This is a genomic window from Xanthomarina sp. (assembly GCF_035306605.1).
Taxonomy (GTDB): domain Bacteria; phylum Bacteroidota; class Bacteroidia; order Flavobacteriales; family Flavobacteriaceae; genus Xanthomarina.
In genome coordinates, this window is record NZ_DATGNR010000004.1 from 1 (window position 1) to 57,264 (window position 57,264).

At 34.4% G+C, this 57,264-nt stretch carries 57 protein-coding genes and 1 tRNA gene; 43 read left to right on the forward strand and 15 right to left on the reverse strand.

From position 1 onward, the window contains the following. The first annotated feature begins 52 nt into the window (after positions 1-52). The 3 genes from VKY41_RS00255 (at position 53) to VKY41_RS00265 (ending at position 5,075) form a co-directional block, all read left to right on the forward strand. On the forward strand, positions 53-1,411 hold the full coding sequence (locus VKY41_RS00255) for an OmpA family protein (protein WP_500812424.1): 1,359 nt from the start codon (positions 53-55) through the stop codon (positions 1,409-1,411). Positions 1,412-1,479: 68 nt separating this feature from the next. After that, positions 1,480-4,239 (forward strand): PD-(D/E)XK nuclease family protein, encoded by a 2,760-nt coding sequence (locus VKY41_RS00260; protein ID WP_500812425.1) that lies wholly within the window; start codon positions 1,480-1,482, stop codon positions 4,237-4,239. Beyond that, a complete protein-coding gene (locus tag VKY41_RS00265) occupies positions 4,236-5,075 on the forward strand; it encodes an alpha/beta hydrolase family protein (RefSeq protein WP_500812426.1) in 840 nt (279 codons plus the stop codon). Before VKY41_RS00260 ends, VKY41_RS00265 begins: the two co-directional genes overlap by 4 nt. A gap of 40 nt (positions 5,076-5,115) precedes the next feature. Here VKY41_RS00265 and VKY41_RS00270 read toward each other — a convergent pair. Beyond that, a tRNA-Ala gene (locus VKY41_RS00270) sits at positions 5,116-5,189 on the reverse strand. A gap of 72 nt (positions 5,190-5,261) precedes the next feature. Continuing rightward, positions 5,262-6,059, reverse strand: coding sequence for a universal stress protein (locus tag VKY41_RS00275; RefSeq protein WP_500812427.1), 798 nt, complete (start codon positions 6,057-6,059; stop codon positions 5,262-5,264). A 58-nt stretch (positions 6,060-6,117) separates the two neighbouring features. Between VKY41_RS00275 and VKY41_RS00280 the strand changes: the two genes are divergently transcribed. The 3 genes from VKY41_RS00280 to VKY41_RS00290 are packed head-to-tail and all read left to right on the forward strand — an operon-like array spanning position 6,118 to position 8,147. Beyond that, a complete protein-coding gene (locus VKY41_RS00280) occupies positions 6,118-6,618 on the forward strand; it encodes a GNAT family N-acetyltransferase (RefSeq protein ID WP_500812428.1) in 501 nt (166 codons plus the stop codon). Beyond that, positions 6,615-7,949 (forward strand): MATE family efflux transporter, encoded by a 1,335-nt coding sequence (locus VKY41_RS00285; RefSeq protein ID WP_500812429.1) that lies wholly within the window; start codon positions 6,615-6,617, stop codon positions 7,947-7,949. Before VKY41_RS00280 ends, VKY41_RS00285 begins: the two co-directional genes overlap by 4 nt. A 21-nt stretch (positions 7,950-7,970) precedes the next feature. Then, a complete protein-coding gene (locus tag VKY41_RS00290) occupies positions 7,971-8,147 on the forward strand; it encodes a hypothetical protein (RefSeq protein ID WP_500812430.1) in 177 nt (58 codons plus the stop codon). Between the two features lie 101 nt (positions 8,148-8,248). On the opposite strand, the gene VKY41_RS00295 is transcribed toward VKY41_RS00290, so the two are convergent. Beyond that, on the reverse strand, positions 8,249-8,890 hold the full coding sequence (locus tag VKY41_RS00295) for a 2OG-Fe(II) oxygenase (protein WP_500812431.1): 642 nt from the start codon (positions 8,888-8,890) through the stop codon (positions 8,249-8,251). A 94-nt stretch (positions 8,891-8,984) separates the two neighbouring features. On the opposite strand from VKY41_RS00295, the gene VKY41_RS00300 reads away from it, so the two are divergent. Beyond that, on the forward strand, positions 8,985-9,434 hold the full coding sequence (locus VKY41_RS00300) for a 6-pyruvoyl trahydropterin synthase family protein (RefSeq protein WP_500812432.1): 450 nt from the start codon (positions 8,985-8,987) through the stop codon (positions 9,432-9,434). Positions 9,435-9,515: 81 nt separating this feature from the next. Continuing rightward, positions 9,516-10,268, forward strand: a complete 753-nt coding sequence (locus VKY41_RS00305) for a UDP-2,3-diacylglucosamine diphosphatase (protein ID WP_500812433.1) — start codon at positions 9,516-9,518, stop codon at positions 10,266-10,268. Between the two features lie 64 nt (positions 10,269-10,332). On the opposite strand, the gene VKY41_RS00310 is transcribed toward VKY41_RS00305, so the two are convergent. From VKY41_RS00310 to VKY41_RS00335, 6 genes are all read right to left on the reverse strand, one after another. Beyond that, on the reverse strand, positions 10,333-11,610 hold the full coding sequence (locus VKY41_RS00310; protein WP_500812434.1) for an MFS transporter: 1,278 nt from the start codon (positions 11,608-11,610) through the stop codon (positions 10,333-10,335). A 57-nt stretch (positions 11,611-11,667) separates the two neighbouring features. Then, a complete protein-coding gene (recJ, locus tag VKY41_RS00315) occupies positions 11,668-13,359 on the reverse strand; it encodes a single-stranded-DNA-specific exonuclease RecJ (protein WP_500812435.1) in 1,692 nt (563 codons plus the stop codon). A 93-nt stretch (positions 13,360-13,452) separates the two neighbouring features. Continuing rightward, entirely contained in the window at positions 13,453-13,875 is a 423-nt protein-coding gene (locus VKY41_RS00320) for an OsmC family protein (RefSeq protein ID WP_500812436.1), read from the reverse strand. Between the two features lie 229 nt (positions 13,876-14,104). Continuing rightward, positions 14,105-14,677, reverse strand: coding sequence for a uracil-DNA glycosylase family protein (locus tag VKY41_RS00325; RefSeq protein WP_500812437.1), 573 nt, complete (start codon positions 14,675-14,677; stop codon positions 14,105-14,107). 40 nt (positions 14,678-14,717) lie between these two features. Next, entirely contained in the window at positions 14,718-15,389 is a 672-nt protein-coding gene (gene rsmI, locus VKY41_RS00330; protein WP_500812438.1) for a 16S rRNA (cytidine(1402)-2'-O)-methyltransferase, read from the reverse strand. A 25-nt stretch (positions 15,390-15,414) separates the two neighbouring features. Continuing rightward, entirely contained in the window at positions 15,415-16,155 is a 741-nt protein-coding gene (locus VKY41_RS00335; protein ID WP_500812439.1) for a DUF8457 domain-containing protein, read from the reverse strand. A gap of 103 nt (positions 16,156-16,258) precedes the next feature. Between VKY41_RS00335 and VKY41_RS00340 the strand changes: the two genes are divergently transcribed. The 4 genes from VKY41_RS00340 (at position 16,259) to VKY41_RS00355 (ending at position 19,578) form a co-directional block, all read left to right on the forward strand. Further along, a complete protein-coding gene (locus VKY41_RS00340) occupies positions 16,259-16,897 on the forward strand; it encodes a thymidine kinase (protein ID WP_500812440.1) in 639 nt (212 codons plus the stop codon). 1 nt (position 16,898) lies between these two features. Then, entirely contained in the window at positions 16,899-18,005 is a 1,107-nt protein-coding gene (gene alr, locus VKY41_RS00345; protein ID WP_500812441.1) for an alanine racemase, read from the forward strand. A 62-nt stretch (positions 18,006-18,067) separates the two neighbouring features. Then, positions 18,068-18,472: a large-conductance mechanosensitive channel protein MscL gene (gene mscL, locus VKY41_RS00350; RefSeq protein WP_500812442.1), complete on the forward strand. Its 405-nt coding sequence runs from the start codon at positions 18,068-18,070 to the stop codon at positions 18,470-18,472. 116 nt (positions 18,473-18,588) lie between these two features. Continuing rightward, a complete protein-coding gene (locus VKY41_RS00355) occupies positions 18,589-19,578 on the forward strand; it encodes an aspartate-semialdehyde dehydrogenase (protein WP_500812443.1) in 990 nt (329 codons plus the stop codon). A gap of 90 nt (positions 19,579-19,668) precedes the next feature. On the opposite strand, the gene VKY41_RS00360 is transcribed toward VKY41_RS00355, so the two are convergent. The 3 genes from VKY41_RS00360 to VKY41_RS00370 form a co-directional block, all read right to left on the reverse strand. After that, the gene (locus VKY41_RS00360) at positions 19,669-20,619 is read right to left on the reverse strand and encodes a cadherin repeat domain-containing protein (RefSeq protein ID WP_500812444.1); all 951 of its coding nucleotides are present in this window, start codon (positions 20,617-20,619) and stop codon (positions 19,669-19,671) included. 253 nt (positions 20,620-20,872) lie between these two features. Beyond that, entirely contained in the window at positions 20,873-22,006 is a 1,134-nt protein-coding gene (locus VKY41_RS00365) for an ATP-binding protein (protein ID WP_500812445.1), read from the reverse strand. 28 nt (positions 22,007-22,034) lie between these two features. Beyond that, positions 22,035-22,790 carry an SDR family NAD(P)-dependent oxidoreductase gene (locus VKY41_RS00370; RefSeq protein WP_500812446.1) on the reverse strand — a complete coding sequence of 252 codons (756 nt, stop codon included), beginning with the start codon at positions 22,788-22,790 and terminating at the stop codon, positions 22,035-22,037. Between the two features lie 343 nt (positions 22,791-23,133). On the opposite strand from VKY41_RS00370, the gene VKY41_RS00375 reads away from it, so the two are divergent. From VKY41_RS00375 to VKY41_RS00430, 12 genes are all read left to right on the forward strand, one after another. Then, the gene (locus tag VKY41_RS00375; RefSeq protein WP_500812447.1) at positions 23,134-23,946 is read left to right on the forward strand and encodes a DUF4382 domain-containing protein; all 813 of its coding nucleotides are present in this window, start codon (positions 23,134-23,136) and stop codon (positions 23,944-23,946) included. Between the two features lie 156 nt (positions 23,947-24,102). Beyond that, positions 24,103-25,104: an AAA family ATPase gene (locus VKY41_RS00380; protein WP_500812448.1), complete on the forward strand. Its 1,002-nt coding sequence runs from the start codon at positions 24,103-24,105 to the stop codon at positions 25,102-25,104. An 88-nt stretch (positions 25,105-25,192) separates the two neighbouring features. Then, a complete protein-coding gene (locus VKY41_RS00385) occupies positions 25,193-26,059 on the forward strand; it encodes a DUF58 domain-containing protein (RefSeq protein WP_500812449.1) in 867 nt (288 codons plus the stop codon). Positions 26,060-26,073: 14 nt separating this feature from the next. Continuing rightward, a complete protein-coding gene (locus VKY41_RS00390; RefSeq protein WP_500812450.1) occupies positions 26,074-27,756 on the forward strand; it encodes a hypothetical protein in 1,683 nt (560 codons plus the stop codon). Further along, positions 27,756-28,760, forward strand: a complete 1,005-nt coding sequence (locus VKY41_RS00395) for a vWA domain-containing protein (protein ID WP_500812451.1) — start codon at positions 27,756-27,758, stop codon at positions 28,758-28,760. The genes VKY41_RS00390 and VKY41_RS00395 overlap by 1 nt, the downstream gene beginning before the upstream one ends. A gap of 126 nt (positions 28,761-28,886) precedes the next feature. Then, the gene (locus tag VKY41_RS00400; RefSeq protein WP_500812452.1) at positions 28,887-29,924 is read left to right on the forward strand and encodes a vWA domain-containing protein; all 1,038 of its coding nucleotides are present in this window, start codon (positions 28,887-28,889) and stop codon (positions 29,922-29,924) included. Positions 29,925-30,037: 113 nt separating this feature from the next. After that, on the forward strand, positions 30,038-30,895 hold the full coding sequence (locus VKY41_RS00405; protein ID WP_500812453.1) for a tetratricopeptide repeat protein: 858 nt from the start codon (positions 30,038-30,040) through the stop codon (positions 30,893-30,895). 75 nt (positions 30,896-30,970) lie between these two features. After that, positions 30,971-32,746 carry a BatD family protein gene (locus VKY41_RS00410; protein ID WP_500812454.1) on the forward strand — a complete coding sequence of 592 codons (1,776 nt, stop codon included), beginning with the start codon at positions 30,971-30,973 and terminating at the stop codon, positions 32,744-32,746. Positions 32,747-32,805: 59 nt separating this feature from the next. Then, complete coding sequence (locus VKY41_RS00415) at positions 32,806-33,555, forward strand: tetratricopeptide repeat protein (protein WP_500812455.1); 750 nt, start codon at positions 32,806-32,808, stop codon at positions 33,553-33,555. Positions 33,556-33,670: 115 nt separating this feature from the next. Further along, on the forward strand, positions 33,671-33,919 hold the full coding sequence (locus tag VKY41_RS00420) for a hypothetical protein (protein ID WP_500812456.1): 249 nt from the start codon (positions 33,671-33,673) through the stop codon (positions 33,917-33,919). Positions 33,920-33,960: 41 nt separating this feature from the next. Further along, positions 33,961-35,277: a Na+/H+ antiporter NhaA gene (gene nhaA, locus VKY41_RS00425; RefSeq protein ID WP_500812457.1), complete on the forward strand. Its 1,317-nt coding sequence runs from the start codon at positions 33,961-33,963 to the stop codon at positions 35,275-35,277. A 202-nt stretch (positions 35,278-35,479) separates the two neighbouring features. After that, complete coding sequence (locus VKY41_RS00430; RefSeq protein ID WP_500812458.1) at positions 35,480-36,106, forward strand: carbonic anhydrase; 627 nt, start codon at positions 35,480-35,482, stop codon at positions 36,104-36,106. 44 nt (positions 36,107-36,150) lie between these two features. Here VKY41_RS00430 and VKY41_RS00435 read toward each other — a convergent pair whose 3' ends face one another. After that, the gene (locus VKY41_RS00435; RefSeq protein WP_500812459.1) at positions 36,151-36,681 is read right to left on the reverse strand and encodes a CvpA family protein; all 531 of its coding nucleotides are present in this window, start codon (positions 36,679-36,681) and stop codon (positions 36,151-36,153) included. 198 nt (positions 36,682-36,879) lie between these two features. Here VKY41_RS00435 and VKY41_RS00440 point away from each other — a divergent pair, with 198 nt between their 5' ends. The 9 genes from VKY41_RS00440 (at position 36,880) to VKY41_RS00480 (ending at position 46,715) form a co-directional block, all read left to right on the forward strand. Further along, positions 36,880-37,236 (forward strand): hypothetical protein, encoded by a 357-nt coding sequence (locus VKY41_RS00440; protein ID WP_500812460.1) that lies wholly within the window; start codon positions 36,880-36,882, stop codon positions 37,234-37,236. An 88-nt stretch (positions 37,237-37,324) separates the two neighbouring features. After that, positions 37,325-37,732 carry a lipocalin-like domain-containing protein gene (locus VKY41_RS00445; protein ID WP_500812461.1) on the forward strand — a complete coding sequence of 136 codons (408 nt, stop codon included), beginning with the start codon at positions 37,325-37,327 and terminating at the stop codon, positions 37,730-37,732. Between the two features lie 94 nt (positions 37,733-37,826). Then, complete coding sequence (gene pheS / locus VKY41_RS00450; RefSeq protein ID WP_500812462.1) at positions 37,827-38,846, forward strand: phenylalanine--tRNA ligase subunit alpha; 1,020 nt, start codon at positions 37,827-37,829, stop codon at positions 38,844-38,846. Between the two features lie 102 nt (positions 38,847-38,948). Beyond that, positions 38,949-39,458, forward strand: coding sequence for a GbsR/MarR family transcriptional regulator (locus VKY41_RS00455; protein ID WP_500812463.1), 510 nt, complete (start codon positions 38,949-38,951; stop codon positions 39,456-39,458). Position 39,459: 1 nt separating this feature from the next. Beyond that, positions 39,460-40,578, forward strand: coding sequence for an efflux RND transporter periplasmic adaptor subunit (locus VKY41_RS00460; RefSeq protein WP_500812464.1), 1,119 nt, complete (start codon positions 39,460-39,462; stop codon positions 40,576-40,578). Positions 40,579-40,586: 8 nt separating this feature from the next. Continuing rightward, positions 40,587-43,730 carry an efflux RND transporter permease subunit gene (locus tag VKY41_RS00465; protein WP_500812465.1) on the forward strand — a complete coding sequence of 1,048 codons (3,144 nt, stop codon included), beginning with the start codon at positions 40,587-40,589 and terminating at the stop codon, positions 43,728-43,730. A 5-nt stretch (positions 43,731-43,735) separates the two neighbouring features. Continuing rightward, positions 43,736-45,145: an efflux transporter outer membrane subunit gene (locus VKY41_RS00470; RefSeq protein ID WP_500812466.1), complete on the forward strand. Its 1,410-nt coding sequence runs from the start codon at positions 43,736-43,738 to the stop codon at positions 45,143-45,145. 61 nt (positions 45,146-45,206) lie between these two features. Further along, positions 45,207-45,602, forward strand: a complete 396-nt coding sequence (locus VKY41_RS00475) for a hypothetical protein (protein WP_500812467.1) — start codon at positions 45,207-45,209, stop codon at positions 45,600-45,602. Positions 45,603-45,749: 147 nt separating this feature from the next. After that, positions 45,750-46,715: a tRNA dihydrouridine synthase gene (locus VKY41_RS00480; RefSeq protein ID WP_500812468.1), complete on the forward strand. Its 966-nt coding sequence runs from the start codon at positions 45,750-45,752 to the stop codon at positions 46,713-46,715. Positions 46,716-46,767: 52 nt separating this feature from the next. Here the strand turns inward: VKY41_RS00480 and VKY41_RS00485 are convergent, their stop codons facing one another. Continuing rightward, positions 46,768-47,769, reverse strand: coding sequence for an NAD(P)H-dependent glycerol-3-phosphate dehydrogenase (locus VKY41_RS00485; RefSeq protein WP_500812469.1), 1,002 nt, complete (start codon positions 47,767-47,769; stop codon positions 46,768-46,770). 131 nt (positions 47,770-47,900) lie between these two features. Between VKY41_RS00485 and VKY41_RS00490 the strand changes: the two genes are divergently transcribed. The 3 genes from VKY41_RS00490 to VKY41_RS00500 all read left to right on the forward strand — a co-directional run bounded on the left by VKY41_RS00490 (position 47,901) and on the right by VKY41_RS00500 (position 50,131). Further along, on the forward strand, positions 47,901-48,842 hold the full coding sequence (locus VKY41_RS00490) for a nicotinic acid mononucleotide adenyltransferase (RefSeq protein ID WP_500812470.1): 942 nt from the start codon (positions 47,901-47,903) through the stop codon (positions 48,840-48,842). 152 nt (positions 48,843-48,994) lie between these two features. Continuing rightward, a complete protein-coding gene (lysM, locus tag VKY41_RS00495; protein WP_500812471.1) occupies positions 48,995-49,492 on the forward strand; it encodes a peptidoglycan-binding protein LysM in 498 nt (165 codons plus the stop codon). Between the two features lie 141 nt (positions 49,493-49,633). Further along, a complete protein-coding gene (locus VKY41_RS00500) occupies positions 49,634-50,131 on the forward strand; it encodes a DUF6646 family protein (protein WP_500812472.1) in 498 nt (165 codons plus the stop codon). Between the two features lie 133 nt (positions 50,132-50,264). On the opposite strand, the gene VKY41_RS00505 is transcribed toward VKY41_RS00500, so the two are convergent. Continuing rightward, positions 50,265-52,052 (reverse strand): M61 family metallopeptidase, encoded by a 1,788-nt coding sequence (locus VKY41_RS00505; RefSeq protein ID WP_500812473.1) that lies wholly within the window; start codon positions 52,050-52,052, stop codon positions 50,265-50,267. Positions 52,053-52,302: 250 nt separating this feature from the next. Here VKY41_RS00505 and VKY41_RS00510 point away from each other — a divergent pair, with 250 nt between their 5' ends. The 7 genes from VKY41_RS00510 to VKY41_RS00540 are packed head-to-tail and all read left to right on the forward strand — an operon-like array spanning position 52,303 to position 57,254. Continuing rightward, positions 52,303-52,455: a hypothetical protein gene (locus VKY41_RS00510; RefSeq protein ID WP_500812474.1), complete on the forward strand. Its 153-nt coding sequence runs from the start codon at positions 52,303-52,305 to the stop codon at positions 52,453-52,455. After that, positions 52,445-52,678: a hypothetical protein gene (locus VKY41_RS00515; RefSeq protein WP_500812475.1), complete on the forward strand. Its 234-nt coding sequence runs from the start codon at positions 52,445-52,447 to the stop codon at positions 52,676-52,678. Before VKY41_RS00510 ends, VKY41_RS00515 begins: the two co-directional genes overlap by 11 nt. Continuing rightward, complete coding sequence (locus VKY41_RS00520; RefSeq protein ID WP_500812476.1) at positions 52,662-53,813, forward strand: aminotransferase class I/II-fold pyridoxal phosphate-dependent enzyme; 1,152 nt, start codon at positions 52,662-52,664, stop codon at positions 53,811-53,813. The genes VKY41_RS00515 and VKY41_RS00520 overlap by 17 nt, the downstream gene beginning before the upstream one ends. After that, complete coding sequence (locus VKY41_RS00525; protein ID WP_500812477.1) at positions 53,810-54,223, forward strand: putative signal transducing protein; 414 nt, start codon at positions 53,810-53,812, stop codon at positions 54,221-54,223. The genes VKY41_RS00520 and VKY41_RS00525 overlap by 4 nt, the downstream gene beginning before the upstream one ends. Then, positions 54,220-54,828, forward strand: coding sequence for a dethiobiotin synthase (gene bioD / locus VKY41_RS00530; RefSeq protein ID WP_500812478.1), 609 nt, complete (start codon positions 54,220-54,222; stop codon positions 54,826-54,828). The genes VKY41_RS00525 and bioD overlap by 4 nt, the downstream gene beginning before the upstream one ends. Beyond that, positions 54,825-56,090 carry an adenosylmethionine--8-amino-7-oxononanoate transaminase gene (gene bioA, locus VKY41_RS00535; protein ID WP_500812479.1) on the forward strand — a complete coding sequence of 422 codons (1,266 nt, stop codon included), beginning with the start codon at positions 54,825-54,827 and terminating at the stop codon, positions 56,088-56,090. The genes bioD and bioA overlap by 4 nt, the downstream gene beginning before the upstream one ends. Before the next feature lie 39 nt (positions 56,091-56,129). Then, a complete protein-coding gene (locus VKY41_RS00540) occupies positions 56,130-57,254 on the forward strand; it encodes a beta-ketoacyl synthase N-terminal-like domain-containing protein (RefSeq protein ID WP_500812480.1) in 1,125 nt (374 codons plus the stop codon). The last annotated feature ends 10 nt before the right edge of the window (positions 57,255-57,264 follow it).

Here is a 57,264-nt window from a genome sequence, read left to right on the forward strand (position 1 = left end):
TTAACAACTTACTTTTGCTTACAATTAACACTTAAAAATTAAATATTTGAATATGAAAAATCTTAGCAGATTATTGTTCGCAATGTTGCTTATGTTAAGTTATAGCAGCATTAATGCACAAGATGAAAACAATCCGTGGGCACTTAGCCTAGGAGTAAACGCAGTTGATTTCTATCCAACTGGAGAAAACGCTCCACTTGGTGAGTATTTTGATGAGTATTTTAATGCTCGTGATCACTGGAACATTCTACCTTCTTTGTCAAGCATATCAGCTTCAAAGTATCTTAGCAATGGTTTCTCTTTTGGAGTAACTGGATCTATCAACAAAATTGAGAAAATGGGAGATTCTGAAGTAAGCGGTTTAACTTACTACGGAGTTGATGGAACTGTGAAATATAGTTTCGCAAAATTAATTAATTCTAAAGTTGTAGAGCCTTTCCTAGGAGTAGGTGGTGGTTACACTTGGGTTGATGACATCGGAGCAGGAACTCTTAATGGTGCTTTAGGTTTTAACATTTGGATTTCAGAAAATGTTGGAATTACATTGCAAAGTACTTACAAACACGCGTTTGAAGATTACTTAGCTACACACTTCCAACACTATGCAGGTTTCACATTTAAGTTTGGTGGAAAAGACACTGACGGAGATGGAATCTACGATAAAGATGATGCTTGTCCAGAAGTTGCTGGTTTAGCAGAATTCAATGGTTGTCCTGATACTGACGGAGATGGTATCGAAGATAGTAAAGACGAATGTCCAAACGAACCAGGTTTAGCTGAGTTTAACGGATGTCCTGATACTGACGGAGATGGTATTCCAGATCATTTAGATGATTGTCCTACTGTTGCAGGTAAAAAAGAATTAAACGGTTGTCCAGATGCTGATGGTGATGGTGTTGCTGATCATTTAGACGAATGTCCAAATGAAGCAGGTCCTGCTGCAAACAAAGGATGTCCTTGGCCAGATAGAGATGGCGATGGTGTTGCTGATAAAGATGATCAGTGTCCAGACGTTAAAGGAACTGTTGCAAACAACGGTTGTCCTGAAGTAACTGAAGAAGTTAAAAAAGCTTTAAATGCTTACGCTAAAACAATCTTATTCGATACTGGTAAATCTACTATTAAAGCACAATCAGCTGAAGTATTAGGAAATATCATTGATATCTTAAAAGAATATTCAAATGCTAAATTTAGCATTGAAGGTCACACTGATAGTGTAGGTAGCGATGCTCTTAACATGAAGTTATCTAAAGAAAGAGCTAGTTCTGTAATGAACTACTTAATCACTAACGGAGTAGCTTCTAGCAGACTTTCAAGCGAAGGTTACGGTGAGTCTAGACCAATAGATTCTAACAAAACTGCTGCTGGAAGAGCAAACAACAGAAGAGTTGAAATTAACTTAGTAAAATAAGTTAAACACAAACATAAAATAGTTTTAAAAACGCCCCGTTTATTCGGGGCGTTTTTTATTTTTAGGGTATGACAACATTTATTCACGAGGTACTAAATACACTTCAACAGAAGGGAGAAGATATTTCTAGCCTAACCTTTGTTTTACCAAGTAAAAGAGCAGGGGTTTTTCTTAAAAACCAGATTCCACAAGTGTGGAAGAAAACCGTCTTTTCGCCAGAAATTTTAAGTATTGAAGAGTTTACTAGCAACTTGTCTCAATTGAAAGCTGTTTCTAATACAGAGTTGCTTTTCGAGTTTTATACAGTTTATATTAAGTTAACCCCAAATTCAGATCAGGATAGTTTTGAATCTTTTTCTAAATGGGCACAACTGATTGTGCAGGACTTTAATGAAATTGATAGATATTTAATTCCACAAAAGGAAATATTCAACTATTTAAGCGCCATACAAGATATAAACCACTGGTCGCTTCAGGAAAATAAAACGGAATTCGTAAAAAAATATTTGGCTTTTTGGAATAAATTATACAACTATTATAACCACTTTACTGAATACTTAACCAGTAAGAATATGGGTTATCAAGGCCTAATTTATCGTGAAGCCGTTAACAATATTGAAGATTATATCCAAAACAGTGCAAATAAGAAATTAGTTTTTCTTGGGTTTAATGCCTTAAATAAAGCGGAAGAAACCATTATTCAAGAATTGCTTCAAAATGGTTTGGCAGAGATATATTGGGATATGGAGCAGAGTTTCTTCAACAACCCAATGCACGATGCTGGATTATTCACCAGACACTATAAAAAAACCTGGAGTTATTTTAAAACAAATCCATTTAATTGGATAACCAATAATTATAAAAAGGATAAACAAATTTCTGTCTATGGAGTACCTAAAAATATAGGCCAAGCCAAGCAAATAGGTGCAATTCTGGATAACATTACCAAAACAGAACAAAACTTAAGTAAAACAGCCATAGTATTAGGAGATGAAACTTTACTGCTTCCTATATTAAATTCCTTACCAAATGCAGTAGATGCGCTTAATATAACCATGGGTCTGCCACTTAATTCGGTTCCCTTGGCCACCTTATTTGAAAAACTGTTTTATCTTCATAAAGATGCTAATAAAACCTTTTACTACAAGGATGTTATTGCTATTCTTTCACATCAAAATATCAGTCCCCTTTTTGAATTAAATCAAAAAACGAAAGTCACAGATATTATTGATACCATAAAGAAAAACAATTTAGTGTACCTAAGTGTTCAACAAATTAAAGAGCTCTCAAAGCCTTTTGAAGATGTTGTGGAGGTGCTTTTCGGATATTGGGATAACGACGCGGATGTAGCCTTAAAACAGACGCAAAAACTTATCTTAATTATAAAGAAATATCTGGATAGGGATAAAAATCAGAATTTATTAAACCTTGAGTATTTGTATAGGTTTAACGAGTTGTTTAACGAGCTAACTAGACTCCATACTAAATATCCATATTTAAAAACAACACTAACACTTTTTGAGGTTTATAAAAATCTTTTGAGTACAGATACCTTAGATTTCAAAGGAGAACCTTTGCGAGGTTTGCAAGTGATGGGGATGTTGGAGTCTCGGGTACTGGATTTTGAAACCGTAATTATATCCTCGGTAAACGAGGGAGTTTTGCCTTCAGGAAAAAGCAATAATTCGTTTATTCCTTTCGATGTTAAATTGCAATATAATTTGCCAACCTATAAAGAAAAGGACGCCGTTTATTCTTATCATTTTTACAGATTAATTCAACGCGCAAAAAATATTCATATTCTTTATAATACGGAAGCTGATGTTTTAAATGGAGGAGAAAGGAGTAGATTTATTACACAACTAGAGTTGGAAGGAATTCATAATATTTCACATAAAATAGTATTGCCAAACCTTAGTTTGCCACAAGTTGAGATTAATCGGGTACAGAAAAGCCAAGCTGTTATAGAACGTCTTAAGGAGATTGCGAAGAAAGGTTTTTCTCCTTCATCCTTAACAAACTACATTAGAAACCCGATAGATTTTTACAATCAAAAGGTTTTAAAAATTTCCGAATACGAAGAGGTCGAGGAGACTGTTGCTGCCAATACTTTGGGAACAGTTATCCATAATACTTTAGAGGATTTTTATAAGCCATTTGAAGGGGAGTTTATTACCCCGGAAATTGTTAGTAAAATGAAAACCTTAGTGCATGACCAAGTAACCTATCATTTTAAAGAACTTTATAAAGAAGGAGATATTACAAAAGGTAGAAACTTGATTGTTTTTGAAATTGCAAAACGTTACATAGATAACTTCTTAAACTTGGAAATCCAAGATTTAAAAGCGGGTAATGAGATAAAAATTCTTGCTATTGAAGCCGACAATCATGTTGAACTAAAGATTAGTGAATTGGATTTTCCGGTTTTTCTAACAGGGAAAGTGGATAGGGTAGACCAATACAATGGTACGACTAGAATTATCGATTATAAAACAGGAAAAGTGGCTCAGAATCAAGTAGAGGTTATCAATTGGGATGAACTAACTACAGATTACACAAAATACAGCAAATCTTTCCAAGTGCTAAGTTATGCTTATGCCATGTTTAATAAGGGAACTGTTGATCTCCCATTGGAAGCTGGAGTGATTTCATTTAAAAATTTGGGTTCCGGATTTTTAAAGTTTGCTAAAAAAGAAAGTGCTCACGATAAAAATAAAAACACGGCGATATCGGCCGATATTTTGCAGGCTTTTGAAGCGGAATTAAAAACTTTAATTTTGGAAATTTGTAATCCAGAAATTGATTTTATAGAAAAGGAAATTGTATGATACTAAAAAACCAGGTTTTATATAGAAATGGAATAAAACCAATAGTTTGGGACGCATATTTCAATAAAACAGGGAGTCCGAAACCTTTGGTTGTTTTTTGTCATGGTTACAAAGGATTTAAAGATTGGGGATGTTGGGATTTGGTTGCTGAAAATTATAGATCTAAAAATTTCTTTTTCGTGAAGTTTAACTTTTCACACAATGGAGGAACCGTTCAACAACCTATAGATTTTCCAGATTTAGAGGCATTCGCCGAAAATAATTATAGCAAAGAGCTTAATGATTTAGGTGATATTTTAAACTATTTACTTTCAGATGACCATCCAAACCATAATGAAATTAATAAAAAGAGTATCACGCTTATAGGTCATTCAAGAGGTGGTGGAATTGCTACTATTTTTGCCTCTGAAGATTCAAGGATAGGAAATTTAATTACTTGGGCCAGTGTTTGCGATTTCGCTAAAAGAACTTCCACAATTGGAGATTTAGAACAATGGAAAAAAGATGGCGTTAAATATGTACTAAATGGACGAACCAATCAACAAATGCCTCATAACTATCAATTTTATGAAGATTTTAAAGCGAATGAAACGCGATTGAGTATAGAATTGGCCACCAAGAAAATTAAAGTTCCACATCTTATTATACATGGAAAGGAAGATCCATCTGTTTCTTTTGATGAAGCTAAATCTTTAGCAGCTTGGAACCCTAGTAGCATATTAATGCCTATTGAAAATACCAACCATGTTTTTGATTCGAAACATCCCTGGCAAGAAAATCAACTTCCAAAAAGGTTAAAGGACGTGGTAGATAAAAGCATGGATTTTATAAAATAAAAAACGCCTTTATAAGATATAAAGACGTTTTTGTAATTTGTGGAGAATATCGGATTCGAACCGATGGCCTCTACGCTGCCAGCGTAGCGCTCTAGCCAACTGAGCTAATCCCCCAAACTATCCTTTAGCACCATAGATTAAAATGGTGGCGGTAAAGATAGTACTTTTTTATAAACAGAACTGAAATTATTTTAAACCACTTAAAACTAATACAGGTAACGTATTACTGTGGAAATCTTTCTTCAAAATAGTGTTCTTTTCCCAAAGCTTGCTGAAGAATCCGCGCTTGCGTCTTACAACACACAATAAGTCTGGATCATTTTCTTTGTAGTGCTCTAAAACCCCTTGGAAGGTGGTTGCGCTATCAGAGTAGGTGGTATTTGTGATTATAGATGATAAATTTTCAGCTATTTCAAAATCACCTTCATTATGAAATGGTGTTCTTACCAATAATAAATTCACTATGGACTTAAATTGATCCTTAATTTGTAATAATGGCACTAAGGCTTCATCTTTTTTAATAACGGCAGATTTTAAGGCCATCAGAATATAAATAATTGGCTTATAAACATAGCCTTCAGGAACTATCAGTGCAGGAATATTGGTTTGCTTTATAATTTTACCAGAGGTTTTTCCTAAATAAACTTCTTCTCGAACAGAATTTGTTCTTGGTTCTAATAAAATCAAATCAATGTTTAAAGATTTAGCTTTTAACTCTAAAGTCTCCACCAACTTGCCTTTATACGTTTTAATATATATTTCAACACCTTTAGTGTCTACTTTAGCAACATGAGCCTTTAAAAACTCTAAACTTTCACGTTCTAAAATTTCATCTACTTTTATTATAGTTCCGGCCTTTGTGTATACATTGTAAACTTGTACAACAAATAATTTTGCGCCAAAAGCTCTTGCAAAATCTACGGCATATTGTAAATGGCTTACGGCATTTGGAGATGAACCAACTGGGACTAATATATTCTTCATAATCAATTAATAAAAATTAAATTTATAGGATAATTTTGTGCAAAAGTAAACATTATATATGATTCGGTTAGCTACTTATAAGGAAATTGACAGCATTTTGGCTGTAACTATAGCCTGTGCTGTCTCTATGAAGAATGCTGGTGTTTTTCAGTGGAATGAAGATTATCCAAATAAAGAGGTTTTTAGCAAGGATGTATTAAGAAGTGAGTTGTATGTTTTAGAGGTTCAGTCCGAAGTTGTAGGCTGTATAGTTATCTCCACGTTTATGGACGAGGAGTATATTCCTATTAAATGGTTAACCCCAAATAGTAATAATATCTATATTCATAGGTTGGCCGTTCATCCAAGAATGCAAGGTAAGGGATATGCTAGAAAACTTATGGACTTTGCAGAAACTCACGCCAAAGAAAATTATTGCACATCTATTAGATTGGATACTTTTTCTAAAAATCAACGTAATCAAAAATTTTACGAACTTCGCAATTATAAACACGTTGGAGAAATTCACTTTCCAAACCAAAGTGAATTCCCATTCTATTGTTACGAGTTAGTCCTGTGAGTACAAACATAAGTTTAAAACATATTAATAAATTGGCAATTCCTGCTCTTATAGCTGGGGTGTCGGAACCTATTTTATCCTTAACTGATACAGCCATCGTTGGGAATATAGATGTAAATGCTACAGAATCTTTGGCCGCTGTAGGTATTGTTGGAGCCTTCATTTCTATGTTAATTTGGGTTCTGGGTCAAACTAGAAGTGCTATTTCTTCTATCGTTTCGCAATATGTTGGTGCTAATAATTTAGATAAAGTAAAAAACTTACCGGCTCAAGCTATTTTTATAATTACCTCCTTCAGTATTTTGATAATATTGGTTACTTATCCTTTGGCTGAAGAGATATTTAAACTTTATAATGCATCCAACCTTATTCTAGATTACAGTGTTTCTTATTATAAAATACGAGTGTTTGGTTTCCCTTTCACCTTATTTACCATTGCGGTTTTTGGTACTTTTAGAGGTTTACAAAACACCTACTATCCCATGATCATTGCCATCGTTGGAGCCGCTTCAAATATTTTATTAGATGTTATTTTGGTATATGGTGTTGAGGGATATATTCCCGCTATGAATATACAAGGCGCTGCTTATGCTAGTGTCGTAGCACAATTTCTAATGGCTGTGTTATCTGCATATTATTTGTTGAAGAAAACACCTATTTCATTAAAACTAAACCTTCCATTTAATAAAGAAATAAAACGGTTTACAATAATGATATTGAATTTATTTGTCAGAACCTTAGCCTTAAATATTACACTATACTTTGCAAGTGCTTTTTCTACTAGTTATGGAAAACAGTACATTGCAGCATACACGATTGCTATTAATTTATGGTTTTTGGGCGCTTTTATTGTGGATGGATATGCGAGTGCCGGAAACATTTTGTCAGGAAAACTTTTAGGTGGTAAAGAATACAGTAAGCTTATTGGATTAAGTAATAAACTTATAAGGTATGGTGTTTATTTAGGATTGATTTTGGCTGTTTTAGGTAGCGTTTTCTATTATTCCATAGGAACCATTTTTACTAAAGAACCAGAAGTGTTGAAGGAGTTTTACAAAATATTTTGGATCGTTTTGGCCATGCAACCGCTTTGTGCTATAGCCTTTATTTTTGATGGAATGTTTAAAGGACTAGGGAAAATGAAGGATTTAAGAAATCTTTTACTTTTTTCAACGTTCTTGGTGTATGTGCCAATATTGTTTTGGTTAGACAGTTTAGATTTGAAACTTTATGCTATTTTTACAGCATTCACTTGTTGGATAATGGCTAGAGGCTTTCCGTTAATAATTAAATTTAGACGTGAATTTTTACCGCTTTCACAAAACGATTAACTTTAGCAAAAATATAAAAACATGTTTTCTATAATAACGTTACTTCAAGGAGTAGATATTAACGAAAAAATAAAAAATGCACCAGATAGCTCTTATGAAATTGGTGTGTTGATTGGAACTTTGTTGCCATTCGTATTCCTTGTAACTATTGCCTATTTGTTATATAGATATAATAAAAACCGAATAAATAAAGACTAATATGGATTTTTTAAGCTTTTTAAGTGGAAACGGATTGTTTCTAATTTTAGCAATTGTACTAATAATTATTTATGTGTATAACCGCAGAAAAAATCGCTAATCTAGCGAGTTTTTAACCAACCTGTAATACTCATTCTTTCTGTTTTTACAGGTTTTACCTCGTGTTCTATAATTTGACTTTCAAAAATAACTACACGTCCTGGAAACGGATAGATAACCTTTTCGGTTTCTTCTCCGTTTTCATTAAGGTATAATACCAATTCACCGCCATACTCTGGTTGCCAACCGTCCTCATTTAAATAACAAACAATAGAAAGTTTTCGTCTATCGTCGTTTTGAAAAGTGTCGATGTGTCTTTTATAAAAGGTTCCTTCCGGATATACGGCGTAATGGAATTCCTTATGTAAAATACCTAAAAAACAAGTTTTGTTTAAATAACCAACCAAATTGTTAATCTTATTGAAGAATATCATTTCGGCTTCATTGGCATGTTTTTCGTCTATCCATAAAATAACATCACCACGAATAGATTTTACAATAACTTCGTTTACACGATTTCCAATAGCTGCCTTCTTAAAAATATCTTCTTCATTTTTTTCAATCAAGGATTGTCTTAAAATTGCCACCTCTTCCATGCTAAAGAAATCTTCAACTAAACTATATTTTTTGGCTAAAATATCCTCAATAATTCGTTCATATTGAGGGTTTTCAGTAAAAGGTATTTCTTCAAAAAGTTGATTCATTTTATATAAAAAAATTAAAAAAGCCGGCAAATCTAATCTAAAAATCAATTGCTTTTACAAAACGCCTATCTTTGCAGGTATAATAAAGTTTACAATGAGTAAAATTAGAATCACAAAACAGTTTTCTTTCGAAACGGGTCACGCACTTTATGGCTACGATGGAAAGTGTAAGAATGTACATGGACACAGTTATAAATTGTCCGTAACAGTAATTGGAACACCAATATCAGATAAAGATAACGTTAAATACGGGATGGTTATTGATTTTGGTGATCTAAAAAAAATAGTAAAAACTGAAATCGTTGATGTTTTTGATCATGCTACTGTTTTTAATAAAAATACACCACACGTAGAATTAGCTAAAGAGCTTGCAGATAGAGATCATAGCGTGCTTTTAGTGGATTATCAGCCTACTAGTGAAATGATGGTTATTGATTTTGCTGAGAAAATTAAAAAACAATTACCAGATCATATTTCCTTATTTTCTCTAAGGCTACAGGAAACTGATACTAGTTTTGCAGAATGGTATGCTTCTGACAATTAGTTTTTAAGCTGAAGTATCTGTTGGATAGCTATTCCAATAGTTCATTCGTTAAATCGAGGCTAATTTATTTATATTTACTTCATGAATATTCCCAAAGGAAAAAAAATTTATTTCGCTTCCGATAATCACCTTGGAGCACCAACACCAGAACAATCTCTTCCTCGTGAAAAGAAATTTGTTTCTTGGTTAGATGATGTAAAACAAGATGCTGCTGCCATTTTTTTGATGGGAGACATGTTCGATTTTTGGTTTGAATATAAAACAGTGGTTCCAAAAGGGTTTACTAGAACCCTAGGTAAATTGGCAGAAATTAGCGATTCAGGAATTCCTATATATTACTTTGTTGGTAATCATGATCTTTGGATGAATGGTTATTTTGAAGAAGAATTGAATATACCTGTGTATCACCATCCGAAAGAATTCACTTTTAATGATAAGACCTTTTTCATTGGTCATGGCGATGGTTTAGGCCCGGGCGATAAAGGTTATAAACGTATGAAAAAAGTATTTACTAATCCACTTAGTAAATGGTTATTTCGTTGGTTACACCCAGATTTAGGTGTGAAGTTAGCCCAATATATGTCGGTTAAAAACAAACTGATTTCAGGAGATGAAGATGCTAAGTTCTTAGGGGAGGATAATGAGTGGTTGGTTCAATATTGCAAGAAAAAGCAAGAGGAAAAACATAGGGATTACTATGTGTTTGGCCACAGACATTTACCTTTGAATATTAACATAAGTGAAACATCTAAATACATCAATCTAGGCGATTGGATACACTATTATACTTATGGTGTTTTTGATGGGGAAACAATGGAGCTAAAGGAATATTAATTTGTTTTTCACTATATAACATCACATAGATGTATATCTTTTTAAAGAAATTTTAAACAAACAACTAGTTGGAATTTTCATGATCTTCAATATCCTTTGTTAAATCTAATTTTCTAAACGAAGGCGATACAATTCCGGTAGTAATTACTGTAATTAATGTCATAGTTCCACCAAAAACAACCGCAGTTACAGTTCCTAATAATTTAGCTGCAACCCCACTTTCAAAAGCACCAAGTTCATTTGAAGAGCCAACAAACATAGAGTTTACTGAAGATACTCTTCCTCGCATATGATCTGGAGTTTTTATTTGTAAAATAGTCTGACGAATAACCATAGAAACACCATCTGTAACACCACTAAAAAACAAGGCCACAACACTCACCCAAAAAATGGAAGAAAGTCCGAAAATAATTATACAGACTCCAAATCCGAAAATAGCTCCTAGCAATTTCATTCCTGCATTTTTACTTATTGGAATGTAAGCGGTAATCAACATAGTTAAAAAGGCTCCAACTGCTGGAGCGGCTCTTAAAACACCAAAACCTTCGCTTCCAACTTTTAAAATGTCTTGTGCAAAGATGGGTAAAAGTGCAATGGCTCCACCAAAAAGGACCGCAACCATATCCAATGTTAATGCACCAAGGATAGCTTTGGTTTTAAATACAAAAGTTAAACCTTCTTTTAAGCTTTGTAATACTGGCTCGCCAATTTTAGGATTTAAAATTGGCTTCTTTTTTATTTGAGTTAATACAATTAAGGAAAACATTACAAAAGCAAACACAACACTTAATGACCAATGTACGCCAATAACACTGATTAAAATACCTGCGGTTGCAGGGCCCAATACAGATGCCATTTGCCAGGTTGAACTACTCCAGGTAGCAGCATTTGGATAAATTTTCTTCGGAACAATTAATGCAATTAGTGAAAAAATGGTTGGTCCGAAAAAAGACCGTAGAAATCCTCCAAAAAACACTAAGGCATAGATGCAATATAAAATGGTATTTGTGGACCAATCACTAACAATCCTTGGCCAAGTAAGTAAAAACAAGCCGAAACTAATTAATGAAAATAAGGCAATACAGAGAGCTAAGAGATTACGTTTTTCTCGTTGATCTACTATATGTCCCGCAAATAAAGCCATAGTAAAGGCCGGAATTATTTCCATAAGCCCAATAATACCAAGTGACAATGGGTTTTTTGTGATACTGTATACCTGCCATTCAATAATAATAAATTGCATGGACCAAGCAAAAACCAAGGCAAAACGTAGCAGTAGAAAAATATTAAATTCCTTAATTCTTAAAGCCGCGTACGGATCTCTTTTATTGGGGTTTTTCATATGGTCCAAGCTTTTCAATCTTGAATGTTTAGATTGAAGTTTAATATCGAACGTATATTATTCTCTAATATCTCTTAACTTCAATTGCAGTGATGTTCTGCCTTGCCAATGATTTTCGTCAATTGAATATACGGCCTTAAAAGGTTTCTTGTTTGAGATTATGGGGAGTTTTTCACCCAAACCAAAACCAATACAGACCAAGTTTTCAGCCCCTGTTTGTGTGGCTGTAAGTCGTAAGTGCTTGTCGTCTTCTCCAACACATTTCCCATATCCGGTATCTCTAATGTTTTCAGACATAAAAATAGGAGTCATATTTCCTGGTCCAAAGGGAGCGAACTGATTAATAATCCGCCATAATTTATCATTTACTTGATGTAAGTCTATCGTCAAATCAACCTTAATTTCTGGAAGGAGTAAGTGTTTCTCAATGCTGCGCGATACTTCATCTTCAAAAGCTTGTTTAAAAGCTTCGTAGTTTTCTTCTTTTAAAGTTAATCCAGCAGCATATTTATGTCCGCCAAATTGTTCAATATGTTCACTACATGCTTCCAAGGCATTGTATACGTCGAATCCAGAAACAGATCGTGCCGATGCAGCAAGTCTGTCGCCGCTTTTTGTAAATACCAAAGTCGGTCTGTAATAAGTTTCAATTAATCTAGATGCCACAATTCCAATCACACCTTTATGCCAACTTTCATGGTATACAACGGTTGTATAGCCCTCATGCTCTTGATTGTTTTCTATTTGCTGTAAAGCTTCTTCTGTAATGCGTTTGTCGGCTTCACGCCTGTCTGTGTTAAAAGCTTCAATTTCTTGAGCATAAGTTTGGGCTAAATCAAAATCGGTTTCGCTTAGTAAAGTCACGGCATAATTACCATGCTTCATACGCCCTGCAGCATTGATTCTTGGCGCAACGATAAAAACAACATCCGTAATGCTTAGGGTTTCTTTTTTTACCTGTTCTATAATGGCTTTAATGCCGGGCCTTGGATTGGTATTTATTACTTGCAATCCGAAATAAGCTAAAACCCTGTTTTCTCCTACAATGGGTACAATATCAGCTCCAATGGCTGTGGCAACTAAGTCTAAATATTCAATTAGCACGTCAACTGCTTGTCCTTCTCGTGAAGCCAAAGCTTGAATGAGTTTAAATCCAACACCGCAACCACATAGTTCTTTAAATGGGTAATTACAATCGTCTCGTTTTGGATCTAAAACTGCAATAGCCTTTGGAAGGTCATTTCCTGGTCTATGATGGTCGCAAATAATAAAATCAATGCCTTTTTCTTTAGCATAAGCAACTTTGTCAATAGCTTTTACACCACAATCTAAGGCAATTATTAGAGTGAAATCATTGTCGTGCGCAAAGTCGATTCCTTTGATAGATACGCCGTAACCTTCGTCGTACCTATCAGGGATGTAGGTGGCAACTTGTTCTGTTCTGGTTTTTAAATAGGTTGCCATTAAAGCAACTGAAGATGTGCCGTCTACATCGTAATCTCCAAATACCAAAATATTTTCTTTGCTTGATATAGCTTGTTCAATTCTTGCCACTGCTTTATCCATGTCTTTCATTAGAAATGGATCGTGTAAATGTTCTAAGCTTGGTCTGAAAAATGTTTTGGCATCTTCATAAGTTTCAATACCACGTTGTAACAATAAAGTGGCAACAACCTCATCAACTTGAAGTGCTTTCTTTAATGAAATGAGTTTATCTGCCTCAGGTTTGGGTTTAATGGTCCAACGCATAGAAAAAATTAAATTGTAAGTGCATAAAACACCTAAAGCAATAAGAAAGCTTTAAGTACGTATAAAATTAATCCACTCTTAACACTATAAACGCTATTTATTATGGTAGTGTATAGATGTTTTTACATTTGCAAATTTGCGAAACATCTCCATCACACCACAGTATTTTTCAATAGATAAATCCACAGCTTTTTTAATTTTCTTTTCGTCTAAATCTTCTCCATAGAAGTGGTATTCTAACGAAACTGTGTGGTAATATTTAGGGTGTTCTTCGGTTAGTTCTCCATAGGCGTCCATTCTAAAATCAGAAATTTTTACTTTCATTTTATCTAAAACAGATACCACATCTAAACCAGAACAACCTGCTAAGGAGGAAAGCATCATAGCCTTTGGACTTAAACCGGAATTATGACCTCCATGTTCAGGACTTGTGTCCATTAAAACTGTTTTACCATTCGGGTTATCAGATTCAAATTGCATGTTGCCTTTCCAGTGTGTCGTTACTTTATTTGTCATCTTTTTAAATTTAAGTTATGAGTTGCTAAAACACTTAAAGTTATTGCTCTAAATTTTAAATACTTATAATTTTAAAGAGCTTTAAGTCGTGTTTTCATCAAAAATACCAATAAATATTAAACTTTACTATTGAATTAGCTGTTAAGAAAGGGAAGATTTAGGAAGAATAATTAGTGTGAAATAATCGGCCAAAGTTTGATTTATTCACTAGGGGCTTTTGGGAATAGCCTTATTTTAAAATTGTAGCAATCCTTTTTTGTAGCTCAGGCAAAACTTCTTTTTCAAACCAAGGGTTTTTAGATAACCAAAACCGATTTCTTGGAGAAGGATGTGGTAAGGGCAAATAAAAAGGCAAATACTCCTTGTAGTTAGCTACGGTTTCTGTTAAGGTTCTTTTTGCTTTTTCTTTTAGGTAATATTTTTGCGAATACATACCAATTAAAATAATCAACTCGACATTTGGCATCTGATTCAATAATTCTTGATGCCATTGTGGAGCACATTCTGGTCTTGGAGGTAGATCGCCCGATTTTCCCTTTCCTGGATAGCAGAAACCCATTGGAACTAAGGCTATTTTAGATGCGTCGTAGAAATCCTTATCAGTGATATTTAACCACTTTCTTAACTGATTGCCGCTTGGGTCATCCCAAGGAACACCTGTTTTATGGACTTTTAGTCCTGGAGCTTGACCAATAATAATGATTTTAGAATCGGGATGTGCTGAAACAATTGGTCTTGGTCCAAGAGGAAGGTGTTCCTTGCAGATGGTACATTTTCTTATGTTTCGTAACAATTCTTTCATTAGGTCTAATTTTGTTACTTGGAACCAAGTTAGCGGTTATTTACGGCTTTCCCCCAACCACAATTACAATTTCACCTTTTGGAGGTTTATTAGTATAGTGTTCTAATACTTCTTTTGCTGTTCCTCTAATGGTTTCTTCGTAGAGCTTACTTAATTCACGCGAAACGGAAACCGGTCTGTCATCTCCAAAATATTCGCAAAAATGGCTAAGGGTTTTAATGAGCTTATGCGGACTTTCGTAAAAAATAATAGTTCTAGTTTCTTCGGCCAATAACAAAAGTCGGGTTTGACGTCCTTTTTTAACCGGTAAAAATCCTTCAAACACAAATTTATCGTTCGGCATTCCACTATTGACTAATGCAGGAACAAAAGCTGTAGCTCCAGGAAGACAATCTACTTCAATATTGTTTTCAATACAAGCACGAGTAAGCAAAAAACCAGGGTCGGAAATTGCTGGTGTTCCCGCATCGCTAATTAAAGCCATGGTTACTCCATTTTTTAACTTGTTCACCAAGCCTTCAACAGTTTTATGCTCGTTATGCATATGGTGTGATTGGGAAGGGGTTGAAATTTCAAAATGCTTTAACAGTTTTCCAGAGGTGCGTGTGTCTTCAGCCAAAATTAAATCGACTTCTTTTAAGACCTCAATAGCTCTAAAAGTCATGTCTTTTAGATTTCCTATAGGAGTTGGTACAATATAAAGTTTGCTCATAAATTTTTCCTAGGAAGATGGGAGTCTAATTAAATCTGCTTTCAAGAATTTCCATGAAACGAGTTTCGAACTCTTCCTTGTCTTTCCAATTATTATAATCTGGTTTAACCACATTCTGAATGAGGTTTGCCGCTTCTTCAAATGAAGATGAGGTGTTGATTTGAGAAATAACTCTATTATAGTCTGTGGTTTCACCATTGAAGAGGTGTTTAATAAACGCTAATTTATCGTTTAAACCAATATGCAATCCGCCACTTTTAAGTTTATCGTTTAATGATTTCTTTTGGGTGTCTATTTTGTTTTCACTAGTTACAGGTTCAAATTCAGGTATTTGATCAAATCCAGCCGTAATGACATCAAAATCGTCCTGATAAGTTTCCTTTTCAGCCGTTGCTTTTTCAAAAAGAATATCTACTTGTTGTGCTTCTTGTGGCATTTGTGCTACCATGTCTTTTATTTTCTCAATGGCAGGCTCCATAATATCTTCTTGTTCGTTCTCGTCTACGTTTACATAAGTTTTGTCTTCAAACTCTATAGTGTCACTTACTTTGTTATTAAATGCCATATCCAACATCCCAAAGAATGAAGAATCACTGCCAATAGTAGGTAGGTCTTTTTCAAAATTCTCTTTTGCAAACTTTAAAACAGTTAGTTTTTCGTACAGCGCAGCAACCTCTTTATGCATTTTATCTATATTGTCTTGGCCTTTTAACTTCAGAATTCGGTGAGCAATGCTCATTAATTCAGCTTCAAGTTTCTTTTTCATAACTTTTGATATTTAATCTATTTTATGCTTGTGATTTTTAATAAATTTACGCCACCTTTATACAAAACGAATTGTCGTTTTATTTTAGTGTTAAAATTACAAAATGTTTCTCGAAAATACAGTAAATCATAAAGAACAATTTGGTTGGATTGAAGTGATCTGTGGTTCCATGTTCTCAGGAAAGACGGAAGAATTAATCCGTAGACTTAAACGTGCGCAATTTGCTAGGCAAAAAGTAGAGATTTTCAAACCCTCTATTGATATACGTTACGATGAGGATATGGTGGTTTCTCACGACTCCAATGAAATTCGTTCCACTCCAGTACCTGCGGCTGCCAATATTCCTATTTTGGCCGATGGGTGTGATGTGGTTGGTATTGACGAAGCGCAGTTTTTTGATGATGAAATAGTTCGAGTATGTAATGATTTAGCCAACAAAGGAGTTCGAGTAATTGTTGCTGGATTGGATATGGATTTTAAAGGAAACCCCTTCGGCCCTATGCCTTACCTTATGGCAACAGCAGAGTATGTAACTAAAGTTCATGCTATTTGTACAAGAACAGGAAATTTGGCACAATTCAGTTATAGAAAATCTTCAAACGACAATTTGGTTTTATTAGGGGAAGTAGACGAGTATGAACCTTTAAGCCGTGGAGCTTATTACAAAGCCATGACCGTGGATAAAGTAAGAAACATGAAGGTGAAGGATGTCGAAGAAGTGTCTCCAAAATCTGAAAAGTAACATGTCTGAAACAAAAGAAACGACCCTTGAAATAGATTTAAAAGCATTACAACAAAACTTTAAATATCTAAAAACCCGAATCACCAAAGGCACCAAATTAATGGCGGTTGTAAAAGCTTATGCCTATGGTAGCGATTCTCAAGAAATTGCGGCTTATTTACAAGATTTAAATGTAGATTATTTTGCAGTAGCCTTTGCCAATGAAGGTGTTGCACTAAGAGATGCCGGAATTACTAAGCCAATTTTGGTTTTGCATCCCCAGCCAATAAATTATAAAACACTTATTGCACGTTGTTTAGAGCCAAGTTTGTACAACTTTAAAAGCTTTACTAAATTTTTAGAAGCGGCTTTAGAAGAGAAACAAAATAATTATCCAATACATATTAAATTCAATACAGGGCTTAATAGATTGGGTTTTGTTGAAACGGATATTGAAGAGATAAACAACAAGTTAAAAACAAACTCTTCGGTAAAAGTGAAATCTATTTTTTCTCATTTAGCAGCAAGCGAAGATTTAAATGAAAAGGAATTTACATTAAAACAAATAGCAGCTTTTGAGTCCATTTCAAATAGGTTTATTGATGTGGTAGGATACAAACCTATGCTTCATTTAAGTAATACCTCGGGAATATTAAACTATCCTCAAGCGCATTTAGATATGGTTAGAAGTGGTATTGGACTTTATGGTTTTGGGAATTCCGAAATAGAAGATGTTAACTTCACACCCATAGCGACTTTAAAATCTGTTATATCCCAAATTCATACCATTGAAAAGGGAGAAACAATTGGTTATAATAGAGCTTTTAAAAGCGAAAAATTAATGCAAACTGCAACCATTCCAATTGGTCATGCCGATGGTATTGGTAGGCAGTATGGAAACGGAAAGGGGTTTGTTACCATACATGGAAAACCAGCTTATATTGTTGGAAACGTGTGTATGGATATGATTATGGTAGACGTAACAGATATTGCTTGTAATGAAGGGGATGAGGTTGTAATTTTTGGAAAAGAACCAAATGCTTCACAATTTGCTGAACGAGTGAATTCTATATCTTACGAGATAATTACCGCAATTTCACAACGAGTTAAACGAATGGTTATTAAATAGTTTTGGTTTTAACTTTTTTTAATTAAATTCGTGTAAATACTAACTATTAAAAACACTAAAATATGTTAAAAGAATTTAAGGATTTTGCCATGAAAGGCAATTTAGTAGATATTGCTGTTGCTTTTGTAATGGGTGCTGCTTTCAATAAAGTTGTGGCTTCATTTACTGGAGGAATCGTTTCTCCATTAATTGGATTGATTTTCCAAGCAGACTTTAAAGATTTAAAATACGTAATTACTGAAGGCGTTGTAAACGACGCTGGAGAAGTTGCTGGAGAAGTTGCGGTTCTATACGGTGATTTCTTAACCAATGTAATTGATTTTGTAATTGTTGCATTTGTTATGTTTATGGTTATAAAAGGAGTTAATAAAATGAAGAAGAAAGAGGAAGATGCTCCTGCAGCACCAGCTGGACCTTCTCAAGAAGATTTATTAGCTGAGATTAGAGATTTATTAAAAAAGCAATAAATTATTTTAATAAAAAAGGAAGCAGCTTCAATTTTTTTGAAGCTGTTTTTTTTTATGCTTTTTTTAGAATGTTACCCTAAATTAATTTATAAATTTGCTTGTAAATTAAATAGGTCATGAAAGTAGCAATAGTAGGAGTAACAGGAATGGTTGGAGAGGTTATGTTGAAAGTTCTAGGAGAACGTCGCTTCCCAGTAACACAATTAATTCCAGTAGCTTCAGAGAAATCTGTTGGGAAAATTATTTCCTTTCAAAATAAAGATTATAAAGTGGTTTCTTTGGAAACAGCTGTAGCTATGCAACCTGATATAGCTTTGTTTTCAGCAGGCGGATCCACTTCTTCAGAGTGGGCTCCAAGATTTGCTGAGGTTGGAACTACGGTTATTGATAATTCATCATTTTGGAGGATGGATAGAAGTAAAAAACTGATCGTTCCAGAAATTAACGCCAACACACTTACTAAAGAAGATAAAATTATTGCCAGTCCAAACTGCTCAACCATACAAATGGTGATGGCTTTGGCTCCCCTTCATGAAAAATATAAAATCAAGCGTATTGTTGTTTCTACCTATCAATCTATTTCAGGTACAGGGGTAAAAGCTATCAAGCAGTTGGAAAACGAACTGGCTGGAATAAAGGGAGAAATGGCTTATCCATATCCAATTCATAAAAATGCATTACCTCATTGCGATGTGTTTTTGGACAATGGTTATACTAAAGAAGAAATGAAATTAGTTCAAGAAACCCAAAAAATCTTGGACGATAGAACGATTGCTGTTACCGCAACCGCTGTGCGAATTCCAACTTCTGGAGGACATAGCGAAGCGGTAAACGTGGAATTTGAAAACAATTTTGAAGTATCCGATATACGTATAATTTTAAATAATACCCCTGGGGTTGTAGTCCAAGATAATGTGGAGGTTAACACCTATCCTATGCCAATTTACGCAAATGGGAAAGACGATGTTTTTGTTGGGAGAATTCGTAGAGACGAATCGCAACCAAACACCTTAAATTTATGGATTGTTAGTGACAACCTTAGAAAAGGAGCAGCTACAAATACAGTTCAAATAGCGGAATATTTGATTGCTAATAAGCTTATTTAATAAATGCGACTTAAGTAAAAAAGTCATGTTTCTTTAAATGAAGGAACATGACTTTAAGAACTTAAAAAAATTAACACTTATTCTATAAGTTTACCACTGTTTTTGTGTGGTGCTTAGACCTTGATAAAGGAACACAGCATTTATACCCGTGCTCGGTAAAGTATTAGAATCATTAATAGATGTTGAAGAGTTGTAATAATTATACGATGTTCCAGAAATAGATTTTATACGCATGGTTTGGGACTGATAGATACCCAAGAATCCAGTATTTGTTGTTTGAGAATGACTTCCTTTTAAAACCATATAATTTTCTCCAATTATAGATGGTGGTAATGTGCCTCCAAGATCCATATATCCATCGGAAATGCTGGTGTTAGACTGTTTAGCCTTATTTGTAGTAACACCCAAATTAGAAGTATAATATTTAAAAGCAAAAACATAACTGTTATTTGGAATAGTCATCCCATTATTAATTGCTCCTGTAAAGGCTAAACTACTATCAGAACTAGTTTCTGATGAATCATATTCTGTATCACTAGTAGCTACCTTCGTAACGTTATTTAAACTAAATGCAAGTGTATTATATTCTGCAGCAGTAATAGAAATCCATTTTCCATCTGCTGCAGCTAAATAATTTCCTTTAGAAGTGGATAAAAAGGATGCTATATCGTCTAAATCGTTAAGATTAATAGTAGCCGTGGCACTAGTTGTGGAATTTAAATCAGCAATAGAAATTGTTGCACTGATAACGGGGTTGGTTTCAAAATCGAATAAAGTAGCATTAGCAACTTTTAATTCTCCGGTACTTGGGTTAATACCTAATGCGCCAGCGGGAGTTTGAAAGCTTATGCTAAAACTCAAGATGTTTTTGCTTACTGCTTGAATAGTTCCAACAACGGCTCCATCATTGGGGTTTTCATCAAAATTTGTTACTAAATTTTTTACATGTATTCCCTTGCTTTCTCCAGAATCATCGTTGCTACTACAATTATAAAGGCTCAAAAGAAAAATTGAGATAATTAAGAATCTTAATACTTTCATGGTATTTTGGTTAAATTGTTCATGTTTTAATAGATATATTTTAGAAAGGTTAACCCTTTGAAGAAAAGTATATAAATTGGAAGATGAATTAAAATGAATAACCTTGCCTAAACAATTAAAACTGTTTGAAAACAAGGTTGTTGTGATAATTAAAAGCCTGCCGTAGTAAGCAATTTCGAAATGCCTTAAAAAATCAAAAATGCTGCTTTGTCGGAATTACTGTATAGTTGGTATTGTTTTAGAAGATTTTGAATTAACTATAAGCCACTTTTCTTAAAATCCGAACCGCTTCTTTATAACGTTGGTAGCTTTCTTTACTATAAGCTTTTAAATAGGGTTTGGCCTCATTTAATTTGTCAATAGCTTCATGAAACAGATTGAAATAGCAGATAAGATAGGTCGCAGGTAGATTTTTTAAGTCCTGTTCCTCGTTCTTAGTTAATTTCAGTCCTTTTTTTAATTTTTCCAAAAGCGTGTTGTTGGCATTGTAAATATGATAAAGTGTTTTTATTTCAAATTGTGGCGCTTCAAAAATTAGGGTGGATTCTATTTGATAGTTCATATTGTTGGAAAAATGAATAATGGTTTCTTCTAAAGGATAATATTTATAAGAATTTTGAAACCCCAAACGCACATATTCAATAATTTTAAAGGAATCGTCGTCGTAATAAATAGATACTTCATCTAAAGTAGAATAAAACAGACGTACTTGTTCGTTTATTAGTTTGATATCAACACGTGAGTAAAAAACCTCGTCTTTAACCTGCTTTTTTTGTCCAGACCAACATAGAACGAAGTACTCTTTAAAGACTTTGTATTGTGGATTAAAATCTTTTCTCGTATTGAAAAAATCAAAAACACTGTCTAAAGTGTGCTCTGTATTGTTTTGTGAATTACTTTCAATAGCGGCCACTATACTGGAATTAACATCCTTTACTTCAGTGTCGAATATTTTAGGCATGCTGATGCTTCCATCCCTAAAAAACACCGAGCCTCCATAATACTTCCAGATGTTTTTTCGAAGTGAGGTGAGTTTCTCAATAGATCTTATAGTTACAAGTCCTACAACTTTATCGTCTGGTAAGTGCGGAAACGGGATGTTTTCATACTGCACAAGAGGCGGGTTGGATAAATAAGCATTGATGAGGTTTTGAATTTTACTATCGTCAAAAAAATCAACTCCAATAATATGGTTGTCCTCATCTTCAACCCCAATAACTATATAAGAATTATTTTTTGGGTTGCTGTTGGCAAGTGCACAAACATGTTTCAAAAACTTTGCCTTTCCTTCTTTTTGTCCAATATCAATCTCACGCTTTTTATCATAAAAGCTATTCTCATCGTTGTGAGCCAATAGGTTTTTTATGAGTAAGCGTTTGTTAATCATAACAGTTTCTTGTAAAGGCAGGGGCTTATTAATTAAATTCCTTTTTTACTATAGTCGATGAAGCTTGAGCGGTTGGAAACACCAATAAATCTGCAATATTCACATGCGAAGGTCTGCTAATAGTAAAATATATAATTTCGGCTATATCCTGTGGTTGTAGTGCTTGATATCCTTTATAAACATTGTCGGCTTGGCTAGCACCTTTAAAGCGAACTTGAGAGAACTCGGTTTCAACCAACCCCGGATTTATAGCACTTACCTTTATACCAAATTCGTTTAAATCAATTCGCATTCCCTCGGTAATGGCAAGTACAGCATGTTTGCTAGCGCAATACACATTTCCTTTCGGATACACTTCTTTTCCAGCCGAGGAACCAATATTGATTATATGTCCAGTTTTGCGTTCTGTCATTTGAGGAATTACGGCTTTGCTTACATATAATAGGCCTTTCACATTAATATCCATCATGGCATCCCAATCTTCTAAATTTCCAGTTTGAACTGGATCTAAACCATGAGCATTTCCAGCATTGTTTATTAAAATGTCGATGTCTTTAAAATCTGCTGGTAATGAAGCTATGGCTTCCATAACAGCTTGCTTGTCTCGAACATCAAAATTTAATATTTGGACATCCGTTTGTTTACTTAAAGCTTTTTGTATGATTTGTAAACGCTCTAGTCGTCTTCCGCAAAGGATTAATCGAATACCGTATTTGGCAAATTCATGGGCGGTAGCTCGGCCAATTCCACTTGTAGCTCCAGTTATTAAGGCAGTTTTTTTCATATGTACTATCCACTAAGGGAAAAATTCTTTCTAATTATTATTCGGTTTAGTAATTTATCTATAAAAATACTTATTCATGCTTAAATATTATAAGTATATATTAAATAATTATTCTAGATAGGAGTGTCATGAAGTAGATTGTAATTTATAGATAGAAACCTTTAACAAAACTTTATCTATTTAAGAGGCGACCCTCTTGTTATCTGTAAAACAACTGGTTGTGTTGTTTTAAAAGCCAGATTAGTTGACTTTTATCCTTAATTGAGGTAGGTTTTGGATTATGTAAAAATCTAGAGGGTGTTAATGAAACGTATATGATAATGAACCCATAAAACACATTTATATGAAATCAGGAAAAAAGATTAAAATTTTTATTTTATCAATACTAGCGATTACATTCTTTAATTGTAGCGATAATGACGACAATAACAGTTCAGTAGAAGGAACATCTAAAATATCAGTTAAATTAATGGATAATCCTGGAGATTATGACCATGTTTTTATTGATGTTGTTGATGTTAAAGTTAAGGTTAACGATGCAAATGATGACGAAAATGGTTGGGTAAGTTTAAACGCAATTAATACAGGTGTTTACGATTTATTAGAGCTAACAGGTGGAATAAACGTACTACTTGTGGACGATTTCCAAATTCCTTCGGGAACCTTAAATCAAATTAGATTAGTGCTTGGAGAGAACAACACGATTGTTATGGATGGAGTTACTTATCCGTTGAACACACCAAGTGCGCAGCAATCTGGTTTAAAAATTAAAGTAAACGAAACATTAGTTCCTAATATCCATTACACATTTTTGTTGGACTTTGATGTAGATGAGTCTATTGTGGTAGCAGGAAATTCAGGAAACATAAATTTAAAACCTGTTATTAGAGCAAGTGTTGAAGCTAATTCCGGTGCTTTAAGCGGTACAGTTACTCCAGCAGATTATCAAACGGAAGTAACAGTTAGTAATGGACTTGTAACAGCTTCAGCATATACAGATGCTACTGGAAAATTTACTGTAGTAGGTTTGCCTGAAGGAATGTATACTGTTGTAGTAACTCCAGATCCTGCTTCAACTTATGAAGGATTAATTATTGAAGACGTTGAAATTTCCGTTGGACAAACTTTAGACTTAGGAGTCATTACTTTGAATTAGAAAAACGGTTTTTTTAAATATTTGTTAAAAGAGCGGCACTATTAGTGCCGCTCTTTTATTTTTAACCAATTATTAACAGCAATCAAGCAAAAATTTTAACAATTTGCATCACTTGAAAAAGGATATGATTTTTCGAGCCGTAAAAAAAATAAAATAATGGAAGATACCAGTACAATTGATATTAAGTCAATTAACGAGAAGATTGAAAAAGAAAGTGCTTTTGTTGATTTACTTACTTTAGAAATGAATAAAGTAATCATAGGCCAAAAACACATGGTTGAAAGATTGCTTATTGGTTTGCTTGGTCAAGGACATATTTTATTAGAAGGTGTACCTGGATTGGCAAAAACTTTAGCTATTAATACACTTGCTCAGGCTGTTCACGGTAGTTTTAGTAGAATCCAGTTTACTCCAGATTTATTGCCAGCCGACGTAACAGGAACCTTAATCTACAACATGAAGCAAAACGACTTCACTATTAAAAAAGGACCTATTTTCGCAAATTTCGTGCTAGCTGATGAGATTAACAGAGCGCCTGCAAAAGTACAGTCGGCGTTATTGGAGGCCATGCAAGAAAAACAAATAACTATTGGTGATGAAACTTTTGTTTTAGATAAGCCGTTTTTGGTAATGGCCACCATGAACCCAGTGGAGCAGGAAGGAACATATCCGTTGCCAGAAGCTCAAGTGGACCGTTTTATGCTGAAAACAGTTATAGAATATCCAAAACTAGAGGATGAACAATTAATTGTTAGAGCCAATTTAAAAGGCGCTTACGAAAAAGTAAATCCTGTGGTTTCAGTAGAGCAAATTTTAAATGCTCAAAAAGTCGTTCGTGAAGTGTATATGGACGAAAAAATTGAAAAATATATCTTGGATATTGTCTTTGCTACACGTTTTCCAGAAAAATATAATCTTGCCGAATTAAAACCTTTAATTTCTTTTGGGGCCTCACCGCGTGGAAGTATTAACATGGCAACAGCCGCTAAATGTTACGCCTTTATTAAACGTCGTGGGTATGTAATTCCAGAAGATGTTCGTGCAGTGGTTTACGATGTGCTTCGCCATAGAATTGGAATTACTTACGAAGCTGAAGCAGAAAACATAACCTCTGTGGATATCATCAACAAAATTGTAAATCAGATTGAGGTACCGTAATTAAGTTCCCTGTATTCAGTGGTAAATTATCGGTTTGCTTCCATCTGAATACTTAAAAACTTAATGCTGTTAACTGTTTACTGATACAATGGATACTAAAGAATTACTAAAAAAAGTACGTAAAATTGAGATCAAGACACGCCGTTTGTCTGATCATATTTTTGGAGGAGAATACCATTCTACCTTCAAAGGGCGTGGTATGACTTTTTCTGAAGTAAGAAAGTATCAATACGGTGATGATGTTAGAAATATTGATTGGAACGTCACCGCTAGGTACAGTGAACCTCATATTAAAGTTTTCGAAGAAGAGCGCGAGCTAACCATGATGCTTGTGGTAGATGTTTCGGGTTCTGGATTCTTTGGGACACAAGACCAATTTAAAAATGAAATTGTTACTGAAATTGCGGCTACCTTGGCATTTTCAGCTACTCAAAATAATGATAAAATAGGCTTGATTCTATTTTCAGATAAGATAGAATTATATATTCCACCTAAAAAAGGACGCTCGCACGTACTACGTATTATTCGCGAGTTAATTGAATTTAAGCCTCAAAGTAAAAAAACGGATATTGCTCAAGCTTTAAAATTCTTGTCCAACGTAATGAAGAAAAAGGCCATTGTGTTCCTTTTAAGCGATTTTATAGCTGACGATTATAAGCAAACCTTGAAAATTGTTGCAGGAAGACACGACCTTACAGGAATTAGAGTATACGACAAAAGTGAAGAAGCAATTCCTAATTTAGGAGTGGTACAAATGCAAGATGGAGAAACTGGCGAGTCTATTCTGGTAAACACATCGTCAAAATCTGTTAGACAGAATTACAGCAAATTCTATCAAGAGAAAGTGGCATATTTTAAAGATAGTTTCAGTAAATCTGGAGCAGGTTCCTTAGATTGTCGCGTAGACGAAAGTTATGTTAGAAAGCTATTGGGATATTTTAAAAGAAGAAGCTAAAAGATTAACGATTTATGATTAACGATTTTAGATATAAGAAATGTTCTAGTTCAAGCTTTAATCATAAAGCTTTGAGCCTGTTTTCTGTGTTCTTTGTTTTTTGTTCTTTCGTTTCTTTTTCGCAAGACATTTCAACTTCCGTAGACTCCACAGCCATTAAAATTGGCGAACAGATAATTTATAATATTGAGGTGGAGGTAGATTCATTAGACTTGGTGGTTTTTCCGGAAGGCCAAACCTTTTTACCTCTAGAAATGATTGAATCTTTTGAAGTAGACACCACAAAAAAAGACACCAAATTTCTTCTTGTAAAAAAATACGGTTTAACGCAGTTCGATTCCGGTAAATATGCGATTCCAAGACAAAAAGTTCTTATTGGAGATAAAGCCTTTTTTACAGATTCGTTAAAAGTTATTGTAAATTCTATTGAAGTAGATTCAACCAAACAAGGTTTATACGATATTAAACCAATTATAAAAGTTGAAAAAACGTCGGGAGGTTGGTGGAAAACCCTAGCACTAATAATTGGAATTTTAATTGTAGTTGGAGCTTTGTTGTATTGGTTTATATGGCGAAAAAAACCATTAACCGAAGAAGAGGAAATTGCCTTATTACCTCCTTATGAAAGAGCCAAATTAGCTTTAAAAAAGTTAGACGAAAGTAACTATTTAGAAAACGCCGAACTGAAAGAATACTATTCAGAGCTAACCCTTGCTATTAGAAGATATATAGATGAAAAAGTGTACGATCGTGCCTTGGAAAGTACCACAGATGAACTGATTTCAAGATTGAATCTTTTAAAAGAAGGCAATCAAATAGATTTAAGTACAGAAACGCTTAAAAATTTAGAGAGTATTTTTAAACGTGCCGATTTGGTGAAATTCGCTAAATCTGCTCCTGATATTGAGTTGGCTAAATTAGATAGAAATACTATTGATATAGAATTAGACCACGTTAAAGAAGTGCTTCCAGAACCAACTGAAGAAGAAAAACTTCTAGACGAACAATATAAAACAGAACAACTACGTAAAAAGAAACGTAGAAAAATAGTTGTAACAAGTCTAGTAGCCGTTTTAGTATTGATAGCTGTTTTTGTAGGTTTTGGAATGAAATATGGCTTTGGATATGTAACCGATACCATCCTTGGTAATGAAAGTAAAGAGTTGTTAGAAGGAAAATGGGTGCGAAGTGAGTATGGTGTGCCACCAATAGATATTTCTACTCCTGTGGTATTAAAACGTGAGAATCCAACGGTTTCAGAAGAAATTAAAACGCAGGTAAAAACTTCAGCTTTTAGTTATGGTTCAATACAAGACAATATTCATATTAATGTAAGTACTACAACCTTTGAAAATCAAGGTCAAGATGCTGAAAAGAAAGATATCGATTTACAAATAGTTGCTGCTGAAGCTATCAATAATCTTGAAAGAAATGGGGTTGCTGATATTTTTGTAAAACAAGAAGAATACTCAACACCAAATGGCGCACAAGGATTAAAAACCTTTGGTACATTAAATATTCCAAAATCTAATTCTGATGGTTATTATGAAGGAAATTATGTGTTGCTCCAATTTGTGTCAGAAAATAAAGTGGTATTGCAACAAATTTTACTGATTTGGAAAACAGGGGATACCTATGCAGAACAAATTTCTGAAAGAGTTATTAATTCAATAGAGCTTAAAAAAACAGATCAATAATGTTTGAAGGAATTGAATTTGTAAATAAAGAATATTTCTGGTTGTTTTTATTACTGCCTATAGCTCTGCTTTGGTATATATTTAAATTCAGTAAACAAACGGCCGAGCTAAAAATATCTAGTTTAAAAGGTTTTAAAACTAGGAGTTCAATTTTACCAAAATTAAAACATGCTCTTTTTGTTATACGCTTGTTGGTCCTAGCCTTAATAATTACGGCCTTAGCCAGACCTCGTACAGTTGATGTGTCCACAAGAACAAAAACCACACGAGGAATAGACATTGTTATGGCTATAGACGTTTCAGCTAGTATGTTGGCAAAAGACTTAAAACCAAACAGACTTGAAGCCTTAAAAGTGGTAGCAGCACAGTTTATAAAAGACAGACCTAACGATAGAATTGGACTGGTTGAATACGCAGGAGAGAGTTACACAAAAACACCAATTACTAGCGATAAAGCTTTAGTGCTTCGCGCTTTGAACGATATAAAATACACCACGACTATTGAAGGGGGTACAGCCATTGGAATGGGTTTGGCAACTTCAGTAAACCGGTTAAAAGATAGCCAGGCTAAAAGTAAAATTATTATCCTGCTCACGGACGGGGTTAATAATTCAGGATTTATTGAGCCTAGAACAGCTAGTGAATTGGCTGTAGAGTTTGGTATAAAAACATATACCATCGGACTAGGAACAAATGGGATGGCTTTAACTCCAATGGCAATATTGCCAAACGGAGATTTTCAATACGGTAGGGCACAAGTGGAAATTGACGAAAAATTGTTAAAGGAAATAGCCGATGTTACAGGTGGAAAATATTTCAGAGCCACCGATAATAAGAAGTTAGCCGAAATTTACGAGGAAATCAATACCCTGGAAAAAACAGACATTGAAGAATTTAAATATTACAATTACCAAGAAAAATTTAGACCTCTAGTTTTATTAGCAGGGATTTTATTGCTATTTGAATTGTTATTGAGGTTTACCGTTTTCAGAAGTTTTGTGTAATAGCGACCAGTTGTTTTCCATCTTGTCCAAAGAAACTAAACAACGGCTCTTTAAGAAATTAAATAAGAAAAGGAATACTAGCTAACAAGAAAGTTATGTTAGTTTAATGTTGGAATTTTTATAAAAATGTATCAATTAGAAGAAAAAATATGGTTTTGGGTATTAGCGGTTATTCCAGTAATAATCCTATTCTTTTTGGTGCTTCAACTATGGAAACGCCAAACCCAAAAGAAATTTGCCGATAAGGAACTTCTAAAAAGACTGAGTCCAAATCAATCTCTTTTTAAAAGTATTTTAAAACTAAGCATTATTTGCTTGGCTATAGCTTCTTTATCTATAGCCTTGGTAAATCCCAAGGTTGGTACAAAACTAGAAACGGTAAAACGTGAAGGGGTAGATATTGTTTTTGCTATTGACGTTTCAAAAAGTATGTTGGCCGAAGATATTGAGCCAAACAGATTAGATAAAACCAAACAATTGGTAACCCAAATCATTAATAATTTGGCTAGCGATCGAGTTGGAATTATTGCTTATGCTGGAAAAGCCTTCCCGCAATTACCAATTACTACAGACTATGCCGCTGCAAAAATGTTCTTGCAGAATATGAATACAGATATGATATCCTCCCAGGGAACAGCCATCAGCGAAGCCATAGAACTATCGAAAACTTATTTTGACGATGAGGAGCAAACCAATCGGGTATTAATTATTATTTCTGATGGTGAAGATCATGAAGAAGGTGCTGTAAAAACGGCAAGAGAAGCCTATGACGAAGGTATTAGGATTTTTACAATTGGAGTGGGGCAAACTAAGGGAGGCCCAATTCCTATTAAGCGTAATGGAATAATTTCAAGCTATAAAAAAGATTCTAACGGCGAAACGGTGATTACACGATTAGACGAAGAAAACTTAATAGCCATTGCTAATGAGGCAGATGGTCTATATATTAACGGACGAAATACCAATGAGGTAGTTGAAACCGTTCGAGATGTTTTAAATAAAATGGATAAAACCGAATTTGAATCGAAACAATTTGCCGATTTTAAAGACCAATTTCAATGGTTTTTAGCCTTTGCCCTGGCGCTTTTATTCATAGACATCTTTTTATTAGACAGAAAAACATCGTGGCTAAAGAAGCTAAATTTATTCAACGAGAACTTATAATTGTGTCATTTTTAGTAGTTCTACCTAACTAACAAATTTTATAAAACCTTTAACTATCAAGCGTGTATCCGTTTTATATCTTAGAGGTTGCTAAAAAAGAGATTAGAATTTAAATGAAATATGTATTTGTTTATATATTGACCTTCATATCTGTTTCCAGCTTTGCCCAAGATAATGGTAAAGACAAGGAGGCTTTATTGGCTTTGAAAAAGGCGAATAATTATGTGTATGAAGGCAATGAAAAAGTTAACGACGATTTTGTTGCTGCAGAAATGGCGTATAGAAAAGCGCTTTCAGAGCAGGCTTCATCTGTAGTTGGAGCATACAACTTAGGGACTTCATATTACCAAAACGAAAACTATACTGAAGCCTTGTTCCGTTTGCAGCAAGCAGTAAAAAATGCCACTTCAAAAGAAGAAAAACATAGAGCTTTTCATAATATTGGGAATATATTAATGAAGGAAAAACGTTGTAAAGAAGCTGTTGAGGCATATAAAAACGCATTAAGAAACGATCCTACAGACGATGAGACTCGTTATAATTTCGGTTTAGCTAAAGAATGTGCCGATCAACAACAAGATGATCCAGAAGACGAGAACAAGGACGACGAGAATAGAGATAAGGACCCAGACCAGAATAAAGATCAAAGCCAAGAAGAACAAGAAGAGGAGCAGGAGGAAAAGAATCAAGACCAAGGAGATAACAAGGACGAAAATAAAGACCAAGGCGATCAGGATAAGAAGGAAGGAGACGACCAGAAAGAAAACGAAGGAAAGCCTAATGAGGATAAAAAAGACCAAGGCAATAAAGACGAAAATCAACAAGAGTCGCAACCAAAGCCTGGACAACTTTCACCACAACAAGTTAAAAACTTGTTAGAAGCTATGAATAATCAAGAGCAAAAAGTTCAACAGAAAATGAACGCCGAGAAGCAAAGAGGTGAGAGAATAGAAACGGATAAAGATTGGTAGTTAAAACAGAAAGCAATCATTAAAAAAACATCCTTTTATGGAATAGTGTCCAACAATAAAAAAGGGTTTATTAATATGAAATTTATAAAATACATAACTTTATTTCTAATAGTTTTAAGTACAAGCATAGCTAGTGCTCAAGTTACCTTTGAGGCGAAACTAAGCAAAAAGAAATTGGGTATTAATGAAAGGTTGCGCATCGATTTTGAAATGAATAAAGACGGTGACAACTTTAACCCTCCAAATTTTGATGGGTTTAATGTTGTTGGAGGACCGAATCAAGCTGTTAGTACATCTTGGATAAATGGAAAAAGAACGTATAAAAAAACATATAGTTACTTTCTTTCACCAAAACAAAGAGGGTCTTTTACTATAAATCAAGCCACTATCGAAATTGATGGAGATATTTATAAAACCACCCCTCAAACAGTCGTAGTTACTGCTGCTGTAGATAGACCAAACGATGATAATAATCCAGATGCCATTGCATCTAATAACATTCACTTGGTAGCTGAGGTGTCTAAAACCAACCCTTATTTAAACGAAGCCATAACTGTGGTTTATAAGTTGTATGTGGCACCAAATACAGGAGTCAGTAATTGGAGGGAAATAGATAATCCAAAATTTAATGATTTTTGGAGTCAGAATATAGATATTAAAGGTCTACAGGTGCAAAATGGTACTTATAAAGGGGAGGATTATAGATTTGTGGTTTTAAGAAAAACAGTGCTATATCCACAGAAAACAGGGAAGCTGGAAATAGAGCCTTTAAGTTTAGATATTACCGTAGAAGTTCCAACAAACAGACGAGATATTTTTGGTTCAAGATTAATGGCGCAAGCGCATAAAACAGTTTCAGCAGGAAGCAGAACCATTGATGTTAAACCATTACCTATAGAAGGGAAACCAGCCGATTTTACAGGAGCAGTTGGCGATTTCGAATTCAATGTTATTACTACAAAATCTGAATTAAATGCATCTGAGTCTCTACAGGCTCGAGTGGAAGTAAAAGGAAAAGGAAATTTAAGGTTGTTTCAACTTCCAAAGCTTGCATTACCTAGCTCATTAGAGGTTTACGAGCCAGAGCACGCAGAGAATGTAGTTACCAATTTAGGTGGGATGCAAGGAAGTATTTCAGATAGTTATACCGTTGTACCACAATACAAAGGCAAGTATCCAATCCCAAGTATTTCATTCTCTTATTTCGATTTAAAAACAGAGTCATACAAGCAAATTTCTTCTGGAGAAATAGTAATTAACGTATTGGAAGGACCAACAAATACTACGGCTTCAGATAATAATATTGCCAATGTTAATAGTGGAAAACAACCGGTTGTAGTTAGTAATCAACAATTTGCTTTTATTAAAACAGATACTAATTTACAATCTGTAAACACTAAGTATTTCTTTAAAACTACAGGATTTTGGACAAGCTTATTGTTGCCGCTTTTAGCCATCCCATTAGCTATTGTTGTCAGAAAGAAAAAACAAGTTCGAGATGCTGATGTTTTTGGTAATAAGATTAGAAAAGCTGATAAACTGTCCAGACGTTATTTAGGCGAAGCCAAAAAAGCCTTAGGGAATAAAGATGCTTTCTATGTAGCCTTGGAAAAAGCCTTACATAATTATCTAAAAGCCAAATTGCATATTGAAACTAGTGAAATGAGTAAAGATAGGATTGAAACCTTATTGATAGAAAGACAAGTTGATAAGGCAGTTGTTTTGGAGTTTACCGAAATTCTGGAGAACTGTAATTTAGCACGTTATTCACCTATGACCAATGTGAAAATGGAGCAAGACTATGAACAGGCGGCTAAAACAATTTCAGAAATTGATAAACAAAGTAAATAACGATTCCATATAGACAGCTTCTTATAAAACCTAATAGGAATTCTTATTTTTAGAAAACAATGAAACAGATAATTTATAGCGTACTTTTTATATTTTCAAGCGTGTGCTTTGCTCAAAACACCTCATTGTTTGATCAAGGAAACGCACTTTATAACGACGGAGAATACGAACAAGCCATTTTAAAATACGAGACTATTTTAGAAAATGGAGAACACTCCGCAGCTTTGTATTTCAATTTAGCAAATGCGCACTATAAATTAAACCATATTGCACCTAGCATTTATTATTATGAAAAAGCCTTGCAGCTTGCACCAAACGATAAGGAAATCAAAAACAATGCAGCCTTTGCTAAAAACATGACCATAGATGCAATTGGTACGGTACCAGAAGTTGGGCTTTCCCGATTTACAAAAAATCTTACCAATACCTATAGTTTTGATACTTGGGCAAAAATATCCATCGGCTTTATTGTGCTCTTTGTTGTGATGTTCTTAAGTTATTATTTCTCCTATTCAACAAATAAAAAGCGCTTGTCGTTTGTGGCTAGTATGACTTTCTTGATTTTAACCTGCCTTACCTTGACTTTGGCATTTCATAAACACAGTCTAGATGAAAGTGATAGACCTGCTATTGTTTTTGTTCAAGAAAGCCAAGTTAAAAGCGAGCCTAATTTACGAAGTTCAGAAGCTTTTATTTTGCATGAAGGAACCAAAGTTCAAATCTTGGATACCGTGAACAACTGGAAGAAAATTAAACTTTCAGATGGTAAAATAGGTTGGATTAGTAAAGAAGATATTAAAGCACTTTAATGTTAATTTAACATTAGGAAATTTTACAAAATTGTATATTTGGCGTTCGTTTTTATGATATTGAATGAATGAAGTTTCAATTTCAATTTATTTTACCTTAATTATCACCATTCTAATGGCAACGCCTTTGATTAGGAATGTGTTAGATAAATTTTTAGATATCTCGGTGCTTTTTAATGGGATTGAGGAGGAAAGAAAAGTCGGTAACGGTGTGGCGAAACAAAAAAGCACCCCTTTTTCCTTCGTTTATAACTCCACATTAAGTATTTTAAGGCTTCAAACAAAATATCATTGCTTAGAAAAATTAGTGGCGTATGACTTGGAAACAAAGATGATTCCGCCAATTATAGAATGCAATATTTAAAATACTAGGTTTTACCTAAGTCAACATAAGACCATAAATATATGATTAAAAAAGCCATTTTCTCCCCTATACAAAAGTATATTAAGATTGAAAGCCTAAGTGGATTTTTATTACTAGGAGCAACACTTTTAGCTCTAATTTGGGCTAACTCGCCATGGAGTCATGTTTATCAAGAAATATGGAATTATAAACTTGGTTTTACAAGCGAATCTTTTGAAGTAAACAAACCTTTAATTCTTTGGATTAACGATGGATTAATGGCTATTTTCTTCTTTTTAATTGGTTTGGAAATTAAAAGGGAGTTTTTAATTGGTGAACTTAATTCGGCCAAAAAGGTGGCCTTTCCTTTAGTAGGTGCTATTGGAGGTATGGCGTTTCCTGTCTTAGTTTATGTGCTTCTTAACGAAGACCCAAACACAGCCCACGGTTGGGGGGTGCCTATGGCTACAGATATTGCTTTTGCTTTGGCTGTATTAAACGTGTTAGGAAATCGAGTGCCACTGAGTTTGAAACTGTTTTTAATGGCATTTGCTATTGTGGATGATATTGGAGCGGTATTGGTTATTGCTATTTTTTATAGTGGTAATCTTGAAATAAACCTGCTGCTAATTGCTTTTGCAATATTAGCCGTAATGTATTTTCTTTCGCATAAAGGTCTTTATTTAAAATACACATTCTTAATTTTTGGAATTGTAATTTGGGTTTTATTCCTAAAATCTGGAATTCACCCTACTTTGGCCGGAATCTTACTAGCTTTTTCAGTGCCAATCCAACAAAATATTTCCACAAAATCCTTTATTGAGTATCTGGAAACAATCACGAAAAACTTAAAATCAGCTTCGGTACTTCAGAAATCTATTCTTTCCAAAGAACAGATTTATGAAATAGATAATCTCCAAACTTGGGCTACTAAATATCAGTCTCCATTACAACAATTAGAACATAGATTACACGATTGGGTAGCCTTTGTAATTATTCCAATTTTCGCATTGGCAAATGCCGGAGTGTCATTTAATAGTGGACATGGATTAGACTGGGACTTAATTATTCACCTTATGTTAAGTCTTATTGTGGGTAATTTTATTGGGGTAACCACGGTGGTGCTTGTCTCTCAAAAATTAAAAATAATTACCATACCAGCAGATATAAATAAAACTCATATTGTTGGAGTGTCATTTTTAGCGGGAATAGGGTTTACCATGGCCATTTTTATTGCTAGTTTGGCTTTTGAAGGTGATTTGAAGTCCGTAGATTCTGCTAAAATCGGAATTTTAATGGGTTCTGCTATCTCTGCAGTTATTGGTTATTTTATTTTATTATACAATGCAAAACGGACTTCTAAGGTAAATCCAGTTTAGTTTTTAAAGGAAATCTAAGTAGTTAGGGGTGGTGTAGCTTGTGAATTTCAATAATTAAGAATTTGATTGTTAGCCGATTTCATTTGTGTTTTTAGCTAAATGAAATTAATTCGTCCTTTTTCAAGCATTTTTAGCTAATTTTAGCCAATATTTTAAAAGAATAGTTCGCAACGGTCTTTTAAGATAAAACAAAACACTTACGATGAAATTAGATCAAGTTTTTAAGAACAACGAGCAATGGGTTAAAGATAAACTAGCCCTTAATCCTGATTACTTTACAGAATTGGGGGATGGACAAAATCCGGAATTACTTTTTATTGGATGTTCAGATAGTCGTGTGACAGCCGAAGAATTAATGGGTCTAGGTCCTGGTGATGTGTTTGTACACAGAAACATTGCTAATATGGTTATCAGTATCGATCTAAACGTCATGTCGGTTATTAACTATGCAGTAAATCAACTGGGTGTAAAACACGTGATAGTTTGTGGACATTATGGTTGTGGAGGAGTAAAAGCCGCTATGCAAGCAGCCGATTTAGGAATTTTAAATCCGTGGTTGCGTAATATTAGAGATGTTTACAGAATCCATCGAGAAGAGCTAAATAAAATTAGTTGTGATGAGGCACGTTATAACAAACTAATAGAATTAAATGTACAGGAACAGTGTGTAAATTTAATTAAAACGGCAGCCGTACAAAAAGGGATTAAACATAATGGACTGGAAGTGCACGGTTGGGTATTCGATGTGCATACAGGAAAATTAATAGACCTTAAAATAGATTTCGATAAATACTTAGAAGATATTAGAGAAATTTATCGTTTAGAATAATAAAAAAAAAGCCACTTTTAAAGTGGCTTTTTTTATAAGCTTTTCTATTCTTCAGGGTTTGGATGATGTTCTGTTTCTAAAGAAGCTTCCTTTTCAGACTTAATGACAAAAGGAAAAATTGAAGGAGCTACAGATTTTACCGGTTCGTATAGCATGGAACCTTCAGTATGCGCCTCGTCAAGAAAAGTAATGCTTGTGTTTAATTTGTGAAATACATTGAGGAGAACACTTAAAATCAAACCAATTTTTAACGCGCCAAATAAAGCTCCTAAAAGTTTATTTACAATGCCTAGGGCAGCAAAATCAGCCAGTTTGGTTAAAGCCTTCCCAGCTAGTGAAATAACAACTACAATGACTACAAATGTAATTGCAAACGCTGTAACGTTGATGGTTTTCTCATCCCATTCCACTTTTTCTGAAAGCATCTCGGCAGCGTAGAAACTAAAATGGATAGCGCCGTAAATACCAGCTATTAAAGCAACTAAAGAGGCAACTTCAACAAAGAATCCTTTTAGAAACCCGCGAACCAATCCAAGCAATATAAAGCCCAATAAAACAATGTCTATAACACCCATACTTATAATTTTAGAACTTGCTTCCTTTTCTTTTTGGTAGGAAAACACCCAAAACTACTTATTTCAACTCATTCTGAGGGACTAAAATTAATAAATTTAGCGTTTTGTGAAATTCTTTATTTCTGTAAATATAACTTAACTTTGCGGGAATTATTTTTAAGTTAAACTAACAGACTCCTGTTTTTATAGGAAATATACATGTCAAGAGACGAACAATTAAAAAGTAGATGGGAACTAGTTGTCCATAAACTATCCAAACAATTTGCAGATGGAGATCCTCTGGATTTAGATGCAATTATTTATTTAATTGGCGTCCAGGAATTGGGCCAATTTGATAGAAAATTTAAAAAAGACCATAAACTAGATTTAATGCATATTGCTATTTGTAGGCTCTTAGAACCTTACGGATATTATGAATTTGATTATTTTGATGATGAAGGCTGGCCACACTATATTACTAAGGAACAACTGCCAGTACTAAAAGCGGGGGAACAAAGTGTATTAATGAAAGAGGCCATTGTTAATTATTTCTTAGAATCTAAATATATAGAATAGTGAATTTTCATTTAAAAATGAAAATTTTGATTTTTTTTAAAAAAAAATTAGTTTCGCGACTTAATTTTAAATAATCAATAATTAAATCATGAAAAAACTAATTTTATTATTCAGTGTATTAGCACTAACATTCACTTCTTGTAGTAGTGATGACGATGCGGCGGCATCCCAAGATCAATTTATAGGAAATTGGAAGTATTATAAATTTTATGAAGATGATGTAGAGGTGCAACTAGGTCCATGTGATTATGAAACTCGTATTACGATTTCTGCTAATGGCACTTTTACTACGAAAGTTTATGATGGGAATTCAGCAGATGCTTGTGAGCTTGTTGAGACGACATCCGGAACTTGGGAAAATTTAGGTAATGGCATGTATTCAACAACCAGTGAAGGAGATACATTTGTTCAAGAAATTAAATTTGAAGATAATAGAATGTACCTTGATGAGGTCTTTGATGGAGTTGTTTACCGAGATGTTTTTATTAGACAATAATAAGATAGATTAATTTTAATACAAAAAAACTCCTTGCTTCAAGGAGTTTTTTGTGTTTTAAATTCATAAATTTGCACTCATTTTTAAACAGATCATGATAGATAAGATAAAAGAACTTATTGTAGAAGCAGAACACTTCCAAGCACAGTCCAAAGAGGAAATTGAGGCTTTTAGAATAAAATTTTTAGGAAAGAAAGGTCTTTTAAACGACTTTTTTGCTGAGTTTAAAAACGTTGCTAACGACCAGAAAAAAGAGTTTGGTCAAATTATTAACGCTCTTAAAAAAACAGCTGAGGATAAAGTTCAATCTTTAAAGGAAGAACTTGAAAGTAAAGAAGAAGTTAAAGGCGTTTATGGCGATCTGTCTCGCCCTGGCGAACCTATTGAAATTGGTGCTCGTCACCCTATATCTATCGTTAAAAATCAGATTATCGAAATCTTTTCTCGTATTGGTTTTAATGTAAGTGAAGGTCCTGAAATTGAGGATGATTGGCACAACTTTACAGCCTTAAATTTGCCAGAATATCATCCAGCAAGAGATATGCAGGATACCTTCTTTATTCAAACCAATCCGGATATTTTATTGCGTACACATACCAGTTCGGTACAAGTGCGTTATATGGAAAATAATAAACCTCCTATTAGAACCATTTCCCCTGGTAGAGTCTATAGAAATGAAGCTATTTCATCGCGTTCTCATTGCTTTTTCCATCAAGTTGAAGGTTTATACATTGATAAAAATGTGAGTTTTGCCGACTTAAAACAAACGCTTCAATATTTTACAACTGAAATGTTTGGGAAATCTAAAATCAGACTGCGTCCTTCTTATTTTCCATTTACTGAGCCAAGTGCTGAGGTAGATGTTTATTGGGGACTTGAAACCGAATCCGATTATCGAATAACCAAAGGAACTGGTTGGTTGGAAATTGGTGGGTGCGGTATGGTAGATCCGAATGTCCTAGAAAACTGTCAAATAGATCCGAAAGAATATTCTGGATTCGCCTTTGGTGTAGGTATCGATAGAATAGCCATGCTATTACATCAAATTAGCGATATCCGACTTTTAAGTGAAAATGACATACGCTTTCTAGATCAATTTAAATCAGCGCTTTAAATCCATCTCAATCTATTAGTTAATAGTATTTAACAATTTTTTAACTTCGCTTGGTTCGGTTGTTTCCGAACTTACTGTATCTTTGCAGGAAAATCCGTAATAATGGAGGCGAAATTATTGAAAGAAAAATATAAATTAGTTGAAAAGCTAGGGGTGCACTTCGAGAGCAAGGAGAACCTTGCGCCCGTGGCTGCGCGTATTTTAGCTTATATTATTCTTACAGGAAAAGTAGGGACTACCTTCGAAGATTTGGTGTCCAATTTATGTGCAAGTAAAAGCACCATCTCTACCCATTTAACCCATTTACAAAGTTTAGATAAAATAACTTATTTTACTAAAACTGGAGACAGGAAAAAGTATTTCATTATCAATTCTGCTAATTTCTTACAGAATATTGAAAACATGATAGCGCAATGGGAATTAGAAAAAAGTCTTCATCAAGAAATTTCATCATATAAATTACAAGTAAATCAAGCAGGAACAACAACGAATGAGCTTGAATTCGATTTAACATTTCACGATAAATACATAGAATTTTTAAAATCGGCAATTGCATCTATTTCAGATTTAAAAAAAAGAATAGTAGCCAACAACATTAAAACGCAACCCTAAAATGAAAAAAAACGCATTAAACATCCTTATTCCATGTGCTTTGGTATTAGTACTAACGAGCTGTGGTAAAAAACAAGCAGAACAAAAACCAGCCTACGTTATGCCGTATCCGGTTGTAAAGGTTGAGAAACAAGATGTCATTACTTATGATAACTTCCCAGCCACTATAGAAGGAAAAGTAAATAACCAGGTGCGCCCAAAGGTTGCAGGTTATATAAAAGAGGTGTTAGTAAAAGAGGGAGAAAGTGTTAAAAAAGGACAGCTATTATTTAGGTTAGAAACACAATCTTTAAGTCAAGATGCTAATGCCGCAAAAGCTAGTGTAAATGCAGCTCAAGTAGAGGTGAATAAATTAAAGCCTTTGGTTGATAAAAACATTATTAGCCCAGTGCAATTGGAAACCGCAAAAGCTCAATTATTACAAGCACAAAGTGCCTATAATAGTATTAATGCTAGTATAGATTATGCAAATATTAAGAGTCCAGTGGATGGGGTTGTGGGTTCAATAAATCACCGAGTTGGGTCCTTAGTTAGTGCTCAAGATCCATTGCCATTAACTAACGTTTCGGCAATTAGCGAGGTGTTTGCTTATTTCTCTATGAACGAAAAAGAATTTATTTCCTTTATGGCGGAGGCTAAAGGAGAAACAGCTGAAGAGAAATTAGAGAAACTTCCAGAAGTGAAATTACGTCTTGCAAATGGACAACTATATGAAAAACCTGGAAAAATAGAAACTATTAATGGGGATATCAATACCCAAACAGGAACCATAACTTTTAGAGCCAAATTTGATAATGCAATGGGCTTACTTAGAAACGGAAGTAGTGGGACTATTTTAGTTCCTAAAAGCTTTGAAAATGTAATAGTAATTCCATCTGAATCAACGTTTGAAAGACAAGGTAAAACTTTTGTTTATTCAGTAGTTAATGATTCTCTGGTAAACAAACCTGTGACAATTCTTAAAAATGCAGGTCGTTTATATATTTTAGAGAATGGCGTTGAAGTAGGTGAAACCATTTTGGCTAAAGGTCTTAATAAAGTAGGTCCTGGAACTAAAATCAAACCTATGTTAAAACCATTAGATAGTATTGTTAATTCATTTCAAACAGTCTTTAAATAAGCTTTATTATGATACAAAAATTTATTGAAAGACCAGTATTATCTACGGTAATATCCATCATCATCGTTATTTTAGGTGTTTTGGGTCTCTCTCAATTACCGGTGACACAATATCCAGATATTGCTCCTCCAACCGTTCAAGTTAATGCTAGTTATCCTGGAGCTAACGCAGAAACCATCCTGGAAAGTGTGGTGGTTCCTATTGAAGAGCAAATTAACGGGGTGGAAGGAATGACCTATATTACTTCAACTGCTAGTAACTCTGGTAGTGCTACCATTCAAGTGTTTTTTGAACAAGGCTACGATGCCGACATCGCAGCTGTTAACGTGCAAAACAGAGTAGCTAGAGCAAATGCTTTATTGCCAGCAGAGGTAATACGTGCAGGAGTAATTACACAAAAGCAACAAAACTCAGCCTTATTATTTGCTGCAGTATATTCTACAAATCCGGAATATGACGATACGTTTATTCAAAACTATCTAAATATTAATATCAAACCAGAAATACAACGTATTAATGGGGTAGGAGCTTTAAACGTTTTTGGAGCTAAAGATTACTCGATGCGTATTTGGTTAGATCCAGATAAAATGGCGGCCTATAAAATTGAGCCGAGAGATGTTACCAAAGCTATTAACGAGCAGAGTAAAGAAGCTGCTGCAGGTTCTTTTGGACAGAATGCTGGGGAGTCTTTTGAATATGTTGTAAAGTATAAAGGACGGTATAAGGAAGCTAAAGAATATGAGGACATCGTTATTAAAGCTCTAGGAAATGGACAGTTTCTAAGAGTTAAAGATGTAGCAAAAGTGGAATTAGATGCCTTTTCTTATTCTTCAATATCAAAAACAAATGGAAATTCAGCTGTAAACTTTGGAGTTTTCCAAACACCAGGTTCTAATGCTCAAGAAATTATTGAGGACATTTATAAAAAGTTAGAAGAGCTTAAAAAAGATTTCCCAGAAGGAGTGGATTACTTGATTAACTACGATACCAACAAGTTTTTAACAGCTTCTATTGATAAAGTAGTTTACACCTTATTAGAAGCCTTCTTATTGGTATTCCTTGTGGTATTTGTCTTTTTACAAGATTTTAAATCTACGTTAATACCTGCAATTGCAGTGCCTGTATCAATTATTGGTACCTTCTTTTTCTTAAATATTTTAGGCTACTCCATAAACCTTTTAACCTTATTTGCATTAATTCTAGCCATTGGTATTGTGGTGGATGATGCGATTGTGGTTGTAGAAGCCGTTCACGCCAAATTAGAAGAGGGCTACGATAACGCTAAAAAGGCATCAATTTCTGCCATGAGCGAAATTACTGGAGCTATTATTTCTATTACTTTGGTAATGATGGCGGTATTTATCCCAATTACTTTCATAAAAGGTCCTTCAGGAGTTTTTTATGAGCAGTTTGGGGTTACTTTAATGATCGCTATTTTTATCTCGGCTGTAAACGCCTTAACCTTAACGCCTGCTTTATGTGCTATTTTCTTAAAACCACATAAAGAGGATGATGGCAAAAAGAAATCGTATTTGCAACGTTTTTATGCGGCATTTAACGTAGGATTTAATGCAACAACAGCAAAATATACGAAATCCGTAGGCTTTTTAATAAGATACAAATGGATAACCTTGGTTATTTTAGCCCTAAGTATATTTGGAATTATTGCAGCAGACAAAATGATACCAACAGGGTTTGTTCCTGCTGAGGATAGAGGGATTATCTTCATGAATGCGGAATTACCTCCAGGTTCGTCCTTAGATAGAACATTTGAAGTCAATGAGGCTTTAAAAAATGTAGTTGATGAGGTAGAAGGAATTAAAGGAGCTTCGTTTATTAGCGGTAGAAACTTTTTCTCCGGTGAAGGTAGTTCTAATGCCATGGGCTTCATTATTCTTGACGATTGGGAAAATCGTGAAACCGATGCAACTTCTGTACAGGCCATTATAGGTCAGTTGTTTCAAAAATCAGCCATGATTCCTGATGCAAATATTATCTTTTTTACGCCTCCTAGTGTGCCTGGATTTGGTAACGCCGATGGTTTTGAAGTGCGTTTAATGGATAGAAATGCAAGACCGTTAACTGAATTGGATGATGCAGCAAACGAGTTTGTTAAACTATTAAATCAACAACCGGAAATTGCTTATGCATCCAACTCATTTAGTACCAATTTCCCACAGTTGGAATTAGATATCAATGTGGAAAGAGCGGAGGAGAATGGTATTTCAACGAGTGCTATTTTATCAGCTTTACAAGGATATATTGGAGGGAATTATGTAGCTGATTTTAGCCGTTTTGGAAAGCAATTTAGAGTCTATATGCAGGCTTTACCGGAAGATCGTGTGGATGAGTCTAGCTTAAATAGCATGCAAATTAAAACGCCTAGTGGAGAAATGACACCAATTTCACAATATGTTACCTTTAAGCGTGTATATGGTCCACAAACCGTAAATCGTTTCAACTTATTTAATGCGGTGACAGTCAATGGTGCTGCAACACCTGGATTTAGTTCCGGTGATGCTATTAAGGCTATTGACCAATTAGCAGAAAACAATTTACCAGAAGGTTATTCAGTGGCTTACTCTGGTATTACTAGAGAAGAAATTGCCTCAGCAGGACAGTCAACGATTATTTTCTTGATTAGTATCATGTTTGTTTATTTCTTATTGGCTGCACAGTACGAAAGCTATTTACTTCCATTGGTTATTATATTCTCATTACCAGTTGGAGTTGCAGGAGCTTATTTAACTACTTATTTTGCTGGTTTGGAAAATAATATTTACTTCCAAATTGCATTAATTATGTTGATAGGTTTATTAGCAAAGAATGCCATATTAATTGTGGAGTTTGCTATTCAAAGACGTCAAAATGGCTTGTCCATTGTCGAGGCAGCTATCGATGGAGCTAAAGTAAGATTACGTCCGATTTTAATGACATCCTTTGCATTTATTTTGGGTATTACACCATTAGTGCTGGCAAAAGGAGTTGGAGCTGTGGGTAACAACTCAATTGGAACAGGAGCTGTAGGTGGATTGTTAGTTGGAACTATTGTTGGGGTTTTTGTTATTCCTGTACTGTTTGTTGTTTTCCAATGGTTACAAGAAAAAATCACTGGAGCTCCAAAAGTCGTAAATCAAGAAATTAAAGAATAATTAGGATGAAAAAAATTGTAAATAAAAGATGGATTTCTAGAGTTATGGTTTTTGGATTGCTAGCCATAACAATGCAAAGTTGTTTGGTAGCTAAAGACTATGAAAGACCGGAATTAAAAGACGAAACTGAAAACTTGTATCGTACAGATAACCTTCCAACTGATAGTCTGTCCATGGCAGATGTATCTTGGAAAGAGGTGTTTACCGATCCATATTTAACCCAATATATTGAAGAAGGCCTTCAAAATAATATCGATATTAGAATAGCCATACAGCAAATTATGGCGGGTGAAGCTTATATGAAACAAGGAAATGCAGGTTATTTACCATCCCTAAACGGACAGGCGTCTGCCGCTTACCAAGAACTGTCTAAAAACGGACAGTTTGGTGGTGGATCCATGGAAAACTACGATGCGGTCCTAGCACTTTCTTGGGAAGCTGATATCTGGGGAAAAATTAGAAGCAACAAACGAGCATTTCATGCGGGATATTTAAAAAGTATTGCTGCTCATAAAGCCGTAAAAACTAGACTTGTTGAAAATATTGCAACGACTTATTATAGTTTAGTGGCTTTAGATGCACAGTTGAAAATTTTAAATGAAACCGTAGAAACTCGTGAAAAAACAGTTTCAACAATTCAAGCGCTTAAGGATGCAGGTCAGGTAACTCAAGTGGCCGTAGACCAAAACGTGGCACAATACAATAATGCCAAAGCTTTAGAAATTGAAGTGCAAGCAGAAATTTTTAAATTAGAAAATACCTTAAGCATTTTGTTGGCTAAGCAACCACAACACTTTGAAAGAAGTACCTTGGACGAGCAAGCCATTACTACTGAAATGAAATTGGGTGTGCCTTATTTATTGTTACGTAATAGACCAGATGTTATTGCTGCCGAAAGTGAATTTATTCAATCGTTTGAATTGACCAATGTAGCGCTATCAAACTTCTACCCATCATTAACATTAAGTGCGGCTGGTGGTTTTCAAAGTATGGAATTTCAAAATTGGTTTAATACCAATTCCTTATTTGCTAATTTAGTAGGAGGTTTAACGCAACCTATCTTTAATCAACGTAAGGTTAGAACACAATACGAAGTGTCTCAAGCTAAACAAGAGCAAGCTTTATTAAATTTTAAAAATACCTTATTAATAGCCGGAAAAGAAGTTTCAGATGCTTTGTATAGCTACCAAGCTGAAGTGGATAAATTTGAATACCGTGAAAACGAAGTGGAAGCACTTAGACGTGCTGAAACCAATTCAGAAGAGTTATTGGATAACGGATACGCAAATTATCTAGATTTATTAACAGCTAGAGAAAGCGTGTTACGAGCAGAAATTAACTCCATCAATAATAAACTACAACAATTGTTATCTGCGGTACGTTTATATAGATCCTTAGGTGGAGGATGGCAATAAGTCTGAAAGTTAAGGAACTCGAATTTTTATTTGATGGATGGATTACAAATAGGATTATAATATGAAAAAAGACATTCAAATTCCAAAGGTTGAAAATGTGTATTTAGCAATTGTTAACGAATACAACGAAATTTATAAAACCCAAGATTGGAATGCGTATATTATTAACGATAAGGACGTCGATTTAGAGATGGTTCTAATTGTATCGAGTGGCTATTCTGAAGATAAAAAAACAGCTGTTTTTAGAAAAAAAATTGAAAGACTTCCTGCAAAAAGCTATGCGAAAATAGAGCTTTTGCAGGAGGATCTTTTCGCTTTAAACAACACCTTTAAAGTGTCTTATTTTGAAGGGAACACCATGTACGATAAAACGTATCTGTTCAGAAAGAACACCATTAACCTTAAGGCCTTACAGCCGCTTCCTTTAATGGATGCTAGAGGTGTTTTGGTCAAGTAGTCCCTGTGCTGCCCCGGTTGGGAATATGGCAAACATGTAGAGCCATGAGCCAAAATAGGTTAATTTTTAGTCTTATATAATTGATTTTATTAGCATAAATAAAAACCATCAATCAATTAACCTATCTTTGCGCAACTAAATAACAAGATGGCTTTTACATTACTTTCATCACCTTTACAGGGTTTTACAGATTTTAGATTTCGTAATGCCTTCAATCACTACTTTGGCGGAATTGATACCTTTTACGCACCTTATATTCGACTAAATGGAAAGCTGAAAATCAAGCAATCTTATCAAACCGATTTATTGCCAGAAAACAACGCCACCATAGAGGTAATTCCCCAAGTAATTACTAACGATCCAGACGAGTTTATATTTGTTGCCAAATACGTACAAAGTTTAGGCTATAAGGAATTGAACTGGAACCTAGGTTGCCCATATCCTATGGTGACTAAATCAGGAATGGGGTCTGGTTTAATTTGCCAACCTTCAAGAATTAACGAAGTGCTACAACGAGCGCATAGTGAAACGGATATTTTGGTGTCTATGAAAATGAGGATGGGATACGAAAATGCTGAAGAAATTCTTGATGCCTTTCCTATTTTAGATCAGTACCCGCTAAAAAATATTGCTATTCATGCAAGAATTGGAAAACAGCTTTATAAAGGACCAGTCAATTTAGAGGCATTTGAAGCGTGTATTAGTAACACCAAACATAAGTTGTATTACAACGGCGATATTACAAGTGTTTCTGCTTTTAAAGCTATTAAAAAACGATTTCCAAGTATCGATCATTTTATGATTGGTCGTGGCTTAATTGCCGATCCTTTTTTACCCAGTATGATAAAAAATAACACCACGGAATATCCTGAAAACCGATGGGCTATTTTTTCTGAATTTCATGATACCATCTACCAACAATACGATGCGTATTTGTCCGGGCCAACGCCTATAAAAATGAAAATGCTAGGCTTTTGGGAATTCTTTGCTCAATCTACGTCCAACCCACATAAGACCTATAAAGCCATAAAAAAGGCAACAAACCCTGTAAAATATAGGCAGGCAGTGGATCAAATAATAAAAACAGAAATGAAATTTAAAGGCGCGTTCTAAATCAAGCCCCAAGTATGCTCTTTTTTCCAAAAAAAAATTAAAGCACGCGTGATTAATCTAACTTATCGGCTAACTTTTTAAACGTCGTCTTAGGATCTTTATCTTCATATAAAACAGCGTATACTGCACTAATTATAGGAATACGAGTCTTCTTTTTGGCTTTTTCATTGATTAAAAAGGCGCTTTTTGTAGCGTAATAACCTTCGGCTATCATGCTCATTTCCATTTGAGCAGATTTAACCGTGTAGCCCTTACCAATCATGTTTCCAAACATTCTGTTTCTCGAAAAAAGGGAGTACCCTGTTACTAATAAATCGCCTAAATAGGCCGAGTTATTAATGTTGCGTTTCATTTTATGGGTTTTCTTAATAAAACGCTTCATTTCTCGAATGGCGTTGCTCATTAACACGCTTTGGAAATTATCGCCATAACCCAAACCATGTGCAATACCTGCAGCAATAGCATAAATATTCTTTAACATTACGGCATATTCAGTACCAATAACATCATCACTAATCTTGGTTTTTATGTAGTTGCTTGAAAATTTATCGGCTATGTCCTGTGCTTTTTTAGCATCAGCACACGAAATGGTTAAATAAGATAAACGCTCGAGTGCAACTTCTTCCGCATGACAAGGCCCAGCTATAACAGCAATATTTGTAAAAGGAACTTTATAAATATCATGAAAATGCTCGCCTACCAGTAAGCCCGATTCAGGAATTATTCCTTTTACCGCAGATACAATGGTTTTTTTGGAAACATCTTCTGTAATTTTTTCCAATTCAGAGTACATAAAAGCCGATGGGATAACAAATATTAACACATCAGCATAGGCTACCATGTCGTTAATATCGTTACTTAATTTAAGCTGTTTTATATTAAATTCAACCGAACTTAAATAACTCGGATTGTGTTGTTCTTTAAGTAAATGTTCTTTGGTGTACACACTTCGCATATACCAACCTACTTCATCTAAATTTTCGCACAGCATTTTTACAATGGCTGTTGCCCAACTTCCAGAACCAAAAACGGCGTATTTTAATGGTTTTTCCATATATCTTCTCAAATTTACAAGATTCAAAAATACATAAAAATTAAATCTTTTAACTCCTTTAAAACAAAACCCTAGGAATTTTTGGCACGTGTTTTGAATTCAATTACATAGTAACTTTAAATTGAAGGCTTATGAAAACGTTAAAACTACTTTTAGGATTTGCATTAATTGCAACACTATTTACATCTTGTTATACAGAAGACGATGTGTATATAAACAATTACAATCCACAGCCTTCTATTTCGTTAAATCAACTGTTAAACTCTTACGAGTTGTGGTATGTTGATATTAATCAAACTATTGGCTACGGAGAAATTCCATTCTTACAAATGGCATTTACCTTATCTTATAGAAATGGAACACTTTACGCTAACAATAACTTAGTTGGTTTTGGTAGCCAAGGTAATGGGTTTGGAATTCCTGTAGGAGATTATGATGCTTATAGTAACATCTTGGATGTGTATCATGTACTTGATGGTTTTGTAACTTTTGATGTGTATCAAATAAACAACAATACCATTGAATTGTACAACCCACATAGTGATACCTCTTACTTTTTAAAAGGATATCAACGAGCTAATTTCGATTACGACTTTGTGTTTTACGACAACATTCATTACTTCTTACAGGAATATAAAGCTTGGGAAAAAACCTATACCAGCCAATCAGGAACTATTAACGAGTTTGATAACGAGAACTATTTACAATTCTTAGCGGGTGGGAATGATTCTGAATTTAGAAGTTCTCAAGATTATGGAATCAATAATCCAGATAATATTTACTGGGATTACACAGGTATTTATGGGGTTAACAACATTCCTGGAAACATGTATTTAAAAACATTAAGCTTGAATTACGATTACTATGGAAACGAGTTTTTTGAGCTAAGTGTTATTAATGATGGAAGAATAAGATTGTTCCATACAGCCTCAGGAACTACATACGAATTTACTGGTAGAGGTTATATTCAGTTTTTAAGAACTACGGCTGAAGGAAAACAAATAGAAGCTCGTAAAATGCGTAAATTCAAAAGCGAAAGAAAAGAAAATCCTAGAGAAAACACAAGAGTATAGTTTGAATTAGTTAATAATAGGACTGTTTGTTGGATAAAAGCAACAAGCAGTTTCTATTTTTTTAATCAGTTTAATCTCTGAATAAATAGGAATTTTAAAAGAAATTATTGAACTTTATATAATTATTAAAAAAACACTTAAAAAATTAAATTATGGGATTATTTTCATTTATTAAAGATGCAGGAGCGAAAGTTTTTGGAATTGGTAAAACAGCAGCCGAAGAAGCGGCAGATAAAGCAGCAGATGCTGCTACAGCAAAATTGAATGCCGAAAAAGCAGCAGCTAATAACCTAAAGGAAACGGTTAACGATTTACAACTTCAAGTTGAAAACTTAGAGATTCATATTGAAGATGATAAAGCAACTATTTCTGGTGCAGCTTACGATCAGGCTACAAAAGAAAAAGTGATTTTAGTAGTTGGAAACTCTAATGGAATTGCTTCGGTCGACGATCAAATGACCGTTGAAAACCCAGAACCAGAAGCTCAGTTTCATACAGTAGTAAGTGGAGACACTTTAGGAAAAATCGCAAAAAAATTCTATGGTAACGCCATGAAATATCCAGTAATTTTTGAAGCAAATAAACCAATGCTTAAGGATCCAGATTTAATTTATCCAGGGCAAGTTTTGCGTATACCTGCTTTAGACTAGAGGTTTATAAAACATATGGACAAACGTCAGCTTTTAAAGTTGACGTTTTTTTTGACCTTAATATTAACTTTAGATGGAATGACTTTAAAAACTTAAGTTTATATTTGTGGCTTCATTTAAAAACAAAAAATAAATATACAAATGATGAAAAATATAATGTTAATTGCTTGCCTGCTTACAGGTTACTTAGTAAACGCACAGGTTTTTACAGGAAGTGGAGATACTAAAATGCAAATTGGAACGAGTATTCAAGAACGTGCTACGGGATTGTACATGAGTTTCGATTATGGCTTGGGAGAAAACTTCTCTGTAGGAGCGGTTTCATCTTACGCCATAGGTGTTGCTAGTAATACAGATGCTGAATTTTATGATCGTTTCGATGTTAAAGCGCGTTTCAATGCCAATATTGGTAACGTTTTAAATATTGATGAAAACTTCGATTTATATCCAGGTATTAACTTCAGTATGAAGAATTTTGGTGGACATGTTGGTGCTAGATATTTCTTCTCAAAAGGATTTGGTCTGTTTACTGAAGCAGCCTTCCCTTTCGCAAAATATGATAACGACGACAAATCGAATGCTCATAAAATCAACAATCAGTTAACAGTGAATGTTGGAGCTGTTTTTAATTTAAATTAAAACACTACAGCTACTAAGAGCGACTCTTAAAAGTAAACGAATAAAAACGCCTTAGCTTCAAAATTAGAATGCTAAGGCGTTTTTTATGTTCTACTGTTATTTTTAAGAACAGTCGAAAAATCTAACTATTTAATTACTTTTTACCCAACCAATGCTCTCTTTGGGTTTTAAGTTTTTTATTCAACGACGTTTTGTTAACTTCCATTAAATTAATACCATAAGCAGGGTCTGCTTGAAGTGTTAAAGTAGTAGTTTTAGTTTTTCCAAAGCGCTCAAAAGTAACTTCAACTTGATCGTTTACTTGATAACTGTTTAGCAAAACATTTAAATCAGTTCCTTCAGTAAGTTCTGTGCCTCCAATTTTTAAAAGTTTATCACCCTTCTGAAGTCCTGCCATATAAGCTGTTGAGTTGTTAAGTGGGTTACTAACTAATTTCCCATATCTCACATAAACCCCTAGAGTTACTTGAAGTTTGTCTTGACTTAAATGAACACCAACGGTTTCAAATAAATGCTTGAAATCGGGCATGCCACTTTTATAAATATATGTGTTAAAGAACTGGTCCCCGAATTCCTTTCCAGCGTATGTGTTTAAAGTTTCATGTAGGTTCGCAACCGTATAGCCAATTTCAGTTTTGCCATATTTTTGCCAAACTAAAGCCATAAAATCATCTAAATTCAAGCCTTTTTCTCTTAACGATAAATCCAAGGCTAATCCTAACATGCTCCCATAAGAATAGTAAGAAATAAAAGTGTTCTCTCTATTGGTTTCATCTACCGATTTGGCGGCATCTACAAAAGGTGCATGGTAACTCATTTCTATCGGATTGAAATAATCGCGACCAGGAGAATTCCAAACATAATTAAAGGTTCTTGTTAATCCTGTAAGGTAATTTTCTTGCGAAGTAATACCAGCACGACACATGGTTAAATCGTCGTAATAACTTGTAAATCCTTCAGCAAACCATAATTCTCCACTCATATTAGCTGCTTCAAATCTAAAAGGCTCTAAACTTTTAGGACGAATTCGCTCTACATTCCAAATATGAAAAAACTCATGGGAAACGGTTCCAATATTTTGTTCTACTCCGCCATGAGCTAAACTACGAGAGCTAGTTACATAAGTCGAATTTCTGTGCTCCATACCATCACCGCTAGCATTTGGCATATAACAAGCCAGAAAGGTATATTCGCCATAATCGAATGTAGGTAATTCTCCAAAAACAGCTTTTTGCTGAATAGCAATGCTTTTCACGTCCTCAAAATACCGGTCCAAATCAGCATCTGAAGCCGCATCGTCGTGTAGAATCAATTTGATGGTCTGCCCATCAAGTTGAAAGGAACGCGTTCTGAAATCGGCAATTTCTGTTGGACTATCCATAAAATACTGGAAGTCCTTAGCGTAATAAGTATGGTCTTTAATATGTTTTAACTGGGTAGCTACTTTCCAATTTAAATCTTCACGAACATTAAAAGTGACTTCAATTTCCTTTTCAGATAACTCAGGAACATACATAAAAGTAGCCGGAATGTTTAAGTGTGCATGGGTTTCATCTACTTGCGCGTAGGTGCCATCGCCATGGTTCGCGAATAGGGTATAACTAACATGAATCGTTCCGTCATGTCCAGAAACGTGCCAAGCGTAAGGGTTGGGTCTAGTTACCTCTAAAACCTGTCCTTTGCTATCGGTAGCGTGTACGTTATAAATGTTTTTAGCAAACTCGTGAAGAGCATATCGTCCAGGTGATGACCGTGCAATTCTAAGTTCAACCGTTTGGGCGCTTAAATCTTTAAAAGTGGCTTGAATATGAGCTTCATGATGGACAGCATTTTCAAATGAAATAAGATAATTTGAAGATACTTGAGCATGTACAAGCATGGAAAAAAGAAAAACTAAAAGGGATAATTGTGTTTTTTGCATGGATATAAATTTAAATGACTAAGATACGATGTTTTTAAATGTTTCATTATTTATAGAAGTAAAACTGATTGGTTATATTTGATATGTGAATAACGAAAATATTATTATTTAAGAAAGTAATAGACCTTATTGGCAATTAGTAGTAGCCGCTTTAATTTTTACCTTAACCTTAGCTTATATCATTGTTGTAATCCAAACAACCGATTACACCAACCAAGAAGCTAGAATATTAAGTTCAAATATAAAAACAGTGGCATTATTAATTGCTATTAGTACAGGTCTTTGCTCTCATAAAAGAGTTTATGTTGATTTAAAAAACTCGAAAATTAAAGCATCTTATGAGGTGGGGCCAATAAAAATAGGAAAGTGGCAACAAATTAAAGATCCTGAATATGTTTCTTAGACCAAAAACCAATGGAGTTTACATGTTTGAAGTAAACCTGTGGTATGATAGAGTAAAACGTATTGAGCTTTATGAAAGGGATAATTATATGGATGCATTTAGAATAGGCTTTCATATGTCGGAAAAACTGAATATAGATTTATTGGATGCCACAGTTCCAAATAACAATAAATGGATTGATAAAAACGAATGGAGAAGGAAATTAAATGAACAAAATACCTAAAAAACTTCAAGAAAAAATTAATCAGCGTAAAGCCCAAGACATGTTACGCGGATTGGGGACACAAAATGATTTAATAGATTTTTCGTCTAACGATTATTTAGGTTTTTCTAGATCAAAAGAGATTTTCGACATGACCCATTATTATTTGGAATCTAAAAATTTCACCAGAAACGGGTCAACGGGTTCACGTTTGTTATCTGGAAATTATAATTTATACCAGAAAGTAGAGGCTATGTTGTGCCAGTTTCATAATTCGGAGTCTGCTTTAATATTCAATTCTGGGTATAATGCCAATTTGGGGTTTTTCGCCTCGGTACCGCAACGAGATGATATCATCTTATACGATGAGTACATTCATGCCTCCATACGTGATGGCATTGTTATGAGTCGTGCAAAAGCCTTCAAATTCCGACATAACGATCTGGAGAGCTTACAGCTGCTTCTAGAGAAATATATGGCGAAGGCTCAGAATTCCGAAATTTACATAGTTACAGAATCCGTCTTTTCTATGGATGGAAATTCGCCCGACCTCATTTCCTTAGTAAATTTAAGTAAAAAGTACCAAGCCTATTTAATTGTCGACGAAGCGCATGCTGTTGGCGTTTTTGGAAAAAACGGTGCTGGTTTGCTCCAAGAACTTGAACTAGAAAACCAGGTGTTTGCTAGAATAATTACCTTTGGAAAAGCTTTAGGTAGCCATGGAGCAGCGGTTTTAGGAAGTAATGAGCTTACTCAATATTTAATAAATTTCTCACGTTCTTTTATTTATACCACCGCCCTTCCTCCACATACCTTAATGACCTTGAAAGCCGTGTATATTGAATTGGAAAAAACGCACGAAATTTCGAAACTGTTTAAAAATATAGACTTTTTTAAAAGGGAGCTTGTGAATAATAATTTAAGGGATAACTTTATTGAAAGCAATTCTTCTATTCAATGTTGTATCATTCAAGGGAACGAAAATGTAAAAGCTGTCTCCAATCAGCTTTTTAAAAAAGGATTTGATGTAAAACCCATCCTTTCTCCAACAGTGCCAGAAGGCGAAGAACGTCTGCGTTTTTGTTTGCATAGTTTTAATTCTGAAAAAGAAATAAAAACGGCATTAGAAATATTGGCTACACTAATAGAAATATGATAGATACATTTAAAACAATTGCTAGATTTCAGTATTCTTCAGAAGCACAAATTATAAAAGGACGTTTAGAAGCAGATGGCATTGAAGTGTTTCTCTCAGATAATTTAACCATCGATACCGATCCTTTAATCAGTAATGCCATTGGTGGCGTAAAGTTAAAAGTGTATTCGCATCAAAGTGAGGCAGCTATAGAAATTTTGAAATCTATTAGAAAGTATTCTGTAGATGATGAAGGGAATTCTGTAAACTGTCCCAATTGCAATAGCGAGAAAATCGAACTCTTTTCCACTATTAAAGATGCCAAATCATTATTATGGTTTATTTTTGGGGTCTTATTTTCATCGCTTCCATTTTATACGAGACACAAGTATCGATGTGAAGCTTGCCAAACCGAATTCGATTTAAAATGAAAACATACTTTGTAACGGGAATTTCCACAGAAGTGGGAAAAACCGTAGCTTCAGCTATTTTAGTAGAAGCGCTTCAAGCAGATTATTGGAAACCCATTCAAGCCGGAGAATTAGAGAATAGCGATAGTCATAAAGTGGAAAGGCTAATTTCTAACAGCAGGTCTAAATTTCATCCAAACAGTTTTGCTTTAAAAACTCCTATGAGCCCTCATGCAGCAGCCGAAATTGAAGAGCTTACTATAAATTTGGAAGAAATTAAACAGCCTCAAACTAAAAATCATTTAGTAATTGAAGGGGCAGGGGGTGTGTTGGTTCCAATAAACCATACCCAAACTATTTTAGATATAATTAAACCGGAATATCAGGTTATTGTTGTTTCTAGACATTATTTAGGAAGCATCAATCATACGCTGCTAACGGTGAATTTATTGAAAGCTAAAGGCTTTAATGTTGCTATTATTTTTAGTGGCGAAGAGAATAAAACCTCAGAAGATATAATTGTAAAAATGACGAAAGTACCAGTTATCGGCAGAATTGACGAAGAACCATATTTTGATAAAAATGTGATTTTAGAATATGCTGAACTGTTTAAAGATAAGTTATGAAATTAAAAGAAAGAGATAAAAAACACCTGTGGCATCCTTTAACCCAACATAAATTACATCCTGAAGCTATTGCGATAACAAAAGCAAAAGGTTGCATATTAACAGACGAGGATGGGAAAGAATATATTGATGCCATTGCGTCTTGGTACACCTGTATGTACGGACATTGTAATGAATATATTACCAGTCGTGTTGCCCACCAAATGCAGCATCTCGATCAGGTAGTTTTTAGCGGATTTACCCACGAACCAGCAGTTAAATTATCGGAAGCGTTAATACAAATCCTTCCTAAAAATCAGAACAAGTTGTTTTTTAGCGATAACGGCTCAACCTCCGTTGAAATTGGTATAAAAATGGCCTTGCAATATCACTTCAATCAAGGAGAAAAACGCACTACCTTAATCGCTTTTGAAGATGGTTTTCATGGGGATACTTTTGGAGCCATGAGTGTATCGAGTCTTTCGGTTTACAACGGCCCATTTGAAGAGTTCTTTTTAGATGTTAAGCGTATTCCAACTCCAAACGGAAGCAACCACCAAGTTATTTTAAACACATTAAAAGAAATAGTTGAAACCCATCAAGTAGCCGGTTTTGTTTACGAACCTTTGGTTCAAGGGGCAGCTGCCATGAAAATGTACGGGGCTGAAGGCTTGGAACTTATTTTGAAATTTTGCAAACAGCATAACATCGTAACGGTTGCGGATGAGGTAATGACAGGTTTCGGGAAAACCGGAAGCTATTTCGCATCAGATTTTATGCAAACCAAACCGGATATTATGTGTCTGAGCAAAGCCTTAACAGGTGGTTTGTTACCTATGGCAATCACCTCTTGTTCGCAAGAAATTTACGATGCTTTTTATAGCGATGATATTGGAAAAGGCCTGTTTCACGGACATACTTATTCTGCCAACCCTTTAGCGTGTACGGCAGCTATAGCCGGAGTTGAACTGTTGCAAACTGAAGAAATTCAAAACCACATTCAACGTGTTAAAGCCTCGCATGAGTCGTTTAATTTACGTATCAAAAACCATCCTAAAGTGAAATCCACAAGGCAAACAGGAATTATTTTCGCCTTAGATTTAAATACGGAAATGTCGCGTTATGGAAATCTAAGAAACAAATTGTTTCAGTTTTTTATGGATAAAGGAGTTTTTCTTCGCCCTTTAGGAAGCACGATTTATATTCAGGCACCTTACGTGATTTCTGATAAAGAACTAGAAAAAGTCTATCAAACCATTGAAGAAGCCTTAGCAATAGTTTAATTTTGAAAAAACATATTTGTGATTCCATCTATTTCAATTATGAGCTTATCAAGTCTTTCTCCTTTGGGTACAACCCCAGATGAATCTTGGAAAGCTTATAAAAATGATCAACACTATTTTTCTAAAAACAACAACCTAGTTGCTGAAATCCCGAAAGAAGCCAAAAAGGAAATTGAAAAACTAAGGGCTTCGGATACAAAATATAAAGCCTTAGACGATTCTGTATTGTTCGCTATTTATGCGTCAAGGCAGACTATGGAACAAGCAGGATGGAAAGCGAGTGATAATTTTGGGGTCAATATTGGTTCCTCGCGTGGTGCAACTTCACTTTTTGAAAAGCATCACGAAGATTTTTTAAATAACTCCAAACTAAACCCTTTAAGTTCGCCAACCACAACACTTGGAAATATTTCGTCTTGGGTAGCGCACGATTTACAAACCCAGGGACCAGAGATTTCTCATTCAATTACCTGCTCAACGGCACTACATGCATTGCTAAATGGGATAGCGTGGTTAAATTCGGGGATGTGTAATAAATTTCTAGTGGGTGGAAGTGAAGCGCCCCTTACTCCTTTTACCATAGCTCAAATGCAGGCAATCAAAATTTATTGCCCATCTGAAAGAAGCGAAGAAGCTTACCCCTGTGCAGCTTTAAATTTAGATAAAAAGAAAAACACCATGATTCTAGGCGAAGCAGCCTCCATGGCTTGTTTAGAAAAAGGCAACCAACCAAAGGCCATAGCCAAAATAGTTGGGGTGGGTTATGCTACCGAAATTTTAGAACACAACGCCTCTTTGTCTACAGATGCCGTTTGTTTTCAGCGTTCTATGAAAATGGCTCTAGGAAGTTTAAGTCCAAATGAGGTGGATGTGATAGTAACGCATACACCAGGAACAATCAAAGGCGATATGTCAGAAGTAAAAGCTATAAAAAGCCTGTTTACGGAAAAACAACCAGCCTTAACCACGAACAAATGGAAGTTAGGTCATAGCCTCGGTGCAAGTGGCATGCTAAATATAGAAATGGCAGTTTTAATGTTGATGCATCATGAATTTATTCCTGTTCCTTATTTAAAACAAGACGTTCCAAAAAACATAAAATATATTTTAGTTAATGCAGTTGGATTTGGCGGGAATGCGGTTTCTATCCTATTAACGAAATAACTATATTTAC

What these genes read in the sequence shown, in the direction of transcription:
- VKY41_RS00255 (WP_500812424.1), top strand. Translation starts at nt 53, where the DNA reads ATGAAAAATCTTAGCAGATTATTGTTCGCAATGTTGCTTATGTTAAGT.
- VKY41_RS00260 (WP_500812425.1), top strand. Translation starts at nt 1,480, where the DNA reads ATGACAACATTTATTCACGAGGTACTAAATACACTTCAACAGAAGGGA.
- VKY41_RS00265 (WP_500812426.1), top strand. Translation starts at nt 4,236, where the DNA reads ATGATACTAAAAAACCAGGTTTTATATAGAAATGGAATAAAACCAATA.
- VKY41_RS00275 (WP_500812427.1), bottom strand. Translation starts at nt 6,059, where the DNA reads ATGAAGAATATATTAGTCCCAGTTGGTTCATCTCCAAATGCCGTAAGC.
- VKY41_RS00280 (WP_500812428.1), top strand. Translation starts at nt 6,118, where the DNA reads ATGATTCGGTTAGCTACTTATAAGGAAATTGACAGCATTTTGGCTGTA.
- VKY41_RS00290 (WP_500812430.1), top strand. Translation starts at nt 7,971, where the DNA reads ATGTTTTCTATAATAACGTTACTTCAAGGAGTAGATATTAACGAAAAA.
- VKY41_RS00295 (WP_500812431.1), bottom strand. Translation starts at nt 8,890, where the DNA reads ATGAATCAACTTTTTGAAGAAATACCTTTTACTGAAAACCCTCAATAT.
- VKY41_RS00300 (WP_500812432.1), top strand. Translation starts at nt 8,985, where the DNA reads ATGAGTAAAATTAGAATCACAAAACAGTTTTCTTTCGAAACGGGTCAC.
- VKY41_RS00305 (WP_500812433.1), top strand. Translation starts at nt 9,516, where the DNA reads ATGAATATTCCCAAAGGAAAAAAAATTTATTTCGCTTCCGATAATCAC.
- VKY41_RS00310 (WP_500812434.1), bottom strand. Translation starts at nt 11,610, where the DNA reads ATGAAAAACCCCAATAAAAGAGATCCGTACGCGGCTTTAAGAATTAAG.
- recJ (WP_500812435.1), bottom strand. Translation starts at nt 13,359, where the DNA reads ATGCGTTGGACCATTAAACCCAAACCTGAGGCAGATAAACTCATTTCA.
- VKY41_RS00320 (WP_500812436.1), bottom strand. Translation starts at nt 13,875, where the DNA reads ATGACAAATAAAGTAACGACACACTGGAAAGGCAACATGCAATTTGAA.
- VKY41_RS00325 (WP_500812437.1), bottom strand. Translation starts at nt 14,677, where the DNA reads ATGAAAGAATTGTTACGAAACATAAGAAAATGTACCATCTGCAAGGAA.
- rsmI (WP_500812438.1), bottom strand. Translation starts at nt 15,389, where the DNA reads ATGAGCAAACTTTATATTGTACCAACTCCTATAGGAAATCTAAAAGAC.
- VKY41_RS00335 (WP_500812439.1), bottom strand. Translation starts at nt 16,155, where the DNA reads ATGAAAAAGAAACTTGAAGCTGAATTAATGAGCATTGCTCACCGAATT.
- VKY41_RS00340 (WP_500812440.1), top strand. Translation starts at nt 16,259, where the DNA reads ATGTTTCTCGAAAATACAGTAAATCATAAAGAACAATTTGGTTGGATT.
- alr (WP_500812441.1), top strand. Translation starts at nt 16,899, where the DNA reads ATGTCTGAAACAAAAGAAACGACCCTTGAAATAGATTTAAAAGCATTA.
- mscL (WP_500812442.1), top strand. Translation starts at nt 18,068, where the DNA reads ATGTTAAAAGAATTTAAGGATTTTGCCATGAAAGGCAATTTAGTAGAT.
- VKY41_RS00355 (WP_500812443.1), top strand. Translation starts at nt 18,589, where the DNA reads ATGAAAGTAGCAATAGTAGGAGTAACAGGAATGGTTGGAGAGGTTATG.
- VKY41_RS00360 (WP_500812444.1), bottom strand. Translation starts at nt 20,619, where the DNA reads ATGAAAGTATTAAGATTCTTAATTATCTCAATTTTTCTTTTGAGCCTT.
- VKY41_RS00365 (WP_500812445.1), bottom strand. Translation starts at nt 22,006, where the DNA reads ATGATTAACAAACGCTTACTCATAAAAAACCTATTGGCTCACAACGAT.
- VKY41_RS00370 (WP_500812446.1), bottom strand. Translation starts at nt 22,790, where the DNA reads ATGAAAAAAACTGCCTTAATAACTGGAGCTACAAGTGGAATTGGCCGA.
- VKY41_RS00375 (WP_500812447.1), top strand. Translation starts at nt 23,134, where the DNA reads ATGAAATCAGGAAAAAAGATTAAAATTTTTATTTTATCAATACTAGCG.
- VKY41_RS00380 (WP_500812448.1), top strand. Translation starts at nt 24,103, where the DNA reads ATGGAAGATACCAGTACAATTGATATTAAGTCAATTAACGAGAAGATT.
- VKY41_RS00385 (WP_500812449.1), top strand. Translation starts at nt 25,193, where the DNA reads ATGGATACTAAAGAATTACTAAAAAAAGTACGTAAAATTGAGATCAAG.
- VKY41_RS00390 (WP_500812450.1), top strand. Translation starts at nt 26,074, where the DNA reads ATGATTAACGATTTTAGATATAAGAAATGTTCTAGTTCAAGCTTTAAT.
- VKY41_RS00395 (WP_500812451.1), top strand. Translation starts at nt 27,756, where the DNA reads ATGTTTGAAGGAATTGAATTTGTAAATAAAGAATATTTCTGGTTGTTT.
- VKY41_RS00400 (WP_500812452.1), top strand. Translation starts at nt 28,887, where the DNA reads ATGTATCAATTAGAAGAAAAAATATGGTTTTGGGTATTAGCGGTTATT.
- VKY41_RS00405 (WP_500812453.1), top strand. Translation starts at nt 30,038, where the DNA reads ATGAAATATGTATTTGTTTATATATTGACCTTCATATCTGTTTCCAGC.
- VKY41_RS00410 (WP_500812454.1), top strand. Translation starts at nt 30,971, where the DNA reads ATGAAATTTATAAAATACATAACTTTATTTCTAATAGTTTTAAGTACA.
- VKY41_RS00415 (WP_500812455.1), top strand. Translation starts at nt 32,806, where the DNA reads ATGAAACAGATAATTTATAGCGTACTTTTTATATTTTCAAGCGTGTGC.
- VKY41_RS00420 (WP_500812456.1), top strand. Translation starts at nt 33,671, where the DNA reads ATGGCAACGCCTTTGATTAGGAATGTGTTAGATAAATTTTTAGATATC.
- nhaA (WP_500812457.1), top strand. Translation starts at nt 33,961, where the DNA reads ATGATTAAAAAAGCCATTTTCTCCCCTATACAAAAGTATATTAAGATT.
- VKY41_RS00430 (WP_500812458.1), top strand. Translation starts at nt 35,480, where the DNA reads ATGAAATTAGATCAAGTTTTTAAGAACAACGAGCAATGGGTTAAAGAT.
- VKY41_RS00435 (WP_500812459.1), bottom strand. Translation starts at nt 36,681, where the DNA reads ATGGGTGTTATAGACATTGTTTTATTGGGCTTTATATTGCTTGGATTG.
- VKY41_RS00440 (WP_500812460.1), top strand. Translation starts at nt 36,880, where the DNA reads ATGTCAAGAGACGAACAATTAAAAAGTAGATGGGAACTAGTTGTCCAT.
- VKY41_RS00445 (WP_500812461.1), top strand. Translation starts at nt 37,325, where the DNA reads ATGAAAAAACTAATTTTATTATTCAGTGTATTAGCACTAACATTCACT.
- pheS (WP_500812462.1), top strand. Translation starts at nt 37,827, where the DNA reads ATGATAGATAAGATAAAAGAACTTATTGTAGAAGCAGAACACTTCCAA.
- VKY41_RS00455 (WP_500812463.1), top strand. Translation starts at nt 38,949, where the DNA reads ATGGAGGCGAAATTATTGAAAGAAAAATATAAATTAGTTGAAAAGCTA.
- VKY41_RS00460 (WP_500812464.1), top strand. Translation starts at nt 39,460, where the DNA reads ATGAAAAAAAACGCATTAAACATCCTTATTCCATGTGCTTTGGTATTA.
- VKY41_RS00465 (WP_500812465.1), top strand. Translation starts at nt 40,587, where the DNA reads ATGATACAAAAATTTATTGAAAGACCAGTATTATCTACGGTAATATCC.
- VKY41_RS00470 (WP_500812466.1), top strand. Translation starts at nt 43,736, where the DNA reads ATGAAAAAAATTGTAAATAAAAGATGGATTTCTAGAGTTATGGTTTTT.
- VKY41_RS00475 (WP_500812467.1), top strand. Translation starts at nt 45,207, where the DNA reads ATGAAAAAAGACATTCAAATTCCAAAGGTTGAAAATGTGTATTTAGCA.
- VKY41_RS00480 (WP_500812468.1), top strand. Translation starts at nt 45,750, where the DNA reads ATGGCTTTTACATTACTTTCATCACCTTTACAGGGTTTTACAGATTTT.
- VKY41_RS00485 (WP_500812469.1), bottom strand. Translation starts at nt 47,769, where the DNA reads ATGGAAAAACCATTAAAATACGCCGTTTTTGGTTCTGGAAGTTGGGCA.
- VKY41_RS00490 (WP_500812470.1), top strand. Translation starts at nt 47,901, where the DNA reads ATGAAAACGTTAAAACTACTTTTAGGATTTGCATTAATTGCAACACTA.
- lysM (WP_500812471.1), top strand. Translation starts at nt 48,995, where the DNA reads ATGGGATTATTTTCATTTATTAAAGATGCAGGAGCGAAAGTTTTTGGA.
- VKY41_RS00500 (WP_500812472.1), top strand. Translation starts at nt 49,634, where the DNA reads ATGATGAAAAATATAATGTTAATTGCTTGCCTGCTTACAGGTTACTTA.
- VKY41_RS00505 (WP_500812473.1), bottom strand. Translation starts at nt 52,052, where the DNA reads ATGCAAAAAACACAATTATCCCTTTTAGTTTTTCTTTTTTCCATGCTT.
- VKY41_RS00515 (WP_500812475.1), top strand. Translation starts at nt 52,445, where the DNA reads ATGTTTCTTAGACCAAAAACCAATGGAGTTTACATGTTTGAAGTAAAC.
- VKY41_RS00520 (WP_500812476.1), top strand. Translation starts at nt 52,662, where the DNA reads ATGAACAAAATACCTAAAAAACTTCAAGAAAAAATTAATCAGCGTAAA.
- VKY41_RS00525 (WP_500812477.1), top strand. Translation starts at nt 53,810, where the DNA reads ATGATAGATACATTTAAAACAATTGCTAGATTTCAGTATTCTTCAGAA.
- bioD (WP_500812478.1), top strand. Translation starts at nt 54,220, where the DNA reads ATGAAAACATACTTTGTAACGGGAATTTCCACAGAAGTGGGAAAAACC.
- bioA (WP_500812479.1), top strand. Translation starts at nt 54,825, where the DNA reads ATGAAATTAAAAGAAAGAGATAAAAAACACCTGTGGCATCCTTTAACC.
- VKY41_RS00540 (WP_500812480.1), top strand. Translation starts at nt 56,130, where the DNA reads ATGAGCTTATCAAGTCTTTCTCCTTTGGGTACAACCCCAGATGAATCT.